58 protein-coding genes and 4 tRNA genes (1 of these 62 only partly in view) are annotated in these 54981 nt (G+C 56.4%); 32 read left to right on the top strand and 30 right to left on the bottom strand.

Annotated elements, in window-relative coordinates; all coding sequences use genetic code 11:
• Together cheR and FHR87_RS16550 are read right to left on the bottom strand one after the other, a co-directional pair.
• Window positions 1-597, bottom strand: partial view of a protein-glutamate O-methyltransferase CheR gene (gene cheR / locus FHR87_RS16555; RefSeq protein WP_183167843.1) — the 5' portion only. 237 nt of this gene lie to the left of the window's left edge; the window shows 597 of its 834 coding nt (coding positions 1-597); the start codon lies at window positions 595-597; its stop codon lies beyond the left edge, outside the window.
• A gap of 93 nt (window positions 598-690) precedes the next feature.
• Window positions 691-1629, bottom strand: a complete 939-nt coding sequence (locus FHR87_RS16550; protein WP_183167842.1) for a chemotaxis protein CheV — start codon at window positions 1627-1629, stop codon at window positions 691-693.
• A gap of 61 nt (window positions 1630-1690) precedes the next feature.
• On the opposite strand from FHR87_RS16550, the gene flgA reads away from it, so the two are divergent.
• The 4 genes from flgA to FHR87_RS16530 all read left to right on the top strand — a co-directional run bounded on the left by flgA (window position 1691) and on the right by FHR87_RS16530 (window position 4174).
• A complete protein-coding gene (gene flgA, locus FHR87_RS16545; RefSeq protein ID WP_183167841.1) occupies window positions 1691-2446 on the top strand; it encodes a flagellar basal body P-ring formation chaperone FlgA in 756 nt (251 codons plus the stop codon).
• 137 nt (window positions 2447-2583) lie between these two features.
• Window positions 2584-2907 (top strand): flagellar biosynthesis anti-sigma factor FlgM, encoded by a 324-nt coding sequence (flgM, locus tag FHR87_RS16540; protein ID WP_183167840.1) that lies wholly within the window; start codon window positions 2584-2586, stop codon window positions 2905-2907.
• Between the two features lie 38 nt (window positions 2908-2945).
• Complete coding sequence (locus tag FHR87_RS16535; RefSeq protein WP_183167839.1) at window positions 2946-3419, top strand: flagella synthesis protein FlgN; 474 nt, start codon at window positions 2946-2948, stop codon at window positions 3417-3419.
• Window positions 3420-3454: 35 nt separating this feature from the next.
• On the top strand, window positions 3455-4174 hold the full coding sequence (locus tag FHR87_RS16530) for a flagellar regulator YcgR PilZN domain-containing protein (protein WP_183167838.1): 720 nt from the start codon (window positions 3455-3457) through the stop codon (window positions 4172-4174).
• A gap of 189 nt (window positions 4175-4363) precedes the next feature.
• Here the strand turns inward: FHR87_RS16530 and FHR87_RS16525 are convergent.
• Window positions 4364-4440, bottom strand: a tRNA-Arg gene (locus FHR87_RS16525).
• A gap of 304 nt (window positions 4441-4744) precedes the next feature.
• On the opposite strand from FHR87_RS16525, the gene FHR87_RS16520 reads away from it, so the two are divergent.
• The 3 genes from FHR87_RS16520 (at window position 4745) to FHR87_RS16515 (ending at window position 5756) form a co-directional block, all read left to right on the top strand.
• Window positions 4745-4945: a hypothetical protein gene (locus tag FHR87_RS16520; RefSeq protein WP_183167837.1), complete on the top strand. Its 201-nt coding sequence runs from the start codon at window positions 4745-4747 to the stop codon at window positions 4943-4945.
• Window positions 4946-4981: 36 nt separating this feature from the next.
• A complete protein-coding gene (locus FHR87_RS19565) occupies window positions 4982-5164 on the top strand; it encodes a PA3371 family protein (RefSeq protein WP_338021265.1) in 183 nt (60 codons plus the stop codon).
• Window positions 5165-5429: 265 nt separating this feature from the next.
• On the top strand, window positions 5430-5756 hold the full coding sequence (locus tag FHR87_RS16515; protein WP_183167836.1) for an Arc family DNA-binding protein: 327 nt from the start codon (window positions 5430-5432) through the stop codon (window positions 5754-5756).
• Window positions 5757-5808: 52 nt separating this feature from the next.
• Here the strand turns inward: FHR87_RS16515 and mgtE are convergent, their stop codons facing one another.
• The gene (gene mgtE, locus FHR87_RS16510; RefSeq protein ID WP_183167835.1) at window positions 5809-7254 is read right to left on the bottom strand and encodes a magnesium transporter; all 1446 of its coding nucleotides are present in this window, start codon (window positions 7252-7254) and stop codon (window positions 5809-5811) included.
• A 353-nt stretch (window positions 7255-7607) separates the two neighbouring features.
• On the opposite strand from mgtE, the gene FHR87_RS16505 reads away from it, so the two are divergent.
• Window positions 7608-8114, top strand: a complete 507-nt coding sequence (locus tag FHR87_RS16505; protein ID WP_246336071.1) for a DUF4124 domain-containing protein — start codon at window positions 7608-7610, stop codon at window positions 8112-8114.
• Window positions 8115-8163: 49 nt separating this feature from the next.
• Here the strand turns inward: FHR87_RS16505 and FHR87_RS16500 are convergent.
• The 10 genes from FHR87_RS16500 to rnd all read right to left on the bottom strand — a co-directional run bounded on the left by FHR87_RS16500 (window position 8164) and on the right by rnd (window position 16187).
• Window positions 8164-8240: transfer RNA gene (locus tag FHR87_RS16500), tRNA-Arg, on the bottom strand.
• A gap of 43 nt (window positions 8241-8283) precedes the next feature.
• Window positions 8284-8360, bottom strand: a tRNA-Arg gene (locus tag FHR87_RS16495).
• 110 nt (window positions 8361-8470) lie between these two features.
• Window positions 8471-8561, bottom strand: a tRNA-Ser gene (locus FHR87_RS16490).
• A 60-nt stretch (window positions 8562-8621) separates the two neighbouring features.
• Window positions 8622-8807 carry a carbon storage regulator CsrA gene (gene csrA, locus FHR87_RS16485; protein WP_183167834.1) on the bottom strand — a complete coding sequence of 62 codons (186 nt, stop codon included), beginning with the start codon at window positions 8805-8807 and terminating at the stop codon, window positions 8622-8624.
• Between the two features lie 181 nt (window positions 8808-8988).
• Complete coding sequence (locus tag FHR87_RS16480) at window positions 8989-10227, bottom strand: aspartate kinase (protein WP_183167833.1); 1239 nt, start codon at window positions 10225-10227, stop codon at window positions 8989-8991.
• 95 nt (window positions 10228-10322) lie between these two features.
• Window positions 10323-12950 carry an alanine--tRNA ligase gene (alaS, locus tag FHR87_RS16475; protein ID WP_183167832.1) on the bottom strand — a complete coding sequence of 876 codons (2628 nt, stop codon included), beginning with the start codon at window positions 12948-12950 and terminating at the stop codon, window positions 10323-10325.
• Window positions 12951-13116: 166 nt separating this feature from the next.
• Window positions 13117-14121, bottom strand: a complete 1005-nt coding sequence (gene ltaE / locus FHR87_RS16470) for a low-specificity L-threonine aldolase (protein ID WP_183167831.1) — start codon at window positions 14119-14121, stop codon at window positions 13117-13119.
• A gap of 116 nt (window positions 14122-14237) precedes the next feature.
• Window positions 14238-14687: a YcgN family cysteine cluster protein gene (locus FHR87_RS16465; protein ID WP_183167830.1), complete on the bottom strand. Its 450-nt coding sequence runs from the start codon at window positions 14685-14687 to the stop codon at window positions 14238-14240.
• An 85-nt stretch (window positions 14688-14772) separates the two neighbouring features.
• A complete protein-coding gene (locus FHR87_RS16460) occupies window positions 14773-15066 on the bottom strand; it encodes a YcgL domain-containing protein (RefSeq protein ID WP_183167829.1) in 294 nt (97 codons plus the stop codon).
• Window positions 15063-16187 (bottom strand): ribonuclease D, encoded by a 1125-nt coding sequence (gene rnd, locus FHR87_RS16455; RefSeq protein WP_183167828.1) that lies wholly within the window; start codon window positions 16185-16187, stop codon window positions 15063-15065. The genes FHR87_RS16460 and rnd overlap by 4 nt, the downstream gene beginning before the upstream one ends.
• Window positions 16188-16324: 137 nt before the next feature.
• On the opposite strand from rnd, the gene FHR87_RS16450 reads away from it, so the two are divergent.
• Both FHR87_RS16450 and FHR87_RS16445 read left to right on the top strand, forming a co-directional pair.
• Window positions 16325-17179, top strand: coding sequence for a sulfurtransferase (locus FHR87_RS16450; RefSeq protein WP_183167827.1), 855 nt, complete (start codon window positions 16325-16327; stop codon window positions 17177-17179).
• Between the two features lie 183 nt (window positions 17180-17362).
• Complete coding sequence (locus FHR87_RS16445) at window positions 17363-18175, top strand: metallophosphoesterase family protein (protein WP_183167826.1); 813 nt, start codon at window positions 17363-17365, stop codon at window positions 18173-18175.
• A gap of 52 nt (window positions 18176-18227) precedes the next feature.
• Here FHR87_RS16445 and FHR87_RS16440 read toward each other — a convergent pair whose 3' ends face one another.
• From FHR87_RS16440 to ttcA, 5 genes are all read right to left on the bottom strand, one after another.
• Window positions 18228-18767: a C40 family peptidase gene (locus FHR87_RS16440; RefSeq protein WP_183167825.1), complete on the bottom strand. Its 540-nt coding sequence runs from the start codon at window positions 18765-18767 to the stop codon at window positions 18228-18230.
• 93 nt (window positions 18768-18860) lie between these two features.
• Window positions 18861-19451 carry a C40 family peptidase gene (locus FHR87_RS16435; RefSeq protein WP_183167824.1) on the bottom strand — a complete coding sequence of 197 codons (591 nt, stop codon included), beginning with the start codon at window positions 19449-19451 and terminating at the stop codon, window positions 18861-18863.
• Window positions 19452-19587: 136 nt separating this feature from the next.
• A complete protein-coding gene (locus FHR87_RS16430) occupies window positions 19588-20391 on the bottom strand; it encodes an NAD-dependent protein deacylase (RefSeq protein WP_183167860.1) in 804 nt (267 codons plus the stop codon).
• Window positions 20392-20423: 32 nt separating this feature from the next.
• On the bottom strand, window positions 20424-21095 hold the full coding sequence (locus FHR87_RS16425; RefSeq protein WP_183167823.1) for a DNA-3-methyladenine glycosylase I: 672 nt from the start codon (window positions 21093-21095) through the stop codon (window positions 20424-20426).
• Window positions 21096-21144: 49 nt separating this feature from the next.
• A complete protein-coding gene (ttcA, locus tag FHR87_RS16420) occupies window positions 21145-21969 on the bottom strand; it encodes a tRNA 2-thiocytidine(32) synthetase TtcA (protein WP_183167822.1) in 825 nt (274 codons plus the stop codon).
• A 151-nt stretch (window positions 21970-22120) separates the two neighbouring features.
• Between ttcA and FHR87_RS16415 the strand changes: the two genes are divergently transcribed.
• Window positions 22121-22615, top strand: coding sequence for a SprT family zinc-dependent metalloprotease (locus FHR87_RS16415; protein WP_183167821.1), 495 nt, complete (start codon window positions 22121-22123; stop codon window positions 22613-22615).
• Between the two features lie 7 nt (window positions 22616-22622).
• Here FHR87_RS16415 and FHR87_RS16410 read toward each other — a convergent pair whose 3' ends face one another.
• Window positions 22623-23807 carry an MFS transporter gene (locus tag FHR87_RS16410; RefSeq protein WP_183167820.1) on the bottom strand — a complete coding sequence of 395 codons (1185 nt, stop codon included), beginning with the start codon at window positions 23805-23807 and terminating at the stop codon, window positions 22623-22625.
• Window positions 23808-23969: 162 nt separating this feature from the next.
• Between FHR87_RS16410 and FHR87_RS16405 the strand changes: the two genes are divergently transcribed.
• The 3 genes from FHR87_RS16405 to FHR87_RS16395 all read left to right on the top strand — a co-directional run bounded on the left by FHR87_RS16405 (window position 23970) and on the right by FHR87_RS16395 (window position 25744).
• A complete protein-coding gene (locus FHR87_RS16405; RefSeq protein ID WP_183167819.1) occupies window positions 23970-24755 on the top strand; it encodes a dienelactone hydrolase family protein in 786 nt (261 codons plus the stop codon).
• A 153-nt stretch (window positions 24756-24908) separates the two neighbouring features.
• Window positions 24909-25346, top strand: a complete 438-nt coding sequence (locus FHR87_RS16400) for a hypothetical protein (protein WP_183167818.1) — start codon at window positions 24909-24911, stop codon at window positions 25344-25346.
• The gene (locus FHR87_RS16395; protein WP_183167817.1) at window positions 25343-25744 is read left to right on the top strand and encodes an META domain-containing protein; all 402 of its coding nucleotides are present in this window, start codon (window positions 25343-25345) and stop codon (window positions 25742-25744) included. The genes FHR87_RS16400 and FHR87_RS16395 overlap by 4 nt, the downstream gene beginning before the upstream one ends.
• A gap of 283 nt (window positions 25745-26027) precedes the next feature.
• Here FHR87_RS16395 and dinB read toward each other — a convergent pair whose 3' ends face one another.
• Together dinB and FHR87_RS16385 are read right to left on the bottom strand one after the other, a co-directional pair.
• On the bottom strand, window positions 26028-27086 hold the full coding sequence (gene dinB / locus FHR87_RS16390; RefSeq protein ID WP_183167816.1) for a DNA polymerase IV: 1059 nt from the start codon (window positions 27084-27086) through the stop codon (window positions 26028-26030).
• Window positions 27087-27149: 63 nt separating this feature from the next.
• A complete protein-coding gene (locus FHR87_RS16385; protein WP_183167815.1) occupies window positions 27150-27548 on the bottom strand; it encodes a PA3611 family quorum-sensing-regulated virulence factor in 399 nt (132 codons plus the stop codon).
• Between the two features lie 122 nt (window positions 27549-27670).
• Here FHR87_RS16385 and FHR87_RS16380 point away from each other — a divergent pair, with 122 nt between their 5' ends.
• The 5 genes from FHR87_RS16380 (at window position 27671) to FHR87_RS16360 (ending at window position 33120) form a co-directional block, all read left to right on the top strand.
• On the top strand, window positions 27671-28435 hold the full coding sequence (locus FHR87_RS16380; RefSeq protein ID WP_183167859.1) for a tRNA-uridine aminocarboxypropyltransferase: 765 nt from the start codon (window positions 27671-27673) through the stop codon (window positions 28433-28435).
• Between the two features lie 251 nt (window positions 28436-28686).
• A complete protein-coding gene (locus FHR87_RS16375) occupies window positions 28687-29367 on the top strand; it encodes a TetR/AcrR family transcriptional regulator (RefSeq protein ID WP_183167814.1) in 681 nt (226 codons plus the stop codon).
• A 361-nt stretch (window positions 29368-29728) separates the two neighbouring features.
• Entirely contained in the window at window positions 29729-31057 is a 1329-nt protein-coding gene (gene guaD, locus FHR87_RS16370) for a guanine deaminase (RefSeq protein WP_183167813.1), read from the top strand.
• Window positions 31058-31076: 19 nt separating this feature from the next.
• Window positions 31077-32039 carry a 2-hydroxyacid dehydrogenase gene (locus tag FHR87_RS16365; RefSeq protein ID WP_183167812.1) on the top strand — a complete coding sequence of 321 codons (963 nt, stop codon included), beginning with the start codon at window positions 31077-31079 and terminating at the stop codon, window positions 32037-32039.
• A gap of 79 nt (window positions 32040-32118) precedes the next feature.
• Complete coding sequence (locus tag FHR87_RS16360; RefSeq protein ID WP_183167811.1) at window positions 32119-33120, top strand: methyltransferase; 1002 nt, start codon at window positions 32119-32121, stop codon at window positions 33118-33120.
• Between the two features lie 47 nt (window positions 33121-33167).
• Here FHR87_RS16360 and FHR87_RS16355 read toward each other — a convergent pair whose 3' ends face one another.
• The 3 genes from FHR87_RS16355 to FHR87_RS16345 form a co-directional block, all read right to left on the bottom strand.
• Window positions 33168-33989 (bottom strand): M48 family metallopeptidase, encoded by an 822-nt coding sequence (locus FHR87_RS16355; protein ID WP_183167810.1) that lies wholly within the window; start codon window positions 33987-33989, stop codon window positions 33168-33170.
• A gap of 97 nt (window positions 33990-34086) precedes the next feature.
• Window positions 34087-34704, bottom strand: coding sequence for an SOS response-associated peptidase (locus FHR87_RS16350; protein ID WP_183167858.1), 618 nt, complete (start codon window positions 34702-34704; stop codon window positions 34087-34089).
• Between the two features lie 177 nt (window positions 34705-34881).
• Complete coding sequence (locus tag FHR87_RS16345; protein WP_183167809.1) at window positions 34882-35064, bottom strand: CPXCG motif-containing cysteine-rich protein; 183 nt, start codon at window positions 35062-35064, stop codon at window positions 34882-34884.
• 87 nt (window positions 35065-35151) lie between these two features.
• Here FHR87_RS16345 and FHR87_RS16340 point away from each other — a divergent pair, with 87 nt between their 5' ends.
• Window positions 35152-36315, top strand: coding sequence for a 1-acyl-sn-glycerol-3-phosphate acyltransferase (locus FHR87_RS16340; protein WP_183167857.1), 1164 nt, complete (start codon window positions 35152-35154; stop codon window positions 36313-36315).
• A 73-nt stretch (window positions 36316-36388) separates the two neighbouring features.
• Here the strand turns inward: FHR87_RS16340 and FHR87_RS16335 are convergent, their stop codons facing one another.
• The 3 genes from FHR87_RS16335 to FHR87_RS16325 form a co-directional block, all read right to left on the bottom strand.
• Window positions 36389-36976, bottom strand: coding sequence for a YajG family lipoprotein (locus FHR87_RS16335; RefSeq protein ID WP_183167808.1), 588 nt, complete (start codon window positions 36974-36976; stop codon window positions 36389-36391).
• Between the two features lie 163 nt (window positions 36977-37139).
• A complete protein-coding gene (gene mqo, locus FHR87_RS16330) occupies window positions 37140-38696 on the bottom strand; it encodes a malate dehydrogenase (quinone) (RefSeq protein ID WP_183167807.1) in 1557 nt (518 codons plus the stop codon).
• Window positions 38697-38944: 248 nt separating this feature from the next.
• Window positions 38945-39232: a PA4642 family protein gene (locus FHR87_RS16325; protein ID WP_183167806.1), complete on the bottom strand. Its 288-nt coding sequence runs from the start codon at window positions 39230-39232 to the stop codon at window positions 38945-38947.
• Window positions 39233-39911: 679 nt separating this feature from the next.
• On the opposite strand from FHR87_RS16325, the gene FHR87_RS16320 reads away from it, so the two are divergent.
• The gene (locus FHR87_RS16320; protein WP_183167805.1) at window positions 39912-40940 is read left to right on the top strand and encodes a DUF5924 family protein; all 1029 of its coding nucleotides are present in this window, start codon (window positions 39912-39914) and stop codon (window positions 40938-40940) included.
• A 55-nt stretch (window positions 40941-40995) separates the two neighbouring features.
• A complete protein-coding gene (locus FHR87_RS16315) occupies window positions 40996-41511 on the top strand; it encodes an MgtC/SapB family protein (protein ID WP_183167804.1) in 516 nt (171 codons plus the stop codon).
• Between the two features lie 20 nt (window positions 41512-41531).
• Here the strand turns inward: FHR87_RS16315 and sfsA are convergent, their stop codons facing one another.
• Window positions 41532-42242: a DNA/RNA nuclease SfsA gene (sfsA, locus tag FHR87_RS16310; RefSeq protein ID WP_183167803.1), complete on the bottom strand. Its 711-nt coding sequence runs from the start codon at window positions 42240-42242 to the stop codon at window positions 41532-41534.
• Complete coding sequence (locus FHR87_RS16305; protein WP_183167802.1) at window positions 42243-43415, bottom strand: pyridoxal phosphate-dependent aminotransferase; 1173 nt, start codon at window positions 43413-43415, stop codon at window positions 42243-42245.
• A 193-nt stretch (window positions 43416-43608) separates the two neighbouring features.
• On the opposite strand from FHR87_RS16305, the gene dksA reads away from it, so the two are divergent.
• The 10 genes from dksA (at window position 43609) to panD (ending at window position 54619) form a co-directional block, all read left to right on the top strand.
• Window positions 43609-44055, top strand: coding sequence for an RNA polymerase-binding protein DksA (dksA, locus tag FHR87_RS16300; RefSeq protein WP_183167801.1), 447 nt, complete (start codon window positions 43609-43611; stop codon window positions 44053-44055).
• Between the two features lie 81 nt (window positions 44056-44136).
• Complete coding sequence (gluQRS, locus tag FHR87_RS16295; protein WP_183167800.1) at window positions 44137-45039, top strand: tRNA glutamyl-Q(34) synthetase GluQRS; 903 nt, start codon at window positions 44137-44139, stop codon at window positions 45037-45039.
• 86 nt (window positions 45040-45125) lie between these two features.
• Complete coding sequence (locus FHR87_RS16290) at window positions 45126-45302, top strand: hypothetical protein (RefSeq protein ID WP_183167799.1); 177 nt, start codon at window positions 45126-45128, stop codon at window positions 45300-45302.
• The gene (locus FHR87_RS16285; RefSeq protein ID WP_183167798.1) at window positions 45286-48240 is read left to right on the top strand and encodes a sensor histidine kinase; all 2955 of its coding nucleotides are present in this window, start codon (window positions 45286-45288) and stop codon (window positions 48238-48240) included. Before FHR87_RS16290 ends, FHR87_RS16285 begins: the two co-directional genes overlap by 17 nt.
• 47 nt (window positions 48241-48287) lie before the next feature.
• The gene (locus tag FHR87_RS16280; protein ID WP_183167797.1) at window positions 48288-49694 is read left to right on the top strand and encodes a sigma-54-dependent transcriptional regulator; all 1407 of its coding nucleotides are present in this window, start codon (window positions 48288-48290) and stop codon (window positions 49692-49694) included.
• Window positions 49695-50416: 722 nt separating this feature from the next.
• A complete protein-coding gene (locus FHR87_RS16275; RefSeq protein WP_183167796.1) occupies window positions 50417-51799 on the top strand; it encodes a polynucleotide adenylyltransferase PcnB in 1383 nt (460 codons plus the stop codon).
• On the top strand, window positions 51792-52307 hold the full coding sequence (gene folK, locus FHR87_RS16270) for a 2-amino-4-hydroxy-6-hydroxymethyldihydropteridine diphosphokinase (RefSeq protein WP_183167795.1): 516 nt from the start codon (window positions 51792-51794) through the stop codon (window positions 52305-52307). The genes FHR87_RS16275 and folK overlap by 8 nt, the downstream gene beginning before the upstream one ends.
• A gap of 189 nt (window positions 52308-52496) precedes the next feature.
• A complete protein-coding gene (panB, locus tag FHR87_RS16265; RefSeq protein WP_183167794.1) occupies window positions 52497-53297 on the top strand; it encodes a 3-methyl-2-oxobutanoate hydroxymethyltransferase in 801 nt (266 codons plus the stop codon).
• Window positions 53294-54154 carry a pantoate--beta-alanine ligase gene (panC, locus tag FHR87_RS16260; RefSeq protein ID WP_183167793.1) on the top strand — a complete coding sequence of 287 codons (861 nt, stop codon included), beginning with the start codon at window positions 53294-53296 and terminating at the stop codon, window positions 54152-54154. The genes panB and panC overlap by 4 nt, the downstream gene beginning before the upstream one ends.
• Window positions 54155-54238: 84 nt before the next feature.
• On the top strand, window positions 54239-54619 hold the full coding sequence (panD, locus tag FHR87_RS16255; protein WP_183167792.1) for an aspartate 1-decarboxylase: 381 nt from the start codon (window positions 54239-54241) through the stop codon (window positions 54617-54619).
• Window positions 54620-54981: the final 362 nt, after the last annotated feature.

Genomic DNA, 54981 nt, shown 5'->3' with positions numbered 1-54981 from the left:
AAACTCGACACGGGATTTGATCTGCGGCTTTATCGCCCAGCGCGCAGGGCCTGCTGGCTCGAAATAACGCTGTAAACGCTCCCGGGAAAGTCCCCGGCCTATCGCCAGGCTATCGTATTCGCCAGCCTTGCAGGCGGTCAGCATCGAGCCGGAAAGATCGGTCGCAACTATCTGTACGCCCTGTATGCCGGCTTTCAAACGGGCCGGATTACTGCGTTCGAACTCGTCGACGGTCATGGCCAGCGAGTAAGGCTCCTGCCCTGAAGAACAGGCCGCCGACCAGAGGCGCAAGCGCTGTCCGGGGTTCGCCTTGAGTATCTCAGGCAGAATGCGTTGTTTCAGGACCTCGAACGGATAGGTATCGCGAAACCACAGGGTTTCGTTGGTCGTCATCGCATCGATTACCTGCTCACGCAGCCCACTGCGCGGCTGGGTCTGAATCCGCGCAACCAGATCGCCCAGACTCTTCAGCCCTTGCTGCTCCATTAATCTGTTGAGACGGCTGGACACCAGATACTGCTTGTTGCTTCCCAGCTCAATGCCACTGGTCTTCTCCAGGAAAACCCGGAACTGCTCGAAATCAGGATTGAATGACACTTGGTTCGTTCGCCTAAACTCAACGTTTCATGAAACGACAGTAAAACTTCGCCAGCGATTCGCTACCGTGCCAGGCCGCCTACAACGCATGTATTATCCGTTATCTGCAACCCTGATCCTTTCCAGTACCCGGCCAGCCAGTTCATCCGCCTGAAATTTGGCGAGAAAATCATCTGCTCCGACTCGCTTTACCATCGCCAGGTTGAATACCCCGGACAGCGAAGTATGCAGGAGTATGTACAAATCTTTCATGCGGGGATCATGGCGAATTTCTGTAGTCAGGGTATAGCCATCCATTTCCGGCATCTCGATATCCGAAATCAGCATCAATAATTCTTCTGCCGGGTTCTGCCCGCCATCGGCAAGCGCCTTCAGATAATTCAAGGCCTGTCGGCCATCGTTGAGCGACATGACTTCGATCCCGATTTGTTCCAGGCAGCGCGCAACCTGCTTTCGGGCCACGGATGAATCGTCGACGATCAGAATTCGTACGGAGTCAATCCTGGCCTTCGACTGTACTGCCCGACTCATTACACTGGCGGAAATTTCAGCGGGCACGGGCGCCACTTCGGCCAGAATCTTTTCCACATCGAGAATCTCGACCAACTCGCCCTCTACATGCGTGACAGCGGTGAGATAGTGATCGCGCCCGGCCCCTTTCGGCGGCGGGAGAATTTCTTCCCAGTTCATGTTGATGATGCGCTCGACCGAACGCACCAGAAAACCCAGAACACAGTTGTTGTATTCGGTAATGATGGCAAAGGTATTGGCCAGTTCCTGCAAGGCTGGTTTGCCCGTAGCCATGGCCAGATCGAGGATCGGCAACGTACTGCCACGGATGCTTGCCACCCCTCGCACCAGCTTGCTGGACCTGGGCATGACAGTCAGTCGCGGGCACTGCAAGACCTCTTTTACCTTGAAGACATTGATGCCATACAGCTGTCGCCCATCAAGCCGGAACAACAGCAGCTCCAACCGATTCTGCCCGACAAGCTGGGTACGCTGATTAACCGAGTCCAATATGCCGGCCATGCAAACTCCTCTCATGTGTTCGAACCTGATCCTGCGGCATGCTGCTTGCTTGATCGAGCGTATGAATAAAAAACCGACTTATTTTCGACGTCTCAGCAAAAAAACAACACGGACTCTTGTCCTGCTATCGGTTGTGCACCTCACCAGCCACATATCCAATATCCAGGCGATGACACTTTCCGCCCAGCTTATCGACGTAACGCAGGAGTTTCTTGAGCGTGCGGTTGAAGAGTATTTACGGCAGGGCTCGATCCAGGGACGCCACGAAATAGACGTGAACAGGCCAGACCCACGCTTGCGACTGGCAGAATGCGACGGCCCTGTCGGTGCGAAGCTGGAAAGCCCTGCTCAACCTGTCGGCCGAGTAACCGTACAGATCCGCTGCGCAGGAACGAATTCCTGGACCGTCTTCGTGCCTGCACGAGTACGCCTTTACCGGAAGGTAGTCGTCGCCGCCCGCCCACTGCAAAGAAATACTGTGCTTGGAAATCTGGATGTTGCCCTGGCAGAGCGCGATATCGGACTACTTTCCCAAGGCTACCTGATAGATCTGGACCAAGTGCTCGGCAGCAAATTGATGCGTCCGCTTCCAATCGATCAAACACTATCGCCCTCGGCCTTGGCATTGGCCGAAACCGTTCGCAAAGGCGATCATGTCGTCATCAATGCCACAAGCGGCGGCATGAACGTACGCATGATGGGTGAAGCCCTTGCTGGCGGCGCTCCGGGGCAACAGATCAGGGTCAAGAACCTGAGCTCGGGACGCATGCTCAAGGCAAGGGTTACCGGGCCGGGACAGGTCGAAGTCGACATATGATGCCATACACGGCGATGCACGATAGCTTACCCCGATCAATCCGACAGACAGATCGGCAAGCCTCGAAAACCCCATTAAAGCTTTTCCTGGCAATGCCGATACAAGACAGACACAGACTCTTTTCGAGGTTCACGAACATGGTCATCGAATTCGATAGGCCGCATAACTCCAGCATCACCACCAATGGACGAACGAGCGGTACACAAGGTGCCGGCAAAACCGACCCGGCCTCCTCGCCCATAACCAGTGAGCCAAAGAGCGAGCAAGTTGCCATTACTACTGGAGAAAGTGTCAACCTCAGTCCCGAGGCGCAAAAGATCAAGCAGGCTTCCGAAAACCTTCGCGACCTACCTGAAGTCGACTCGGAACGCGTTACCCAGATCAAACAGGCAATCTCTGATGGTTCCTATCGTGTCGACAGCGAACGCCTCGCTTCCAAGCTGCTCGATTTCGAATCCTGAGTACCTCGCGCTGCATACATCATTCCCTGGAACTCGCCATGAAACAGATCGAATTGCCTCAACAGCTTGCAAACGATATCGAGGCAGCTCAGGAACTTCTCGACCTGACAAAACAGGAATTCCAGGCATTGAAAGAACGCAATCTTGCATGCCTTGAAACAATATTGGCGCAAAAACAGCCACTCATTGCCCTGCTTGGCAAACATGGTAACCAACGCAGCGAGCTGCTGGCTGCTCATCGACTGCCAGTCGATCACACAGGACTCAAGGCCCTGATCATGATGATGGAAAACCGAGAGCAGATCCTGTCACAGGCTGAGAAGCTTGCAGAATTGATTGAAGACTGCCGGACAACAAACGAAAACAACGGGCGCTTGATCCGTGCCGGCAAGACAGCTGTCGAGAATATGCTGAATGTAATTCTGCATGGCTGCACCGAATCACCCAGGCTTTACGATAAACACGGATCGACAGCAAAGCATGGCTGGCAACGCCCTTTGAGTCAGGCCTGATACACCAAACCAGCCTCTTGGTGGAGCCAGAGCGCGTGTCAAACCCATTTTCCAAAGAAGAAGGCCCTCGGCCACCTCAAATCCTGGCATCCGTTGTCGAGATAGTTGCAGCCCTGCGCCCTCTTCAAGCCAATCACACTCCCCTGACCATTCGTTTTCTCGAACGCGGCTCCAGCTATCGAAGTTACTTGATAGATATCGACCGGGAAGAAGGCTACTTGATGCTTGATGAAGTCATTCCAAGTGACGGCGAACGCCACATGCGCAACGGCGAATACTTCAAGATCGAAGCGTTCCATGAAGGCGCTCGCATACTATGGGAAAACAGACAAGCAGCTATCCCGGACGAAGTGGATGAGGCTCCTTGTCATTGGGTAAAAATTCCGCAGCAACTCAGCTATCACCAACGCCGTAATGCCTACAGGGCTATATTGACGTTCAAGGCAAGCGCAAAATTAACGGATTCTCGTAGCAACCTGGCGCTGGAAGGTCAGTTAATAGATATATCTGTCGGCGGATGTCGATTGAAAGTCGACGGACCTATCAAGCATAAGCTTCAAGCCGGCACGATTTATGAGAAATTTTTTACACAATTACCGTTCGGCAATATCGAAATAGCGGTGGAGCTACGGCATTTTCACCACGATGAAGCACGAAACCATACGTTATATGGATTTCGCTTTCATTTGCTGGATGGCTTTATTCAACGCAAGATAGAGCTATTCGTCAATCAACTTCAAAAAGCATCACGATAAAATATCATTGACACCAGTTAGTCATTTGATAACCCCAGAAACAAACCAACCTCAAACGAGCCCGCTCGCAGTATAGAAACCGAAGCTCAACACTGCACTCAGTAACTCGTGCACAACTAACCCAGCAAGTCTACCGATATATAAAAACCAAAGTTCAAGAGTTGGCAAACGCAACTATCAAAACTTTAATGGTATCCCAGAGTGGGTTCGAACCACCAACCTTCCCCTTAGGAGGGGGATGCTCTATCCAATTGAGCTACTGGGACACAGGCCATCGATAAATACCAACGAGCAACAGGCAAGGCCTTATGCGGGCATATATTCTAACGACAACCCCCCTTCTTGTCATGCGACACAGGGTTGATGGTATCCCTTAGGGACAACAACAAAAATCGACATTGCAAAATGCACTATGAAAAACACCACCTCATGCAAAATGCATGGGATTATCGCAATAAAAATATATAATTTATTGATTTTTAAAACAAAATAACAATCAAAAAATGGCATGAGACCTGCATTTTCTCAGAGCGACATGGACTGACTAATGAGAACAGCGAAGGAAACGCCATGCCATATGCATTATTCGTAGCAAGCGCAGCTTTTTTGGCTTCGATCATAATCGCCCCCTTTATGACTGACGAAAAAACAGCTTCTCAAGCACACGCCACCACGTATGCATTGCAGGAGCACCGTTCCGGTATTGTATTTGCCGCCGACACTGCGGAATTTACTCATCTATCACAAGAAACCCAGCGCTGGACTTTTTGACCCAAACAGGACTGCCTTAGCGAGGAGAACAAAAACATGTCGAAAACAGCCATTTTTTCCTTGTTTGCCATTCTAGTCTGCGGAGCTGTCGCGATACTGAGCCTCGAATCAAGTTTCATGAATCGCCTGGGTTGTATAGGCTCGATAGTATTTGGCATAGTTTTTTTGTTAGCCCTACTGAAAGGTCGCAAAATCAAATTCGACCCGATCTTGCGATAGGCTTTACATGTATCTCTCCATATCCGCCCAATATTAAGTGGCGGGTATTTTCCAAAACTTCATATTTTTAGATTCAGATATCGGAATCGCACTCATTGGCGCTTCCATGAAAGTAATCAGCAGGCGCATAATCGGCAAAAAATAACTGAGCTGGCGAATAAAAATATATAAGGCTGGCCATGGAACGGCAGGCGAAATTCAATTGTCAGACCGGTGATAATTGCAATCGCAACGCCAGCATCGCCCAACGACTAACCGGTAAGATATGCGCCCTATGAAACAGGCAGTTTTTTCCAGCCGAACGGCTGATAAATTTGTGGTTCGGTTACCCGATGGCATGCGAGACCGTATAGCAGAGGTGGCTCGTAATCATCATCGCAGTATGAACTCTGAAATAATCGCCCGATTAGAGCAAAGCCTTTTTCAAGAGGGAGCCCTGGACGATGATTTGAATATGCGTCTGGATAATCCGGACCTATCTCTTCACGAGCGCGAATTGCTTCAGCGTTTTCGCCAACTATCCAAGCGACAGCAAAATGCCCTGATCTCTTTGATCGCCCAAGACCTAACGATAGATACCGAAGAAAAGTAATTTAAATCCAGCACCTGGAAAGCCGGTTTGACTACCGGCCTTCTAATCTCACCTATCCCATAAGGAAGAAAGTCGCAAGGCCAAGGAAAATAAGAAAGCCACCGCTATCGGTAACTGCCGTAATCATTACGCTGGCACCCATTGCTGGATCTTTCCCAAGCTTTGCCAAGGTCATTGGAATAAGCACCCCCATGAATGCTGCAAGCAGCAAGTTGAGTGTCATGGCTGCGACCATGACAGCGCCCAATTTCCAGCTGTCATATAACAGCCAGGCAACGACGCCAATGACTCCTCCCCAGATCAATCCATTGATCAACGAAACGCCAAGCTCTTTACGCAGCAAACGTAACGTATTTCCAGATCCGAGCTGATCCAGAGCCATGGCACGGACAATCATGGTGATAGTCTGGTTGCCTGAATTGCCACCGATCCCCGCCACGATAGGCATCAATGCTGCCAGAGCCACCAGGCGCTCTATCGCATCCCCGAACAAGCCGATGACTCTTGAAGCTGCGAAAGCAGTAACCAGATTAATGGCTAGCCAAGCCCAACGGTTACGCAGCGATCTCCAGACAGAAGCAAATATATCTTCTTCTTCGCGCAGACCTGCCATGTTGAGGACTTCGCTTTCGCTTTCCTCGCGAATCAGGTCGACAATTTCGTCAATGGTCAGGCGACCGATCAATTTGCCATTCTTATCTACGACAGGTGACGACACCAGATCGTAACGCTCGAAGGCCTGCGCAGCCTCATAGGCATCTTCGTCAGGATGGAAGGTCACCGGGTCGCTGGCCATCACGTCGCTGACTTGCTTCTCAGGATCATTGACCAGAAGGCGCTTGATTGGCAGAACACCTTTAAGCACACCATCGTAATCGACAACGAAAAGCTTATCAGTATGTCCTGGTAGTTCTTTCAAGCGACGCAGGTAACGCAGAACGACTTCAAGGCTGACGTCTTCTCGGATAGTGACCATTCCGAAGTTCATCAAGGCGCCAACCTGATCGCTGTCATAGGAAAGAGCCGAACGCACCCTTTCTCGCTGCTGCCCATCGAGGCTTTCCATCAGCTCATGGACAACATCTCGCGGTAATTCCGGTGCCAGGTCAGCCAGCTCATCGGCATTCATTTCCTTTGCCGCAGCCAACAATTCATGATCGTCCATATCGGCGATCAAGGTCTCGCGGACAGCATCGGAAACTTCGAGCAGGATATCCCCATCCCGCTCCGCCTTAACCAGTTGCCAGATGGTAAGACGTTCTTCAAACGGCAAGGCTTCGAGGATACGAGCTACGTCAGCAGGATGAAGCTCGTTCAATTTTCGCTGTAGTTCGGCCAGATTTTGTCGATGGACCAAGCTTTCCACCAACGCTTGATGTCCGCCTTCCTGGCGATGCGTCAAGTCTTCGATGAGCTTATGACGCTGCAGTAAGTCAACTACCTGAGCTAAACGGTCCTGCGGGCCTTCTGGCGCTTTTTTGGCTTCTGTTTCAGTCATATGGCGCACTCCCCCCTCTGGCATAGGGGTGTGCCAGAGAGTCAAACAGTCAGTATTGGATTATTAAACGGAAGTCCAGAGCGACTACTGGGTAAGTCCATGGGTTTATTCCATGAGCCCTTAAGGCGAATTTACTTATAATAACATTTAAGAGAAGAAAGGATGCACTTGATAGATCTCTAGAACAATTTCTTATATAGCTGTTACAGGACTAAAACCCGAACCAATCGCGCGAAGGCATGTAGATATATAAAGCATGGGTAGCGCACGCCACTACATTTGCATAAAGCGTCAATGGTACTTGCCAACCATATGCCCAAGCCATGGCGCAGCAACGTCAAGGAAGACGAACCATGCGTATGACTGTTCCCGTAATCGCCAGTGTGTTGCTACTTGGTATTCCCGAAATACCTTATGCCGCCAGCATTTACCGCTGTATCGATAGCAATGGGAACACCACCTTTACTCAACAAGGCTGTCCTGCCGATCAAAACACTCAGTGGCAGGAGAACCATAATCAACCCAACAGTCCAGCCATCAAGAGTATCTCATCACCACCAAAACAGAAGGATGTAAAGAAACACAATGATGACACGCTAACGATTGTTGGCCAGCAGGACGATGGCTGCGGCAATCTTCTTGAAAACAGAGACAAGCGCAAAGCCATTCTCCAAAAGCAGATACGCGCGGGAATAAGCCGAGCTGATGTGGAAAGTGCCTTGGGCAAACCTGACACAATTACATTCAATGATGGGAAACGCGTTTATCGTTACAAAGCTAATCGACACCAAAGCCGCACAGTAAGCTTTGATGAAAACGATTGTGTAATCGGGAAAGTATCGTCGAAGAAAAAACGCTAGAGGCAGAAAAAACCACAGAAACTCAGGTCTGTAGCTTTTTCATGACTTATGGTGCACTCAGGAGGATTCGAACCTCCGACCGCCCGGTTCGTAGCCGGGTACTCTATCCAGCTGAGCTATGAGTGCATGACAAGTACCAAGTGGCACTGTACAGCTTTACAAACGTTAATGGCGCACTCAGGAGGATTCGAACCTCCGACCGCCCGGTTCGTAGCCGGGTACTCTATCCAGCTGAGCTATGAGTGCGTTAGGGGCGTGCATTATAAAGCCTTAGAGAAGATGGTCAACTACAGCGAGGTTCAAACCTACCTGACCATTCGAGCTAGATGACATCAGCTCGCCTCTAAATAACGCAATGGCGGAGAGGGGGGGATTCGAACCCCCGACACCCTTTTGAGATGTACTCCCTTAGCAGGGGAGCGCCTTCGGCCTCTCGGCCACCTCTCCGCAACACGGGGCGCATGATACTTATCTTTACCCCGATTGGAAAGCAAAAAAAACGCTAAATCAGTGGCTTGATTCCTGGTCTTTTTCTTTTTGAATCCGTTGGTAAATTTCCTCGCGATGCACGGCTACTTCCTTAGGAGCATTCACGCCGATTCGTACCTGGTTACCCTTTACTCCCAATACGGTGACAGTGACCTCATCACCCACCATCAAGGTCTCTCCGACCCGACGCGTTAGAATCAGCATTCCTTTCTCCTTAACGGATTCAGTCAAAAAACAGTCTGCAAAATTAAGTTTGAAACAGGTCCATGAAAACAAATGGACAATAAGCCTGACGCCAATAATGGACCCATGCGCAAGAAATGAAATTCCTTCAAAACAAGCTAAACTCGACGAAAGGTTCAGTTTCGAAATGAACTTTTGATAATTACTTGACCTGCTGACCAGTTGGCGCATCCAGCTCGAATGCGGCGTGCAATGTCCGCACGGCCAGCTCTAAATACTTCTCCTCGATGACGACCGAAACCTTGATCTCGGAAGTCGAAATCATCTGGATGTTGATGCTTTCCTTGGCCAGGGCCTCGAACATGCGGCTGGCAACCCCAGCATGTGAACGCATGCCAACGCCGACAATGGACACCTTGGCGATTTCAGTATCGCCGGATACTTCGCGAGCCCCCATCTGCGCAGCAGTCTGTTTCAGAATGCCAAGCGCCTTGTCGTAATCGTTGCGATGCACGGTAAAGGTGAAATCGGTCGTGTTATCCCGCGCGACATTCTGCACGATCATGTCCACTTCCACATTAGCTGAACTGATAGGGCCGAGGATCTGGAAGGCGATACCAGGATTGTCAGGTACTCCTCGAATGGTCAGCTTGGCTTCATCACGATTGAAGGCAATGCCAGAGATAATCGGCTGTTCCATGGATTCCTCTTCATCAAGGGTAATGAGGGTGCCCGGCCCCTCCTGAAAACTATGCAGCACGCGTAGCGGGACATTGTATTTTCCGGCGAATTCCACCGAGCGGATCTGCAAGACCTTCGAGCCGAGGCTGGCCATTTCCAGCATTTCCTCGAAGGTGATTTTTTCCAGACGACGCGCCTTGGGTACGACCCGTGGATCGGTAGTGTAGACACCATCCACATCAGTATAGATCTGGCATTCGTCCGCCTTGAGTGCAGCAGCCAGAGCCACGCCGGTGGTATCTGAACCACCACGGCCGAGCGTCGTGATGTTGCCCTGCCCGTCCACACCCTGGAAGCCTGCCACGACCACGACGTGACCGGCCTTCAAGTCAGCGTGAATGCGATGCGCATCGATTTGCAGTATCCGTGCTTTGTTAAAGGCACTGTCAGTCAGAATCCGCACCTGGTCGCCGGTATAGGAAACGGCATTGACGCCGCGCTTGAGTAGCGCCATTGCCAGCAGCGCAATAGTCACCTGCTCGCCGGTGGAAACCATCACATCCAGCTCGCGGGGATCGGGCTGCGAATTGACCTGCCTGGCCAGCTCGATCAAGCGGTTGGTCTCGCCGCTCATGGCTGAAACGACCACGACGATTTGATTACCCTTTTCGCGAAACGTTTTTACTTTCTCGGCGACTTGCTCGATTCGCTCGATGCTACCCACTGAAGTACCGCCGAATTTTTGTACGATCAAAGCCATGTGCTAGCCGCCTAAGCCCTGAGGGCAATCATTGAATACAGGGTTTCAGAAAAAGAATCCAAGCCGTTTCCTGGGAGCAAAGCATGCTTCGTGGTTCATGCCTTCGACTCGACAAAAGAAATGGCCAGAGCAAGGGATTCGTCCAGTCTGTCTACCTCGCTACCACCCCCCTGGGCCATGTCGGGACGGCCACCACCCTTGCCGCCGACGGCAGCCGCAGCCTGCTTCATCAGATCACCCGCCTTGAGCTTGCCGGTCAGATCCTGAGTGACCCCTGCAACCAGGATGACTTTGCCGTCGAGAGCACCACCCAGCAGGATGACCGCGCTACCCAGCTTGTTCTTCAACTGGTCGACCATCGCCAGCATGGCCTTGCCGTCCAACCCGTCGAGGCGTGAGGCAAGAACCTTGATCCCTTTGATATCAACGGCCGAGCCAGCCAGATCATTACCCGCTGCGCTGGCAGCCTTGGCTTTGAGCTGTTCCAGTTCTTTCTCAAGTTGGCGGTTGCGTTCGAGCACGATGGAAAGCTTGTCGAGCAGATTTTCGCGACTACCCTTGAGCAGTGCCGCCACATCCTTGAGTTGCTGCTCCGCTTGATTCAGATAGGCCAGTGCCACTGCGCCGGTTACCGCTTCGATACGCCGGATACCGGAAGCCACGCCGCTTTCGCTGACAATCTTGAACAATCCGATATCACCCGTACGCTGGACGTGAGTTCCGCCGCACAGTTCGACCGAAAAACCGCTGCCCATGGTCAATACCCGAACACACTCGCCGTATTTTTCACCGAACAGAGCCATGGCACCTTTGGCCTTGGCCGTATCGATATCGGTTTGCTCGATCTCGACCGGTGAATTCTGGCGAATCTGCTCGTTGACCATGTCTTCCAAGGCTTGAATCTGGGCAGGCGATACAGCCTCGAAATGGCTGAAGTCAAAACGCAGGCGCTGGCTGTTGACCAACGAGCCTTTCTGCTGCACGTGCTCGCCAAGAATGCGCCGCAGTGCAGCGTGCAAGAGATGAGTAGCCGAATGATGCAGGGCAGTGGCCTGGCGCACGGAGTCGTCGACTATCGCCTCTATGCTCGCGCCAATCTCAAGACAGCCACTAGCGACGCTGCCGTGATGCAGAAATGCACCACCGGCCGTCTTGCTGGTATCGCCCACATCGAAGCACGATCCCGGCGCGCGCAGATAGCCGCTGTCGCCAGCCTGCCCTCCTGACTCAGCATAGAACGGCGTCTGGTCCAGGACCACTACGCCACTCTCGCCAGCCTGTAGTCGTTCAACGTTCAAGCCATCCTTGAACAACACCAGAATCGTGCCAGTGCCACGAGTATCGGCGTAGCCAGTAAAACGGGTTTCGCCTTCCACCTTGACCAGGCTGTTGTAGTCCATGCCAAAGACGCTGGCCGAACGGGCACGTTCGCGCTGTGCCTCCATTTCACGTTCGAACCCCGGCTCATCCAGCGTAAGATTGCGTTCGCGGGCAATATCGTTGGTCAGGTCTACCGGAAAGCCATAAGTATCGTAGAGCTTGAAGATCACATCACCAGGAATTACCGAACCCTGCAACTGAACCAGATCCTGTTCAAGGATGCGCAATCCCTGCTCCAGGGTCTTGGCGAATTGCTCCTCTTCGTTCAGTAATACACGCTGGATATGCGCCTGTTGCTGCTGCAATTCCGAGTAGGCATCGCCCATTTCTGCCACCAGGGCGGTGACGATCTTATAGAAGAAAGCGCCTTTGGCGCCCAATTTGTTGCCATGCCGACAGGCACGACGAATGATCCGTCGCAGGACATAACCTCGCCCCTCATTCGAAGGCAACACGCCATCGGCGATCAGAAAACTGCAGGAGCGGATATGATCGGCCACCACTTTCAGAGAAGGCGCGCCGTCGTTGGCACAACCGATGGCGACGGCCGAAGCTTTCAGGAGATTCTGGAACAGATCGATTTCATAGTTGGCATGCACATGCTGCAATACCGCGCTGATTCGCTCCAACCCCATTCCAGTATCCACGCTGGGTGCCGGCAATGGTTGCATTTCACCGTCAGCGGTGCGGTTGAACTGCATGAACACGTTGTTCCAGATTTCGATATAGCGATCGCCATCTTCTTCCGGGCTACCGGGCGGGCCACCCCAGATCTCCGCGCCGTGATCATAGAAAATTTCGGTACAGGGACCACAGGGTCCAGTGTCACCCATCGCCCAGAAGTTGTCGGAAGCGTAAGGTGCGCCTTTGTTATCGCCGATACGAATCATGCGCCCGGCCGGTACGCCGACCTCTTTAGTCCAGATGTCGTAGGCCTCGTCATCATTGGCATAGACAGTGATCCAAAGCTTATCTTGCGGCAGGCCCAACCATTTTTTCGCAGTGAGAAACTCCCAAGCGTAATGGATGGCATCGCGCTTGAAATAATCGCCGAAACTGAAATTGCCCAGCATCTCGAAGAATGTATGGTGGCGCGCGGTATAGCCGACATTTTCCAGGTCGTTGTGTTTGCCGCCCGCTCGAACGCATTTCTGGCTGCTGGTAGCACGGGTATAAGAGCGCTTTTCCAACCCGAGGAAGCAATCCTTGAACTGGTTCATACCGGCATTGGTGAACAGCAACGTTGGATCGTTCGCCGGAATCAGCGAGCTGGAGGCGACACGGGTATGACCCTTTTCTTCGAAGAAGCGAAGGAAGGCTTCACGGATTTCTGCGCTTTTCATAAATTCATCCAGGGGACGGCGGCGGGGCGACTGCCAGTCGGCGCGATGAAACAAAGCAGCCATGGGCAGTTGAATCGGACTTATGGTGGAATTTTCGCACGATATCAGCGTGGTTTGCGACCGGCAGGGCATTGCCGAAACGCATTTTCATCATCTGTCGACTCATTCAAGCTCGGGCGAACTCGATAAACGCGGCAATAACCTGCCGGATCATCTCGCCACTCACATCGAGATGCGTAACCAACCGTAAACGCGCTGAAGGGATCAGACGAATACCACGCTCAGAACAAAACGCCGCCAGTGCCTGAATCCGCTCGCCGATCTGTACATAAACCATGTTGGTCTGCACCGGTTCGACCTCATAGCCAGCCTCGCGCAGGCCTTCCCCCAGCAGCCGGGCATGCTCATGGTCTTCGGCCAGACGCTCGACATGATGCTCCAGCGCATACAGGCCTGCTGCCGCCAGGATACCTGACTGCCGCATGCCGCCACCGACCATCTTGCGCAGGCGGCGAGCCCTGTCGATCAATGCCCAATCGCCACACAGCACCGAACCGACTGGCGCTCCCAGACTCTTGGATAGGCATACCGAAACCGAATCGAAATGTTGAGCGATATCCTGTGCTTCGCAGCCCGACTTGACCGCAGCGTTGAACAACCGGGCACCATCCAGATGCAGGGCCAGACCATGCTCGTGAGCAAAGGCCCGCGCGGCGGCAAGATAATCAGTTGGCAGCACCTTGCCCTGCATGGTGTTTTCCAGCGCCAGTAGCCGAGTTCGGGCAAAATGGAAGTCATCCGGCTTGATCGCCGCTCGAATACGCTCGAACGACAGGGTGCCATCCGCCTCCATTTCGATCGGTTGCGGCTGGATCGAGCCCAGCACAGCTGCACCGCCACCCTCATATTTATAGGTATGCGCCTGCTGGCCAACGATGTACTCGTCCCCCCGTTCACAATGTGCCATCAACGCCAGCAGGTTGCTCATGGTTCCGCTGGGCACGAACATGCCCGCCGCCATGCCCAATCGCTCGGCCAGCGTGCTTTCAAGCAGCCTGACGGTCGGATCGTCACCATAGACGTCATCGCCAGTCTCGGCTCTGGCCATGGCCTGGCGCATGGCATCGGTTGGCTGGGTCACCGTATCGCTGCGCAGATCGATCAACTGCATGGATTGCTCCCGAAGATTTCACGGTTATTCTCGTACGCCAGCTGTTACCAACGACTATCGATATTTAGCGTAGCAGTTCGGAATCCCGTGCTCTGAATCGTCTGCCCTGCCAAAAGCTATCCTGCTCGGAAAATCAGATAGGACTCCCAGTCTTCATCAGGCACGGCATCTTCAGCGAGCATCCGTCCAGCTTGGGAGATTCGTTCGCCATGCACTGCATCCGGATCATGGCAGATCAGATGATGCCAGAGCGGCAGATCCTCACCCGCGGCCAGCAGGCGATAGGCGCAGGTGGCCGGTAGCCATGCGAACTGCCCGGCCTCGGCAGCGGTCAGTTGGATGCAGTCCGGCACACTGGCCTGGCGGTTGACATAATCGCGGCAACGGCACGTATTCAGGTCCAGCAACCGACAGGCAATACGCGTGTAATACACGCTACCGTCCTCGTCATCCTCCAGTTTCTGCAAGCAGCACAACCCGCAGCCGTCGCAGAGCGATTCCCATTCCTGCTGATCGAGCTGGTCGAGGCTTTTACGTTTCCAGAAGGGTTCTACTTTGGCAGCCATTGGCAGAGAGCGACACCGGACGAAAAAGGATAGTCAGTCTAGCCTGCCAGCCATGGCCGTCCAAGCCACGGACTTGGCGGAAGTTTCAGACGGGATCGTTGCGCCGCAGCAGCTCGTCCGGAAGATGCTCGATGTACTCATCTTCAGGAGGCGGCATCTGCAGATGGAAACCCTGCTTCTCGAGATTGGCCAGCACCTTACTCACATCCTCACGCGCCAATTGGCGCTCTGGTGTAAGCACGAGATCGAACGCGTGCTGTGGCGGACCGAATGTCGCCAACAGGGCTTCGGGTACACGCGCCAGCGCTTCGCGCTTGTCGACGTAGAGATACATTTCGCTCTTGCGCGGGCTTCTGTAGATAGAACAAATACGTTTCATCGGTCGACTTCCAAAGCATCCAGCAAGGCTTGCCCCATCCGTTCGCGGCGCCAACCACGCAAGGAATCGGGCAATTGGTACGGGCCATCGGGATAGCCACTTTTCAACAAACTTTCGAGAATCTTCTTGCGCAGCATCAGCTCGGGAGCGATCTGCAGTCGCTCCGCCTCGCGCTGCCCCACGGCCCGCAGCTTTTTGAGCAGCGCCGAGGACTCCAGCGGTAACGGTTGCGCCAGAACTTGCGGCCGATCCTCAGGAGTCAGGACCGCCGCTTGCCGGATCAACTCCAATAGAACCTGACCATCCTGACGAACAGTGCGCGGATGGATATCCTCGATCTGTGCCAGGGCTGTCAAATCGCCAGGTTGGAAACGCGCCAGCGGCCACAGGCTGTTTTCCCGAATGATGCGGTTACGCGGCTGGTTTCGCACGCGCGCCTGGCGCTCACGCCAGGCTACCAGAGCGCGCAACACAGCCAGTTGCTGGCGATTCAGCCGCCATGCCTGCTTGATCTCGCGATACAGCTCGGCGGGATCGCTTTCGCGACAGAGATTGGCCACCAATTCGGCACCATCCGCCAGTAACCAGAGGCGTTTTTCTTCAGGCAGCCTTGGGTCAAGTACCAGATACAACTCAGCCAGATGCTGGACGTCCTCGGCAGCATAGCGTACCTGCATCTCACTGAGCGGCCGCTGCAGCCAATCGGAGCGCGTTTCTCCCTTGGGTAGCTCCACACTCAGTACCTGCTCCACCAGCCGGGAATACCCCATGGAAAAGCCAAGGTTGAGATAAGCTGCCGCCAGTTGCGTGTCAAACAGTGGCTGCGGCAGGCTGCCGGTCAGGCGCTGCAGCACTTCCAGGTCTTCGCTGCAAGCATGCAGGACCTTCATCACCTGACGATCTTCGAGCAACTGTGCAAATGGCTGCCAATCCTTGATCGTCAACGGATCGATCAGCCAGGCCCGCTGGCCATCGCCGACCTGCACCAGCCCCGCCAGCGGATAGAAGGTGTCTACCCGCATGAACTCGGTATCCAATGCCACGTATGACAGTTGGCACCACTGGGCACAGGCCTCTGCCAACAAGGCATCATCAAGAATCCACTGGATGTCGATACTCACGAAAAAAATCCTTTCAGCATCCGCGCCTGGATTGGCTTAATCGCCATATTTGGGGTCGCAGTATATATCGCCCTTCAAGGGCTACCTGCATGATTCGCATGCTAACGCTTTCCAAAAAACCTGTCTGGAGTATCAAAATGCCGATTGCCTGTCTGATCACGCCCCAGCAACTTGCGCCCCGCCTGCTGCAACCGAAGCTTGTCGTGCTCGACTGCCGCTTCGCCCTGGAGGATCCTGCGTACGGGCAGCATGGCTATGATACGGGCCACATTCCCGGTGCGTATTTCGCCGATCTGGAAAAAGACCTTTCCGCACCAGTACAACCTGGCCGAACCGGTCGCCACCCGCTCCCCGACCCGACCCACTTGCTGGCCAGATTGCGCACCTGGGGGATCGACGACGACTGCGATGTGGTTCTGTATGACGACGGTCCCGGTACGTTTGCCGCACGAGCCTGGTGGCTACTGGCCTGGTTGGGTAAACGCGAAGGCGTCTGCCTGCTCGATGGTGGGCTCAAGGCCTGGCGCGAAGCCGATCTTCCGCTTACCACTACATTGCCGAAACCCTACCAGGGCAACCTGCACGGCGAGCCCGACCCCACCGTGGTCATCGACGCAACAGGCCTGCAGCAGCACCTGGATTCAGCCGAACTAACCTTGCTCGATGCTCGCGCCCTGCCCCGTTTTCGCGGCGAAGTGGAACCCATCGATCCGGTCGCCGGCCATATTCCTGGTGCATCTTGTGCCCCTTTCACCGAGAACCTCGGCCCGGACGGACGTTTTTTGCCGCAGGAACAATTGCGCCAACGCTTCTCCGCGCTGCTGGCCAATCGTGCGCCGGAAAAGTTGGTCGCCTATTGCGGATCTGGCGTGACCGCCTGTCACAATCTTTTTGCCTTCTGCCTGGCAGGCTATCCACTGCCGCGCCTGTATGCCGGCTCCTGGAGCGAATGGATCACCGACCCGACACGCCCCGTGGCAACAACTGGTTGAATCAAGCGATTGATCAAGCAATCCATACGCTGTTGATACGTTCTATAGGCGGAATGATCTTGACCTGGAGGTCGTTCCGTTGCAGCCTCCGCGCGAACCTTCAACAGTACGCATTGCCTCATATCAACAACCTTGTTAACCAGGACGCCAGGCGCACCTGCCATTTGTCAGCAAGAACCTTTCATGAAGACCATTTTGCAGATTTCCGACACGCATTTCGGTACCGAAACTGCTCCAGTAGTAAAGGCCATGGAAGCCCATGTTCACGAACATGGAGCTGACCTGCTCGTTCTTTCCGGAGACATCACGCAACGTGCGCGCTGCGAGCAATTTGCTGCAGCTCGAGAGTTCATCGAACGCCTGGAGACGTTGGGTATTCCGTCCCGACTGATCGTTCCGGGTAATCACGACATCCCACTGTTCAACCTGCCGCTGCGCTTTCTTGCCCCCTACGCCAACTACCGCCGTCATCTGGGCAAAAACCTCGAGCCGGTATTCGAGAGTGACGACATGCTGGTGATCGGCCTCAATACCACGCATCCGAGGCGGCACAAGGATGGCCTGGTCACCGCCCGGCAAATAGAAGCCGTCTATGAACGATTACAGCGAAGTGATCCACGCAAACTGAAAATAGTCGTGGCACACCAGCCGTTCGGCCTGATGGAACTCAGCGACGTCTACAACCTGCAGCACGGTGCCGCGCAAGCCTTGGCACGCTGGGCAGATGCTGGCCTGGATATCGTCATGGGCGGGCATATCCACCTGCCCTATGTGTTGCCACTGAAGCCTCAATATCCCGACCTGAGCCGCGAAATCTGGACAATACAGGCAGGAACCGCATTATCGCACCGGGTTCGCGGCACTTCGCCGAACTCCTTCAACCGGCTGCAACTGGAGCTTGGCCAGAGTAAACGGGTAAAGGTGGAACGTTGGGACTTCCAGGACGACGCCTTCGTCCTTGCCACGCATTTCATGCTGGAATGGCCCATACTCTGAACAGGCTCGACAGGCGGCGAGAAAAGGCTTTCCGGCACCTCGGCCTGACCAGTCAGTAATTCTGCGTGGTCAATCGGCCTTTATCGAGAATACGTCTGGCACCAAGATAACTGCGCTGCCAATAACTGTCGGAGAGCCGATCCAGACGAACCGTTCCACCGGAAGACGGCGCATGTACGAAACGCTCTTCGCCGACATAGATCCCCGCATGGCTGACGCGCCTGCCACCACTGGTGGCGAAGAACACCAGATCACCTGCCAGCAACGACTGGCGTGGAATATGGGTAGCTTTTACCTGAATCATTTCGCTGGTCGTGCGCGGCAGTACGATGCCTGCGGCATCACGATAGACGTAACCGATCAAGCCGCTGCAATCGAAACCGCTTTCCGGTGTGTTACCACCCCAGACATAGGGTGTGCCGACCAGCCCCAAAGCCCGAAACAGTACTTCGTTGGCCATGGGTGGAAAGGCCTGGACCTGCGACTTTTTGGGAATGGCTGCAGATTTGGCAGGAGCAGTATGGTTGGTACAAGCAGTGAGACTGAGCAAGGCGGCGAAAAGCAGGAAGAGGATGCGGACCTGGGCTGGCATGCGCGATAAGTCCTGTTGAGTTTCGCCTAACTTTGCCGCCTGCGGTGAAACTGTACAAGCGCTGGCAGGCCCTCTACCAACGCCAGCCTCGGGTCAGGCACCACCAGATGCACTGGTAGTATCAGTCAGAACCCGCTTGGCTTGCATGTAGCTGGCACGCCAGTAGGTATTACCCAGGCTGTCGACCCGCACGCCGCCGCTGCGCCTGCTGGCCGAATGAAGGAAGCGATCATCGCCGATATAGATGCCCACATGGGAAACTCGCCCGCGGCCACGCTTATTGAAGAACAGAATGTCGCCAGCTTGCAGTTTGTCACGCGAAACCTGTGGCACATCGAGCGCGATCATCTCGCGGGTGGAACGCGGCAGTTGAATACCCGCTTCCTCGCGGAACAGGAAGCCGATAAAGCCGCTGCAATCGAAGCCGGTTTTCAGCGAGACACCACCGAAGCGGTAGGGGGTACCAAGCAGCTTCAAGCCACGTTCGAGGATAGTTTCGGCCTGTACCTGGGCGGTCTCCTCTGCCGGCTCTTGCTCCTCTTCCTGCATCGCATGCTGCTCATACAAGTGGCGGGCAAGATCCTTGCTGGAGTTGCTGGCTTGCTGTTCGGGAACCTGGCCTGCACAGGCAGTCAGCAGAATGGCAGCGGCACAAGTCGTGAGGGGCGCTAAGCGTCTAAGCATCGGCACAACCGTGTTCGAAAGTTCATAAAGAAGTGGGGGCCGAATATGCTCCCCACGAATTCGACTTTCAACGCTGCTGGCTCAGAGAGTATATGGCTCCTTGATCCAGGTCATTTTCAATGCGACTAATTCTCTTCTAGCCTGCTGGCATGAACCAATCGGCAGAAATTTCAGAGACAAGCCCAATGGTCGCAGCCAGCGACTGGAAAGCCGCCACAGCACCCATTGCCAGATGGACGTCCACCATGTCGCTGATTGCGGTACGTTCCGGGTTGATTTCCACGCTGAAGCCACCGGCGTCACGCACCTGCAAAAGTGGTTCAACGACATAGGGGAAACTGGCCGTTGTCCCTACACTCATGACCAGATCGAAGCCCATATCGACCCGCTCCTGCAACGTCTGTAGCGCTCGCGCAGGCAACATTTCACCGAACAAGACTACTGATGGCCGAAGCACGCCGCCGCAATCCTCGCAACGAGGTGGTAACGGGCCATGCAGGCAAGTATCCAGCTCGTCGCTTGTAAATCCGCAGGATGGACAAAATAGTGGCCGCAACTGGCCGTGGATCTCGATCAATCGCTCAGGTGGGCTACCCGCCTGCAGGTGATAACCATCGATATTTTGGGTCAGTATCCAGCAGCCCGGATACTGCACCTGCAATGCCGCAATAATGCGATGGGCCAGGTTGGGCAAGGCTCCCTGGCAAGCCTTGCCGAGCTCGGCAAGGTATTTCCAGCAGAGAGCAGGATCACGACGCAGCATATTACCGGAGAGTGCCGTTTCGATCGGCAATCCTTCGGTAGTATGGCCATTATAAAGCCCGCCCAAGCCGCGATAGGTTGGCAGGCCGGAATCGGCGGATAAGCCCGCCCCGCTGATAATGAGGATACGCCCGGCTTTTCGCAGGGCCTCGGCAACGGTATCGATGGCTTGCGGCATGGGAATATCCAAGGTGCTCACGCACTACCTCTTCAATGGTTGGCGGTGTGCGCCAGCATGACGGAAAGCTGGCAGAGCGGTCTGCCGCTTTCGGCATGCAGGGCATTGAAGGCATCCTGAACAGTGGCCAGATCGCGCTGGCTGGTGGGCGCTTTGTCAACGATACCCTGGGCCTTCAAAGCCGCGATCACATCTTCGGTAAATACGAAGGTGTCCTTGCCGACCATGCGTAGAAAACGCGGCGCCGATGCTCCGCCAAGCTGGCTGCCGCGCTTGGCCAGGTATTTCCACAGCCCGACGATATCGGTCACTGGCCAGTCGGCGATCAGAGCACCGAAGCTACCCTTTTCTTTCGCGATATCGAGCAGCATCTGTGCATTCAGCGGAACGCTCTTGAGCTTGCCTAGATGACGAATCAGCTGCTTGTTCTGCATCAGGCGCTCAAGATGCTCGCCGCCCATCAACACGACCTTTTCCGGAACAAAGCCGAAAAATGCCTCTTCGAAAGCCGGCCATTTCGCATCCACCAGACTGTGCTTCAGGCCAGCCCGGAAGACGCGTAATGCCATCTGTGAGAGATAGCGATCATCCGGCAGAATCCGTAGCTCTTCTGCCGACTTCGGCATGGGTAACTGCGCTTCCAGCGCAGCCGTGGAGCCAAAGCGATTCAGGCAATATTCGTATAACCAGCGATAATCGTGCATCGATCCTGACGAAATCCGTATTGGTTTTCAGAAAGAGTCCGGCAAGCGGTCAGAGATTCATTACCTCGACGAAACGCGGGGGTGCCTCTTCGTCGATCCGCAGGCTGCTGAAATCGAACAGCTCGCGATCGGCCAGTTGCGAGGGCACCACGTTCTGTAGGGCACGGAACATGACTTCGGTCCGCCCCGGCGTCTTGCGCTCCCAGTCCCGTAGCATTTCCTTGACTACCTGGCGCTGCAGGTTTTCCTGCGAGCCACAGAGATTGCAGGGAATGATGGGGAATTGCTTGATCCTGGCGTAGGCCTCGATATCGGTCTCGCTACAATAGGCCAACGGGCGGATCACCACGTTGCGGCCATCGTCGGACAACAGCTTGGGCGGCATGGCTTTGAGCGTACCGCCATAAAACAGGTTGAGGAAAAAGGTTTCCAGAATGTCGTCACGATGATGCCCAAGCGCCAGCCGAGTCGCGCCGATCTGATCGGCGAAGGTGTACAGCGTGCCACGGCGCAGACGCGAGCACAGCGAGCAGGTGGTCTTGCCTTCGGGAATCTTCTCTTTCACGACCGAGTAGGTATCCTTCTCGATGATGTGATACTCGACGCCGATGGATTGCAGGTATTCCGGCAACACATGTTCGGGAAACCCCGGCTGCTTCTGGTCCATGTTCACGGCGACAATCTCGAACCGGATGGGCGCGACCTTCTGCAAATAGAGCAGGACATCGAGCATGGTGTAGCTGTCCTTGCCGCCGGACAGGCAGACCATGACTTTGTCGCCTTCCTCGATCATGTTGAAATCGGTGACAGCTTCACCGGCGAGACGGCGCAGGCGCTTCTGCAGCTTGTTCTGGTTGACCGAAAGGGTACCCATGGCGAATGCGGATCCGAAAAATACAAAGCCTATATTCTACGCGCAAAGCGCTTTTCTCCCCAGTCGATGCAGCGAATGGCAGGATCGGCATACCGTCCCGATCCGCATTTTTCTTTCGGGCATAATTCCTGGACATATGGAGACCCTGCCGATGCCCGAACAACTACTGGCTCGTGTCGAGACGTGCTATCGACAGGCTGAAGCCTTCTTCGGCAAGCGCTTTTTGCGCCCCGTGGTAAGTCTTAAGCTGCGCGGCCAGAAAGCCGGTGTGGCGTATCTCGACGAAAATCGCCTGCGCTTCAATACGCAGCTCTATCTGGAAAACAAAGAACACTTCCTGCACCAGACCGTCGCCCATGAAGTGGCGCATCTGGTGGCACACCAGTTGTTCGGTCCGAGGATCAGACCCCACGGCAAAGAGTGGCAGCAGATCATGCGTGGCGTATTCGATCTGACGCCAGCTCGCTGCCATCAGTACCAGGTCGCGCGACGCAAGAGCCGACGCTATATCTATCGCTGTGAATGCCCGGACCGGGATTTCGCCTTTAGCGCACGGCGACATGCACTGGTTGCCAAAGGGCATCGTTATCGGTGCAAACAGTGCAATGCTCCGCTCGTGCATAACGGCCAGCAACGCTTCGAATAGCAGGTAACTACAGACGCCGAGCCTGCCAGCCTGCAATCATGAACAACCCGGCCAGTACCGCCAGCAACGGCAACCAGCCGGCATGCTCCCAGACATAACCCGCCACATACCCCACGACACTCGATCCCAAATAGTAGGCGCAGAGATACAGTGCCGCTGCCTGCGCCTTGGCGCTCCTGGCATTGACACCAATCTGGCCGCTGGCTACGGAGTGGGCACAGAAGAAACCCAGCGCGAGCGAAATCAGTCCCAGGAAGATGCAGATCAGCCAGGGAGTGGCACACAGTACGACGCCAGTCATCATCAAACCGATACCGCCTTGCAGTACCTTGCGCGGACCATGGACAGGCACCAGATGCCCAGCCCAACCTGCGCTGAAAATCCCGGCCAGATAAGCGACAAACAACAGGCCGATCACCGTGGAAGAAAGATTGAAAGGCGCTGCCGCCAGACGAAAGCCGATATAGTTGAACAGGGCTACAAAGCCGCCCATCAGCAAAAAGCCCTGCAAAAACAGCATACGCAAAATCGGATTGGCCAAATGCAGGCGGAAGTTGGCCAGCAGACCTACCAGAGAAAGCGGCTGGGCGGTGAAATGCCGGGACGGTGGCAGCATCCAGAGAAACAGGCCCAGAGATAGAAAACCAAGCGCAGCAATGCCTCCCAACGCCACTTGCCAACCACCGAGATCGCTTAACAACCCTGCCAGCATCCGGCCAAGCAGGCCACCCAGCGCAGTACCGCCGATATACAGCCCCATTGCCGCCGGCAGTGAATCGGGATGGAACTCCTCGCCTACATAAGCCATTGCTACGGCCGGCAGGCCGCTCAGGGCCAAGCCGAGCAGCGCACGCAAAACCAGTAAAGCGTGCCAGGAATCTACCCAAACACAGGCACCGCCCAACAGGCAGGCCAGCCCCAGCGCAATTCCCATGACCGATTTACGTCCCCAACTTTCCGCCAGCGCGCCGGAAACCAGCAGGGCTCCAGCCAGGCTCAGCGTAGTCAGCGACAATACCAGGCTGCTGCTCGCGGCAGAGATTGCGAAGTGCGTAGCTAGGAGCGGCAACAGCGGTTGCACACAGTACAACAGTGCAAAGGTGGCGAAACCTGCACAAAACAGCGCCAGCGTCGCCTTGCGATAAGCTGCAGTACCCCGTACGAAATACGAAGAAGTCGCTTGGCTGGACATCTATAAAACCGTACTCACTGGTGCATATATAGAGGGATTGAGCCTATCACGACCGCTGATCGAGTTGCCTGTGTACAACAATCCATAGCTATCAGCGACTCGCGGCCCAGGAGGATTGCGTCTATGGTTTTCCATTCATACCGTTCACCCAAGGAACAGTCGATGCGCCAAGCTCTGTCCGGCCTGCTGCTGACCTGCAGCACGCTCGCTGCAGCCGATATCCAGACCCGCGAGATCCCTTATACGGCGGAGGATGGCACCACCATGGTCGGTTACCACGCCTACGACGATACAATTCAGGGCCCGCGTCCCGGTATTATCGTGGTCCATGAATTCTGGGGTCTCAACGATCACGCCCGGGAACGCGCCCGGGAAATGGCCAAACTGGGCTACAGCACTCTTGCCATCGACATGTACGGCGAGGGCAAGGTCGCCGAGCATCCCCAGGATGCCAAGGCATTCATGCAGGCCGCCTTGCAGAACGCCGAAACAACACGATCCCGCTTCATGGCGGGCATGGAATTACTGCAGCGACAACCACAGACCGACCCCAGACGCATCGGTGCCGCCGGCTATTGCTTCGGCGGCCGCGTGGTACTGGAGATGGCCCGCCAGGGGGTACCGCTGGCCGGCGTGGTGAGTTTCCACGGTGCACTGGTTACCCGCAATCCAGCCACGCCCGGAGCTGTCAAGGCGCGCGTTCTGGTCGAGCATGGCGCAGCGGACAGCATGGTCACGGCAGACGATGTGGCCGCGATCAGCGCGGAAATGGTCAAGGCTGGTGTCGACTATCAACTGGTCAGTCACCCCGGTGCCAAACATGCCTTCACCAATCCAGCCGCCGATGAAAACAGCAAAAAAGGCCTGGATGTCGCCTACAACAAGCGGGCCGACGAACGCTCCTGGGCGGATATGACCCTATTTTTCAAACGGACCTTCGACGACTGAGCCAGCACACAAGCCAGACTACTTCGCTGGTACCTGATGTGCTCGCCAATGACCGCTTTGCGAAAGAGCATGCTCGGTCCTCGACTTTCCCGGGCAAGCCTCGTGCTACGATGCGACATCCCACGTACCTAGCCTACCGCCGTCCTTGCCACAATGTCCGAACATGACTTTCGCTATGCCCTGCTCAACCCCGTTCATAATCTAACCGAATGCCGCGCAATCACCCCTGGACGTTACCAGGTGACCGGCACGGGTGGCTCGATTCGCAAGGGCGATATCCTGCTGGTCACGCTTAAAGGCAGCCGCGAACTGTCTCTGCGGCTGACCGTGGAAAAGATCCGCTATCAGCTCAACCCGCCAGGCCAATGGCTGGCAGTGGCCAACGGTCCGGCCTTTCGTGAGTTGCGCATCGTCGAAGAACGGCTCGACTGTGCCGCCTGTGGCAAGCGACTCGATATGGAAGTCGCCCTGGACGCAGCGTTGGGCAAAGCGGCGAAGCTCTCCGCCATCGCAGCGCGGCTCACCGAAATCGGCTGGCAGCAGCAGGATGGCTACTGTCATTGTCCAGCGTGCCGGAAGGAGCGCCCATGAATCATTACAGGCTGGCGACCCTGATTCTCGGCCTCACTGGCTGTGCAGCATCGCCACCAAGTGTGCAGGAAGACGTGACCTACATTGCCGAGTGGATCGGCGCCGACCCGATCATCGGGCAACGCCAGGTTTCCCTGACCTTCAGCGAAGGCCGGGCCTACGGCAATACGGGGTGCAACCACTGGTTCGCAACCTACAGCCTGGAACAAAAGCAGTTACGTTTCAGCAATATCGGGAGCACGCGCAAGGCATGCACCGAGGAACTCAATCGCCAGGAACGGCATTTCCTGAATCTGCTGGCACATGTGGAGCACTGGGATATTTCGTCGATAGACCAGCTACGCCTATGGCCGGTCCAGGGCAAGCCGCTACGCTTCTGGCCCGGCCAGAACGACTGAAACGTCACAAAAGAGGGCACGCCAGGGTAAATCGCTCTAGCCGAGGGCATATCCTTGACACAAAGTCCAGCACAAGGAAATCTGCCAGCCGTTTCGCTTGCCCGCCAACCTCGCCTGATATCGACCTTGGCAAGCACTGCGACGAACAGCAGCCTTATCTATGAATGCCTGGCATAGCTTGTGCTGCTATTCAAGGAGACTGGGTTCTCTTGGGACCCCTGGTACAGGCAGGCCAGGGAGCTCCCTCTTTTATTGCTCTCGCGGTAGCCTGGCGGACTCGACGCTACTCAAACAAACGCAGCTGTTGCTGCTCGCCGTATGTATCGATCAACCGCACACCGATTCCGACCAGCCGTACCGGCTTGCAACCACGCGCAAAGGCCTGTCCCAACAATTGGGCATATTCATTGTTGTCCAACCTGGCACCAGCCTGCTCCAACGTCGTTTGGCTGAAATCATGAAACTTGAGTTTGACGAATGGTTTACCCGGACGATAACCAGCCCCCAGCCGGGCCAGACGCACGGACAATTCATCCAGCAAATACGGCAACTGCGCGACGCATGACGGCAAGTCGGGCAGATCTTTCTCGAAAGTTCGCTCTACGCTGACCGATTGGCGCCGGTTCGCCACGTTTACCGGGCGCTCGTCAATGCCTCTGGATAGACTCCACAAGCGCTCACCGAATGCACCGAACTCTTGAACCAGAGTGTTTCTGGCATGTTCGCGCAAGTCACCACAGTTACGAATACCCATCCGCTGCAGCCGCTCGGCGGTAACCTTACCCACGCCATGCAAACGGTCGACCGATAGCAATCGCACGAAATCCTCGACCTGATCAGGTGTGATCACGAACAACCCATCCGGTTTATTCCAGTCGCTGGCGATCTTGGCGAGAAACTTGTTCGGTGCCACCCCAGCCGACACCGTAATACGCAGCTGCTGCCAGATCCGCCGACGGATATCCTCGGCAATACGCGTAGCGCTGCCGGAGAAATGCGCGCAATCGCTTACATCGAGAAAAGCCTCGTCCAGGGAAAGCGGCTCGATCTGCTCGGTATAGGACTGGAATATCTGGTGAATCTGCCGCGAAACCTCACGGTAGGTATCCATCCGCGGTTTCAGGATCAACAGCTCTGGACAAAGACGCTGAGCGTGTGCGGAAGCCATTGCCGAGCGCACGCCATAAGCGCGGGCTTCATAGTTGCAGGTGGCGATCACGCCACGCCGCGCAGCCGCTCCACCAACCGCCAACGGTCGGCCGGCCAATTGCGGATCGTCGCGCATTTCGATGGCGGCATAGAAGCAATCGCAATCCACATGGATGATTTTTCGCCGCGTCATGGGCCATCGTTTCGACCGGTTGAGAAGGATGCGCAGCCAGGGCCCTGCCCCGACTGCAGTAACTTACAGCTTGCAATCCTTGGCAGCGAAATGCTCAGTGGCGATCGGACGGTTGCTCTTGTACTCGCTGAATTCGTAACGCAGCTTGGCGCCGTTTTCCAAGAGTTTGCGGAACCCGTTGTTCTGGCAGACGCTTTTGGTCAGCTGCTTGCGCACATCCTTGGGATTGTCCCGCATCATCGCTGCGTGCCGCGGCTGGACACTGATAAAGTTGACCAGCGTAGTACCATCAACCGTATACCCCTGATCAAGCAGGTCGGAGTTGATCGCGCGCGGGGTTCCGACGTTACTCTCGCGAGCGACCTGCTCGAGCATCCGCTCTACCTCGTACTCCATCAATGATTGAGCCTGTGCGCCAGTCCAGATCAGACAGAGCAGCAACAGCAGCGGCAGCTGTTTCATGAAACCTCCTTTACGAATGAGCAACTTCGACTGGCATGCTTTCCGTCAGGTTCAGCTTGCCAATGTCGAATCATTGGGCAGCCTGCTAGACTACCGATCCCTGCCATTCTGTCCACTCCATGATGCCTCATGCTGTTGCCCGCCTGCGCGCCGAGCGCCTTGCCCGTAGCGAAAAACCATTCGTTGCCCGAGGTTCGCGCATTCAGCGCTGTCCGCATTGCCGCGTGCCACTTACCCACTGCCTGTGCTCGTGGCTGCCGCACGTTCCGATGAACAATGCCGGCGTCTGCCTGCTGATGCACGACATCGAACCGCTCAAACCCACTAACACAGGCTGGCTGATTGCCGATATCGTTCCCGATACCTGGGCATTCACTTGGTACCGGACCGGTGTCGACGAGCGCTTGCTGCAACTCCTTGCCGAGCCGCAGTGGCAACCGTTCGTCGTATTTCCTGGCGAATATACTGCCCCTGGACGGGTCGTAAACGACATCCAATTGCCACTTCCAGCGAGCAAACGCCCGTTATTCATCCTGCTGGACGCCACCTGGACTGAAGCCCGCAAGATGTTTCGCAAGAGCCCTTACCTGGATGCATTACCGGTACTCAGCCTGCAACCGGAGGCACTTTCCCGCTATCGCTTACGGCGCTCGACCTGTGCTGAACACTTGTGCACCGCCGAAGTCGCGGCGCTGTGCCTGCAACTGGCCGGTGACCGGCAAGCCGGCGAGTTGCTGGATGCATGGCTGGATGTTTTCACCAGTCACTACCTGGCCGCCAAACACCGCCGGCCACTCGATCCAAACGATCAAGCGCATCGCATTCTGAAAGATCACCAGCATTATTGCGAACCAATGCCACTCATTTGCGATCAAAAGGCCACCTAACCGGACCGCCGGTTGGAAATGAACACCACAACCTGAATAGAATCGGTAGTGAAATAGTGCTTGTGAACAAGCTTCTTTCGCCCAAAGGAGCACCAGGCACCACCTTACCGGTTCGTCAACAGAAGATGTTGTCAGTTGGCAGCCAGAGTATCGGATACAACTGGCTTCGAATTTGCGTACCCGGAAGGTAGCGATTTTCACTCCACCCGGCTTGAAAACCAGGTAGGAAAATAACGATTCAAGGAAGAGCCATGATCAATTTTGAGCAAACCGGTGTCTCCAGCGAAAAACCTGCAGGACGCATCCGCCTGAAGAACAAAGGGAAGATTCTCGACGCAGCGGCCAAGGAATTCGCCCGTCATGGGTTCAAGGGAACCAGCATGAATGTCATTGCACAGCGTGCCGGACTGCCCAAGGCCAATCTACATTACTATTTCACCAGCAAGCTGGGCCTCTACATGGAGGTTCTGCGGCATATCCTGGAGCTCTGGGACAACGCCTTCGACTCCCTGACTATCGAGGACGATCCGGCAATCGCCCTGGCGACCTATATTCGGGCACGGATGGAATTTTCCCGCCGCCATCCCCAGGCCTCCAAGATCTTCGCCATGGAGATCATTGGGGGCTGCGAGTATCTTTCCAACCACTACAATCAAGACTATCGGACGTGGTTCCGTGGCCGTGCCGCCGTATTCGAAGCCTGGATCGCCGACGGGAAAATGGCTCAGGTAGATCCGATCCAGCTGATTTTTCTGATATGGAGCAGCACTAAATACTATGCTGATTTCTCCGAACAGATTTGCCTCGTAACCGGTAATCGACGCATGAACCGCGAAGATTTCGAACAAGCAACCGAAAATCTCATAGGCCTTATCCTGAAAGGCTGCGGACTGACTCCTCCCAATCAATCAGCTAATAGCCTGTGCGGTTAATGGATTGACTCAAGTCGGCTGACCGGAGTTTCGAGACCAGATGCCACAACGAACCATAGCAGAGCGATGGTGGGCAGTGGCAACGCTGTATCGGCGCTTCGGGCACCGGCATTGGCTAATCGAATCAACCAAACAGGCCACTAGATTGCGATGCAGCCCTGCTGCTTCTATCCCTGTTCGGCAAGTCGCTCGGCTCGCCGGCTTCGCCGCACAAAACAATCGCCGCCCGAGGGACAGATGGCAATCACCAGGCTACCGAAGTAAGCAATCCAGCTTTACGAGGTGCTTTCCATCAGCGATAACAGTGCGCCAAGCTCTATTACTGCCGACCCAGGCAATAAATATCCGCACCGAGGTTGCCATGAGCGATTCTGTCAAAGCCTATCGCGCCGCTGTGCTGCACTTTCTCGCCGCTCCAGAAAGCCAGGAATCCCATGAATATTTCACTGACGGTCTATTGGTCGTCGAGCATGGGCGAATTGCTCGGATCGGGCATGCTTATGACTTGTTGCCTCAATTGCCAGCGGGAGTCGAGGTGGTCGAATATAGCGACGCCCTGATTACCGCTGGTTTCGTCGACACCCATATCCACTATCCGCAACAAGGCATGATCGGCTCTTACGGCACGCAGTTGCTGGATTGGCTACAAACTTATGTCTTCCCGGCCGAGCGCCGTTTTGCCGATCTTGAATATGCTCGCCTCCAGGCACGTTTTTTCCTGCGCGAACTGCTGCGCAACGGCACCACTACGGCGCTGGTATTTTGCACGGTACACAAGGAATCGGTAGAAGCTTTCTTCGAGGAAGCCCTGCGCCTGAACCTGCGTATGCTCGCTGGCAAAGTGTTGATGGATCGCAATGCGCCCGACTATCTGACCGATACGGCCGAATCGGGTTACGCCGATAGCCAAGCGTTGATCGAGCGCTGGCACGGCCGCAAGCGCCTGCACTACGCTGTCACTCCGCGCTTTGCTCCCACCAGCACGCCGCAGCAATTGGCACTGGCCGGCAAGCTGCTTGGTGAATACCCCGATCTCTACCTGCACACCCATCTCGCCGAAAACCGCCAGGAAGTGCAGTGGGTGAAAGAGTTGTTTCCCGAGCGCAAGCATTATCTGGATGTCTATGACCATTATCGATTGCTTGGTGCACGCTCGGTATTCGCCCATGGCATCCATCTGTGCGACGACGAGTGCCAACGGCTCGGCGAGACCGGCTCAACGGTGGCTTTCTGCCCGACCTCCAACTTGTTCCTCGGCAGCGGCCTGTTCGACCTGGCCAGGCTGGAACGGCATGACGTGCGTGTCGGCCTGGGCACCGATATAGGTGGCGGCACCAGCTTTTCCCAACTGCGCAGCCTTGATGAAGCCTACAAGATCCTGCAGTTGCAGGGGCAATCGCTCGATCCATTCAAGGCACTCTACCTGGCGACCCTGGGCGGTGCGCGGGCGCTTTACCTGGATGATCGCATCGGCAACCTGCAACCGGGCAAGGAAGCAGACTTCGTGGTACTGGACTACTTCGCTACGCCACTGCTAGCCCAGCGGATCGAGCAGGCCAGAGGGCTGGCGGAAAAGCTCTTTGCCCTGATGATCCTCGGGGATGATCGTACCGTGAAGGCTACCTATGCCGCCGGCAGGCTTGTGCATGAGCGCGGAAAGACTGATAAAACCGTCTTACTTTCCACTTAACGATAAAAAGGAATCCAGTATGTCTCTTCGCCGTGCCGTCTTTCTCGACCTGCTTCCACTGGACCAGAACGATCTGGACCTAAGCCCCTTGCACCAGGCCTTCGACGAACTCGTCTGTCACGAGCAAACCACACCGGAGCAAGTCATTGAACGCCTGCAGGGGGCTCAGGCGGTCATTTCCAACAAGGTACGACTGAGCGCCGAAGCCATCGCTGCCTGCCCGGAGCTGAAACTGATTCTGGTCGCGGCCACCGGCTACAACAATGTCGACATTGCGGCCGCGCGCGCGCGCGGCATCACCGTCTGCAATTGCCAGGGCTACGGCACCGCGACAGTAGCCCAACACACCCTGATGCTGCTGCTGGCCCTGGCGACCCGCTTGCCTGACTACCAGCGCGCCGTAACAGCTGGGCGCTGGAATGAAAGCAGGGATTTCTGCCTGCTCGACTTTCCTATCATCGAATTGGCTGGCAAGACGCTCGGTTTGCTTGGCCAGGGCACCCTTGGCAGCGAAGTGGCCCGGCTTGCCGAAACCTTTGGCATGCGCGTGCTGGTCGGCAACCTGCCGGGACGACCAGTACGTCCTGATCGCCTCTCGCTGGCAGAACTGCTGCCCCAAGTGGATGCCCTGACCCTGCATTGCCCACTCACCGAAGCAACACGCAACCTGATCGGTGCCAGCGAACTGGCCCTGATGAAGCCAGAAGCCTTCCTGATCAACACGGCACGCGGTGGGATCGTCGACGAGCAAGCCCTGGCCGATACCCTGCGCCGTGGTCATCTCGGCGGTGCCGCCACCGACGTGTTGCTGGAGGAGCCGCCGGCCGCTGGCAACCCATTGCTGGCCGATGACATCCCCCGTCTGATTGTGACACCACACACCGCCTGGGGCAGTCGCGAGGCTCGCCAGCGCATCGTTGTGCAAATAGCCGAAAACGCCCGAGCCTTCGCCGATGGCCGGCCGATCCGACTGGTAGGATAAAAATTACCGTCACCCAGGCTTTCGAGTGTTTGTCCCGGCCGCTCTTGCTACCCTTGGCATTTTATCCGAGGGGAGCCCTGTGGACCCAAGAAGCCAAGTCCTGCTGCGCCAGATGGCACTGTTCGGTGGAAAAATCCTGCTTGCCGGCCTGCCAGCAGACGATCTGCTCGGTCGGCTTCCCGCCGCCAGCGGCTGGAGCTGGCACGCTGGCGAACAGCAGCAGTTGGTATCCCGCTTCGGTGACGAACGCTGCCGCTTCGCTACCGAGGCTCCGGAAGCGCCATTCGAAGCCGGTGTGCTATTTTTGCCCAAGTCGCGAGAGCTTGCCGAATTTCTGCTGCAAAGCCTGGCCGCCCGACTCGATGGCGGCTTACTTTACCTGGTGGGCGAGAAACGAGCCGGCATCGAACGGGCCGCCAAGCATCTTGCGCTCTATGGCAAGCCAAGCAAACTGGACAGCGCCCGGCATTGCCAACTCTGGCAAGTGCGCATCGAACGACCGCCACAGGTACCTGCACTAACCAACGTGGCCCGACGCTTTACCCTTGAGCTGGCGGACGGTCCCCTGCATATCGTCAGCCTGCCAGGTGTATTCAGCCATGGCCGGCTCGATGCCGGCAGCGCCTTGCTGCTCGGCCAGCTGGACGATTTACCGGAAGGACGCTTACTGGATTTCGGCTGTGGTGCCGGCATCATCGGCTGCGCTCTCAAGCGCCGCTATCCACATAGCGAGCTGCTGCTGCAAGACGTGGATGCCTTCGCCCTTGAAAGCAGCCGCCTGACCCTGGCCGCCAATGGCCTGCATGGCCAGTTGATCGGTGCCGATGGAATCGATGCCGCTCCAAAGGAGCTGGCCGCCATTATCAGCAACCCACCCTTCCACCAGGGCGTGCATACCGACTATCGGGCCACTGAAAGGCTACTCACCCAGGCCACACAGCACCTGCGACCACGCGGCGAGTTGCGGCTGGTAGCCAATACGTTCCTGCAGTACCCATCCTTGATCGAAGCGCATGTGGGCCCGTGTACAGTGCTCGATGAAGGCCAGGGGTTTCGTGTCTACCGCGCCAAACGCAGCTAAAGCTACCGTCAGCCTCCCATCTTGAGAGGCTGACGCTCCAACTGGCCCTAATTGACACGCGCCCGCGCCGCTTCGTAAAGCGGCATGACCTTCGGGATATTCGCCTGCAACTCCGTAATCCGCGTACTGGAGGACGGGTGAGTACTCATGAATTCCGGTGGCGAGGAAGCGCTTTCCTTATTCATCTTCTGCCAGAGGCTAAGCGCCGCATTCGGGTTATAGCCGGCACGAGCCGCCAGCTCCAGCCCGATCAGGTCAGCTTCGTTCTCGTTGCTACGACTGTTGGGCAGAGTCATCAAATATTGCACACCAGTATTGGCCAGCTGTAGACCAGCCGTACTGACGCCAAATGCCGACCCCAGTTGCGTAGCCATCTGCACGCCATAAGCCTTGGACATCGCCTCGCGCCCGTGTTCACGTAGAGCATGAGCAATTTCATGGCCCATTACCGCGGCGATTTCATCATCGCTCAGGTTCAACTCCTCGATCAGCCCGGTATAAAAGATGATCTTGCCGCCAGGACCGCAGTTGGCGTTCAGTTCGTCGCTGTCGATCACGTTTACTTCCCAGGCCCACTGGGCTGCATCCGGGCGGAAGACCGGAACCTGGGCGATCAGGCGCTGAGCGATGGTATTCACGCGCTTGGTGATCGCACTGCTCTCATCAAGCACACCGGCCTCGGAAGCTTTCTGCAAGGTTTCCCGATAGGACTGTGCATACATCTGGTTGACTTCTTCGGTCGACAACATGCTGAACATACGCTGCTGACGATCGACTCCAACCGCCCCGCCACTGGTGGTATTCACAGTCTCGCAACCAGCCACCAGCATGGCGGCAAACAACATAGGCAACGAACACGGTTTGAACATCTCGCTTCTCCTGAAAACGACGGCCCCAGCCTGTCATGCTTTATACAGCGAGCACCGGCCATAGGGTCGGTGAACATACTGGCAGGCAAGCCGGAAATCAAACCGGCGTCAGGCATTGCGGGCCATCAAGGCTGGGGTCATTGACTAGTGCGGCCAGCGGCCGTTCCCGCAACTGTGGCGCTTGCGCCCCAAGCAGCGCAGCAAGCTGAGCGACCGACGTATCGGCAGCCAGCCAGGCGGCTTGTCCGGCCTCGTCGAGAATCAATGGCCGGCGCAGGCCAGCTGCCGGCAAGGTCACCACTGCGGCGCTCAGGTAAGTATGCCCTTGCACCGGATAGGCCTCCCAAATCGCCGCGAAACCAAGCAGCGACACCGGGCCAGTCATCCAATAAGGGCGCTTGCGCACCGAACCACGCCATTCATAGAAACCGTTGGCCGGTAACAAACCGCGGCGCAGACGAAAAGCCTCACGAAACATGGGCTGCTCCGCCAGGGTTTCCGCACGGGCCTGCGCCGGTGTGCGAGAAAGATCAGTCAGCCAGGCAGGCGTCAATCCCCAGCGCACCCGATCGAGTCGCTGGCCATTTCCCAGATTGCGCCGGATCAGCACCTGGCCGTGCGGAGAAATATTCCACTGGGGCGAGTGATCGGCGGGAAAGCCGGGCAAGGCGGCAAAATCCGCGTCCCAGCGAAACAAGGCATAACGGCCACACATGAAGGTCAAAGACTCTCGAATCAGCAGACAAGATCACGTTCCGGCTCGCTGCCAGGCAGCGAGCCGGCCAGGCCGTATTGTAGACCTCGGGTAAGCTGTGCGCCTGCCCATCTGCCGGCAAAATACCGGACAACACATCCAACGCCGGTAGATCGCCCTGTTCTCGGAGTCATCACGTCAATCGTCTTCCCGCCGGACATCCAACTGCCAATCGCTGCCGTCGGTACGCAGATCAAGCACCATCGACCTGCAGCAGACCGGGCAATCCTCGATATACTGCTGATCACCAGCCGAAAGATCGAGCACGGTTTCAACCTGCTCACCACAATAGGGGCATTGGAATACCTGTAATTCCAGCATTCATCGCTTCCTCCGTGACAGCCGTTATAATCTCCGCCCGTTTCGGCCCGGCTGGGTCGTAGTATCCCGTTTCCTATCGAGAACATGATGGACGAATTCGAAGCCATCCGCCCTTATTCCGATGCCGAGGTCCCCGGCGTCCTGAATCGACTGCTGGCAGATGAAGCCCTTCTAGCCGTACTGGCCCACTTCCGCTTTCCTCGACTGGCCGGCCCCCTGGGCTGGTTGCTCAAACCGCTCATCGCTTTCCGCCTGCGCCGCCAGTTCGGCAGCATTTCTACAGTTGAGGCTCTACAGAACCGAATCGAACATTACGTCGACCGCACCGTCGAACGTGCGACCGATGGCACCACCTACTCGGGCATGGAGCAGATGCAGCGTGGCTGCGCCTATCTGTTCCTCGCCAATCATCGTGACATCGTGATGGATCCGGCGTTCGTCAATTACGCAATCTTTCACGCGAAAATGCGTACCCCGCGTATCGCAATTGGCGACAACCTGCTTCAACGCCCGTTCGTCAGCGATCTGATGCGCTTGAATAAAAGCTTTATCGTGCATCGCTCACTGGTTGGGCGTCGCGAGAAGCTGGCTGCTTATCAGGTGCTTTCTGCCTACATCAACCACTCGATCCGCAACGATAATGAATCCATCTGGATCGCCCAGGCCGAAGGCCGCGCCAAGGACGGCGACGACCGCACCGACTCGGCGATCCTCAAGATGATGCACATGAGCCGCAAGAGCGAAAGCTTTGCCGAAACCCTGGCGGCTCTGCGCCCTGTGCCGGTTTCCATCAGCTACGAATACGACCCTTGCGACCAGGCTAAAGCTCGCGAGCTCTACATTCGTGCCACTACCGGTACCTATAGCAAGGCCAAGGGCGAAGATGACACCAGCATCGCCCTCGGCATCACTGGCTACAAAGGGCGCGTACATATCCACTTCAGCCCGCCGATGACCCAAATCCCGGAAGACGCCAAACAGATGGCAGCAGCCCTGGATCGGCAGATCCTGCAAGGCTATCGGCTATTTCCCGTTCATTACCTGGCCTATGCCATGTGGATGAAACGGGAACCGGAGCTGCAAGTACCAGCCGCGCACGAGCTATTCGGCAGGCAAGAACTGGCCAAAGCCGAGGACGAGTGGAACAAGCGCCTGAACGCCTGTCCGAACGAACATCGTCCCTATCTGATCCAGCAGTATGCGATGCCGGTACGCAACCAGTACCGGGTGAAGGCTGGCTTGCCACTCTGAGCAAAACACAACTCGTGAACAGCACAAGGCCCGTCGCTTGAACAGGCCTTTGTGTTTCAGCAGTGCATCGTTGTTACTGCTGCACGAGCAGCGGAGCGATATTCTGGTCTTTGAATACCCGAGTCAGTGCATCGCTCAGCACACTGCCGACCAGCTCGTTGTTGGTTTGCTCGCTTGGCGTCATACCAAAGCGCCGATTGAGACTGGCACTGTAACGTCCGGTGTAGCGACGTGTGGCGTTCTGCACATCCAGGCGGAAAGTAGCGTTGATAACCGCATCGGTGACATAGATGTCATCATTGGGCGACTGGTATTTCAGTTCGGCCAGTGTCACGGTCAGCTGCGGTGCATTCGCGGCATTTGGTGAAGGCGTGAAGCCCAGCAGGCGTACGGCAGTCTCGACCTGGGCTTGCAGTTTCGGCAGCAGCTTATCACTTGGCACGATGACCAGGCTGGTATCTGGGTAGATACCGCCCCGCGTACCCAACGTCGACGAAGGGCGTCCATCCACCACTCGCACTATTACAGGCTGCCCCTGCCCAACAGCAGTGATGGGGTCATTCAGCTTGGGGATAGGATCGAGTTGCTGGGGACTGTTCGCGCAGCCGGTGAGCCCCACACAGGCAATCAGGGCAAGACCGAACAACAAACGCTGCAGCATGCCGTTTTTCTCCAATTTGAGTATTGAAATGTTGACGGCAGTATAGCGAGAGCCAGCGGGTGTCGACAGGAATCACTGAGTAGACGAACACGACAAAATAAAACCGCCCTGCATGCAGAGCATGAAGGACGGTAATCGCAAATATAGAATGGAACAATCGCTATCAGGCAGCAGTCAGCCCCAGGCGCTTACCGGATTCGGCGCTTACCTTGCGATAGGTTTCGGCATCGGTCTGCAGGGCTTTCTCGCGAGCCTGGAAGATCTCGCCGAGCTTGGCTTTCCAGTCATCAGTGGCAATCTTGTCGGCGAAGCAACGTTCGATCAGGTTGAGCATGATCGGAACAGTAACGGAGGCGCCGGGGGATGCACCGAGCAAAGCGGCGATGGAGCCGTCTTTCGACGCAACCAGCTCAGTCCCGAACTGCAGAACACCGCCTTTCTTCTCGTCTTTCTTGATGATCTGGACTCGCTGACCAGCAACCTCGAGGCGCCAGTCCTCGGCTTTCGCCTCGGGATAGAACTTGCGCAGGCTGGCCAGACGTTCGTCCATCGACTGCATTACCTCACGGATCAGATAACGAGTCAGATCCATGTTATCGCGGGCTACAGATAGTATCGGCTTGATATTGCCCAGGCGGATCGATAGAGGCAGATCCGCCATCGAACCGTATTTGAGGAATTTGGTAGTGAAACCGGCATAAGGCCCGAACAATAGCGACTTCTTGCCATCGACCACGCGGGTGTCAAGATGCGGTACCGACATTGGCGGAGCTCCGACCTCGGCCTGGCTGTACACCTTGGCTTGGTGCTTGCTCACCACGTCCGGATTGTCGCAGCGCAGCCATTGGCCGCTGACAGGGAAACCACCGAATCCCTTGCCCTCTTCGATACCGGATATCTGCAACAGGGGTAGCGCACCACCACCGGCGCCAAGGAAGACGAACCGGGTATCGAGCTGGCGGGTCTGTACGCTATTGAGGTTCTTGACTTCAACCTGCCAACTGTCACCAGTACGCTGTAGCCCTGTCACTTTGCTATTGAAAGTCACTGTTACACCTGGCTGGGCAGCCAGATACTTCAGCAACTGGTTGGTCAGGGCACCGAAGTTGACATCAGTTCCTCGCATGGAACGCGTAGCGGCAATGTGCTCATCGGCATCACGCCCCGGCATCATCAACGGTACCCAGTCGGCGATAGTGGCGCGATCTTCCGAATAAACCATATCGGCAAAGGCATGGTGAGCGCTGAGTAGCTCGTGGCGCTTCTTGAGGTACTCGATATCCTTGTCGCCGCGAACGAAACTCAGGTGAGGGACCGAATTGATAAAGTTGCTCGGGTCACCAAAGCCTTCCTTGCCGACCATATAAGCCCAGAATTGCTTGGAAACCTCGAACTGACTGTTGATGACGACAGCCTTGGAAATATCGACGGAACCGTCTTGGGCCTGAGGGGTGTAATTCAGTTCGCAAAGTCCAGCGTGACCGGTGCCAGCATTGTTCCATGGGTTGGAGCTCTCTGTCGCTCCGGCCTCCCGCATTTCCACGATCTCCAGCCTGAGGCTGGGATCGAGCTCCTTGAGCAATACCGCAAGTGTGGCACTCATGATGCCAGCTCCAACCAGCACCATATCCAGCGCGTCGCTATTTTGCGTCATTAACGCTTCTCCCAGAACACAGCAAAAGACTTTCGCGACCGCGGTAGGCGGCGCGCGCGAAACCATGGGCCGAACGCTCTAGAAAGCGGATCATCCGACCAGTCGGAACCGATGTTCCGATTCAACTGCCAGGCGGCTTGTGGCCACCTTGAATCGCCACACGCCCGCACCTCGGCGGGTGTTTTACCCGATACTCGAGCAGGACGCATCGCAAGACTCTCGTTTCGAGCCGGCCTACCGGCCATCGAAGCTACCGGATTATCTCGGCAGCACCGTCATTCCTGTCTGGCAAATCAAGAAGCATGCAGGATCGATCAGGCCCGAGCGGCTTTCACCAGTTCGACATAAGGCGCAGCCTGACGCTGATCGCCGACCAGGTCGAGAAAACTTTCACCTTTGGCATTTTTGGTGCGCAGATCCAGGCCCTGAGCGACGAAAAACTCCAGGTAACGAGCGAAGTCGTCCACACGCAAACCCCGATATGCCTTGATAAGTTTATGTAACGCAGGAGGGGTATCGTCAGCAGGTTCAGGTAGGAGAAATAGTTTGATCGCTTCATCAGGAAGCTCCTCTCCGATCACCTGCTTCTTGTCTTTACGCATACTAGCCTCCCCGTAAGCAAGTGCTGAATAAGGCTTGGAGTGTACCTTCGAGAAGCGATGTGCTCAACGCACCGAAGTTCCTTCCGACTAAGGTCGCAGTTCATAATCCAGCTACCGCCTGTCTCGCGGCCAACTGTTCAATCCCGGCATTTGCCGGATCCCTGCGGGGCAATCCGAAAAACCATGCGATTGAATACTTTTTGCTCAATACTGCCCAGGGCTATGCAAATGAACGACTGCTTGGCTTTTCTCCCAGGTTATCCACAGGCCTCTCCACATATTCCGTGGAAAACTCACACTTGATCAATGGCACCAAGCAAAAACGCACAAATACTTGACATATGAATCAGAATGGAGGTCGATAAAAGACCAAATCCTCTGTGTGCATTTTTTGTACTACACCGGTAACGCCTAGTGCTGCAAGGCCTGGAAAGTCCTTTCCCATGATTATCCACAGGGTGCTACACAGACTTCTGGGATAACTGGATAACTCCAATCGAAACCAGGGAAACCAGATCTGATCAGTTGCCTTTCCTAACGCACCAGCCAAAACCGACACTCACCATCACTGTCAGGCCAAACAGGCTGGCCTGGTTGGCCAAGGCGCTTTCGAAAGATCCAACTTGAGCCCATGATCCGCGCTTTCATGAATGTTTTCTAATTTGAATAACTTGCCATCATGCTTCTGACTTGGAAAAACCGTCTGACCCAACTACTGAATATCGTCGCCAGGCTGACGCACCGCTATCCCGGAGCCGTGGCCCTTTTCGGCTTCTGCTCTGGAGTGGCCAGCTTTTTTCTCGTGGAACGCCAGGCGCGGCTGGCAAAGGTCGTAGCCCTGGTCATGCTGATCAGTTGGCTCTGGCTGACTCTGGAAAATATTCTGCGTCGCTTCCTGCTGAGCCGCTTCGGCTGGCAATTGCCAACCGCACTGTTGCGCTATGCAACCCAGGTGATTCACCAGGAAAGCCTGTTTTTCGTCATCCCGTTCTTTACCGTAACGACCACCTGGAACAGCGGACAAGCGATTTTTTCCGGGTTACTGGGCTGTGCAGCGCTGGTTTCGGTGATCGATCCGCTGTACTACAAATGGCTGGCAGAACGACGCTGGCTGTACCTGGCCTTTCATGCGCTGACCCTGTTTGCGGTATTGCTGACCATCCTGCCGATCGTGTTTCATCTGTCCACGCCACAGAGCTATCGCCTCGCCCTGGGGACAGCCCTGATATTAGCGCTACCCAGCTTCAGTGGCCTGTTTGCGAATTGGGGCTGGCGCCGCCTGCTGGCAATTGTCGGCCTGGTCGCCCTCACTGCAACAGCAGGATGGCTGGGGCGAACCTGGGTTCCGCCGGCTACCCTCAGGCTCAATCAGATCTCGGTTACCATGCATCTGGATAACCACGGCCGCGCGCCGGCTGACAGTATCGACCGGCTGACGGTAAAACAGCTCAAAGCGAACGGACTCTATGCCTATACCGCGATCAGCGCTCCACGCGGACTTAAGGAGCGGATCTACCATGAATGGCTTTACGAAGGCCGGCAGATCGACCGTATCGCGCTGGATATCAAGGGTGGGCGGGAAGCGGGTTATCGTGCCTGGAGCTATAAACGCAACTTTCCCGAAAACCCGGCAGGCAAATGGCATGTGCGGGTAACCACCGAAGCAGGACAGCTGATTGGCATACTGCGCTTCGAGGTGACTCGGTAGCTATCTGTCCATGTCATCGACAACCACCCCATTCATTGCTCAGGCAGGAAAAGAAATGGATATCTGGAACCTGCTGGCGGCAAGCATCGCTGCGGAGTTTTCCGACATTGCCGATCAGGAAAAGGCGCTTCGCATTTGCATTCGCCTGCTGTTGGCCGTCGTTCTCGGAGGTTTGCTCGGCTATGAAAGGGAATATCACGGAAAATCAGCCGGCCTGCGAACACATATGCTGGTTTCGCTGGGCGCCGCGCTTTTTGCTCTGCTACCGAGCCTGGCTGGCACATCGAACGATGACATATCCCGGGTATTGCAGGGCATCATTACCGGTGTGGGCTTTCTAGGTGCCGGGACCATTCTCAAAGGTAGTGGCTCCCTGCATCGGGTTCACGGCCTGACCACTGCTGCCGGGATCTGGACGACCGCCGCCATTGGCGCGGCAGCCGGCCTCGGCTATGGTTCAACGGCCGTTCTCAGCACGCTCCTGATGCTGCTCGTGATGTCATTGATGCGGATACTTGAACAACACGCCGCACACAAGCGTAATAAAAACGATCAGCCACCCGAAGCCTGAACAGGGTCAGCCGGCATCCATCAGTCAGGCAACACCTCGATTCTACGCTGCAAACAGATCCCATCGACCGACAATTGCGCCGCGTAAGCCAGTACTTCGACCCCCGCAGCCCTCGCATGACGTAACGCAGCGGCATAGGACGGATCTATCTCGCCGGCTGGCCGCACCGCGTCGATGCCCGACAGATTCACGCAATAAAGTTGTACTGCGCGAATTCCGTCCCGGGCCAGGGCAGCCAGTTCACGCAAGTGACGACTTCCACGCTGCGTCACGGCATCCGGGAAAGCCGCCACGGACGTACCGGCAAACCCCAGGGTGACGCTCTTGACCTCGACAAAGGCCGACCCGACCGGATAATCAAGGCGAAAATCCACCCGGCTGCCTTCCACGCCATAGGCCACCTCGCGCCGCAGCCCGCTGAAGCCGGACAACTCTTCGATGCGGCCAGCCCGCAGGGCCTCCTCGACCAATCTATTCGCTCTTGCCGTATTGACGCAGGCGATTCGCCCTTGAGGCGTCTCGGCCAGTTCCCAGGTTGCCGGCAACTTACGCCGGGGGTCGCTGGAGCGCTGGAACCAGATACGCCCTCCCTCTTGCATGCAATTGCGCATGGAGCCGGTATTCGGGCAGTGAATGCAAAGAGTCTCGCCCTGTGCCGTCACGATATCGGCCAGAAAACGCTTATAGCGACGAATCAGCCGACCTTCCTCAAGAGCGGGAACGAAATGCATTCAAGGCTTCCAATACTGCAGGCCATGGGCGATGCGCGCGACAGCCTGTTCCAGGCGCGGCAGATCTTGGGTGTAGGCAAACCGCACATGCTGATCCGCCTGATGACGACCGAAATCGATTCCCGGCGTGATAGCCACGTATTCGGTTTCCAGCATGAACTGGCAGAATGCATTGGAATCGCCGCCGAAAGCGCTGATGTCGGCATATAGATAGAAAGCACCTTGCGGCTCGACATGAATCGCGAACCCCAAGGTACGTAATGCTGATAACAGGTAATCGCGACGTCTGGCAAATTCGGCACGTCGCTCTTCAAGAATAGCCAGCGTCTGCGTTTCGAAACAGGCCAGTGCCGCATGCTGGGCCATGCTCGGCGGGCTGATGTAAAGATTCTGCGCCAGCTTTTCCAACTCGGGTACCGCCGCCACTGGCGCCACCAACCAGCCCAGGCGCCAACCGGTCATGCCGAAGTACTTGGAAAAACTGTTGAGCACGAAGGCCTCGTCATCCACTTCCAGGATGCTGGCCGCCTCCACACCGTAAGTCAGCCCATGATAGATCTCGTCCACCACCAGGTGACCGCCATGCCGTCGCAAGGCTCCGGACAGCCCGGCCAGCTCTTCCCGCGCCAGCAGCGTACCGGTAGGGTTGGCCGGAGACGCCACCAATGCACCGACACTATTCTGGTTCCAGTACTGCTCGATCAATGCGGGCGTTAATTGATAACGCTCTTGCGGCCCGACTGGAATCAGTTGCGAATCACCTTCGACCAACCGCAAAAAGTGCCGGTTGCAGGGATAACCGGGATCAGCCAGCAGCCAATGTTTACCGGGGTCGACCAGCAGGCTGCTGACCAGAAGCAGCGCACCCGATCCGCCAGGAGTGATCAAGATCCGCTCTGGTCCGATGGTAATCCCATAGCGCTGCGCATAGAACCCGGAGATCGCCTCGCGCAACGGCAGCAGTCCTTTTGTTGCCGTATAGCGCGTATGGCCAGCCGCCAATGCAGCCTGCCCGGCGGCAACGATGGGTGCAGCGGTGGAAAAGTCCGGTTCGCCGATCTGCAAATGGATGACATCCTTGCCCTGCGCCTGCAATTCCTTGGCCCGCGCCAACAGTGCCATGACCCGAAAAGGTTCTATCGCCTTGCTGCGTTCACTGTAGTTTGGAATCATCCAAGCCTCGCAGATGTCTTTAAAGGATGGATTCTATCCAAAGATTCATGAGCACCGCAGTCGTCGGTAGTGTCGGAGAGTGGCGGACCCCGGTTCGATCTGGTAAGTTCGCTCGCTTGCAGTCGCAGAGCCGGCACTGCTGGCAAAGGAAACCCTTAAGCTGCGCAATGGATATAGCGAGAGGCGGCCATCAATGCCCATTACCAAAGCAACCCCAACAAACACACAATTGGTTCGCGGCTTCCAACCTTACAAGGAAACTAAGGGCGAGGAATACATGAGCGAGCAGATGCGCGCTCATTTCACTGCCATCCTCAACAAGTGGAAGAAAGAGTTGATGGAAGAGGTCGATCGTACCGTGCATCACATGCAGGACGAAGCGGCCAACTTCCCTGACCCTGCCGATCGTGCCAGCCAGGAAGAAGAATTCAGCCTTGAGCTGCGCGCTCGTGACCGAGAACGCAAACTGATCAAAAAAATCGATGAAACCCTCCAGTTGATCGAAGACAACGAATATGGCTGGTGCGATTCCTGCGGCGTCGAGATCGGTATCCGTCGCCTGGAGGCTCGCCCTACCGCAACGCTTTGCATCGATTGCAAGACGCTGGCGGAAATCAAGGAAAAGCAGATAGGTTCATGACCGGAACGAAACGGGGCGCCAGCTCGCCCCGTTTCATTCCCGGGCTTTACCGCCTCGTTCACTTCCCGAGCCGATTCCGGCATGTCTTTCCCGCACGCTCGATCTGACCGCTACATCGGACGCTTCGCGCCAACCCCGAGCGGCTACCTGCATTTCGGCTCCCTGGTCGCCGCCCTGGCCTCCTTTCTCGACGCTCGCGCTGCTGGCGGGAGCTGGCTGGTACGCATGGAAGACCTGGACCCACCGCGCGAAGTACCTGGAGCCCAGGATGCAATCCTGCACACGCTGGAAGGCTACGGGCTGGAGTGGGACGGCGAAGTTGTCCGACAGAGTTCGCGCCAGGCGCAATACGCGCAAGCCATCGAATACCTGCTGGAACAAGGGCTGGCCTACCCCTGCGCCTGTTCCCGCAGACAACTGAAAGCCTATCCCGGCCCTTATCCCGGCTTTTGCCGCGAAGCAGGACGCGACCGGCAAAATGCCGCTATCCGTGTGCGCGCGCCGCATCTTTATTACCGCTTTACCGACCGCGTTCAGGGTGAATATACCCAGCAGTTGGGCCAGGACGTCGGTGATTTCATCATTTGCCGTCGCGATGGTCTGCTTGCCTACCAACTGGCTGTGGTTCTGGACGACGCCTGGCAAGGAGTGACCGATATCGTGCGGGGCGCCGATCTGCTCGACTCGACGCCACGCCAGCTTTATCTGCAGGAACTCATGGGGTTGCTGCACCCCCGCTATCTGCATGTGCCGTTGATCATCCAGCCGGACGGCCACAAGCTGGGCAAGAGCTACCGCTCTCCCCCGTTACGGCCCGAGGAAGCCGCACCGCTGCTACTGCGAGCCCTGCGCACACTCGGCCAGCAACCGCCGGCCGAGCTGCACCAAGCGTTGCCCGCCGATATTCTTGCCTGGGCCATTAGCCACTGGACGGCAGAACGCATTCCCCGGCGCCAAAGCCTCGCCGAAGCGCAACTACGCTGAACCCAGCGAGAGAAAAACCGCCGGACAGTGGTCGCCATCGATATCCTCCGCTACCATCCCCGCACTTATCTGCGGAGAACGCCGGCATGTACATCTACCGCCTGGTATTGATCCTGGTTGTGGGCATCTATTTGTTTTCCCCGGCGATCATGGACCTGTGGATCGCTCCCGACGGCGCCTGGTATCGCCCCTACCTGCTCTGGCTGATCCTGATCGTAGTGACCTTCATCCTGCAGAGCAGAAGCGATGCTGACCAGCTTTAGCCTCAGTCATCTGCTGCTGATCAGCGCCCTTTACCTGTTCATCCTCTTCAGTATCGCCTGGGTAACCGAACGCGGCCTGATCCCTACCTGGATCGTCCGCAATCCCCTGACCTATACCCTCTCGCTTGGTGTCTACGCCAGTGCCTGGGCCTTCTATGGCACAGTGGGCCTGGCCTATCAATATGGTTACGGTTACCTGGCGACCTATCTGGGTGTCAGCGGCGCCTTTCTGCTCGGACCGGTGCTGCTTCATCCGATCCTGCGCCTGACCCGAACCTACCAGCTCTCATCGCTGGCTGACTTGTTCGCCTTCCGCTTCCGCAGCCCCTGGAGCGGTTCCCTGACTACGCTCGTGATGCTGATTGGCATGCTGCCGCTGCTGGCCCTGCAAATCCAGGCGGTAGCCGACACCGTCGGCATCATGACTCTCGAACCGCAACCCGAACGCATATCGCTGGTTTACTGCATGCTGATCATGCTGTTCACCATGCTCTTCGGGGCCCGGCACATTGCCTCCCAGGAAAAGCACGAAGGGCTGGTCCTGGCCATCGCCTTCGAATCGCTGGTCAAGCTGATCGCCCTGATAGTGATCGGCCTGTATGCACTATTTGCAGTATTCGACGGCTCCAGCCAACTGGAGCTCTGGCTGCAGCAGAACCAGAGCGCCTTGGCCGCCTTGCATACCCCGCTGCAGGAAGGTCCCTGGCGCACCATGCTGCTGGTATTTTTTTCCGCAGCCCTGGTGACACCGCACATGTATCACATGGCATTCACCGAAAGTATCGGCTCCAATGGCATGGTCACCGCCAGTTGGGGCCTGCCGCTATACCTGTTGCTGATGAGCCTGGCGGTTCCCCTGATCCTCTGGAGCGGGCTGAAGCTCGATGTCGCCACGCCTCCGGAATATTTCACCCTGGGCCTGGGGCTGGCGGTCAACAGCGAACCCCTTGCCTTGCTGGCCTTCATTGGCGGGCTTTCCGCCTCCAGTGGTCTGATCATCGTCAGCACCCTGGCGCTTTCCGGGATGGTGCTCAATCATCTGGTGCTGCCGCTCTACCAGCCCCCCGTCGAAGGCAACATCTATCGCTGGCTGAAATGGACCCGGCGCGGGCTGATCTTCGCCATCATCATGGCCGGATATGGTTTCTACCGGCTGCTCGACGGCCGGCACGATCTCACCAGCCTGGGCAGCGTAGCCTATGTCGGTACACTGCAATTTCTGCCAGGTGTGCTCTCCACCCTGTATTGGCCCACGGCAAACCGGCGCGGCTATATCGCCGGCCTGCTGGTCGGTATCAGTATCTGGATTTTCTGCATGCTCATGCCCCTGATCAAAGGGCATGAAGTGCTGTACCTGCCGCTGCTCAACCGCATTTATGTACTGGATGAAAATACCCTGCATATGGCCGCGGTGGCTTCACTGGCCATCAACGTACTGGTGTTCTCGCTGGTTTCCCTGTTCACCCGCTCAACTCCCGAGGAGATCCGTGCCGCCGAAGCCTGCGCAGTGGAAAACATGCGCCTGCCACAGCGGCGCGAACTGGTTGCCGTCTCGCCGCAGGAATTCACTGAGCAACTGGCCAAGCCATTGGGCGCGGCAACAGCGCAAAAAGAAGTCGGAAAAGCCCTGCGCGAGCTACGCCTGCCGTTCAACGAACAGCGACCTTATGCCCTGCGCCGCCTGCGCGACCGTGTCGAAGCCAACCTGTCCGGCCTGATGGGACCGAGCATCGCCCAGGATATCGTCAAGAATTTTCTTCCCTACAAAGACACCACCGAAGGCTTCGTCAGCGAGGATATCCACTTCATCGAAAATCGTATCGAAGATTACAAATTGAGGCTTACCGGCCTGGCAGCCGAACTCGATACCTTGCGCCGCTATCATCGGCAAACACTGCAAGAGTTGCCGATGGGCGTCTGTTCGCTGGCCAAGGACCAGGAAATCCTCATGTGGAATCGGGCCATGGAAGAACTTACGGAGATTTCTGCGCAAGAAGTGGTCGGTTCACGCCTGTCGGCCATCGGCCAACCCTGGATGAGTATGTTTGAAAATTTCATCCATCAACAGGATGAGCATCTACACAAACAACGCCTGCCGCTCGATGGCAAGCCACGCTGGCTGAATCTGCACAAGGCTGCCATCGACGAGCCACTGGCCCCTGGCAATGCCGGGCTGGTGCTGCTGGTAGAAGACTGTACCGAAGTCCAGGTTCTGGAAGATTATCTGATCCACTCCGAACGCCTGGCCAGCATCGGCCGCCTGGCCGCAGGTGTGGCTCATGAAATCGGCAACCCGGTTACCGGCATTGCCTGTCTGGCGCAGAACCTGCGCGAAGAGCACGAAGCGGATAAGGAAATCAGCGAAACCAGCAACCAGATCATCGAGCAAACCAAGCGCATCACCAAGATCGTCCAGTCTCTGATGAGCTTTGCCCATGCCGGACCACACCATCAACAGCACTATCCGGTCAGCCTGTCAGCCATCGCCCAGGACGCCATCGCCTTGCTCTCGCTCAACCGCCAGGGTACCGAAGTATGCTTCATCAACCTGTGCGATCCGACTCATGTGGCCGAAGGCGATCCGCAGCGGCTGGCTCAGGTACTGATCAACCTTATATCGAATGCCCGTGACGCATCGCCTGCCGGAGGCGTCATTCGCGTGAGGAGCGAAGAGAAGGACCAGATGGTCCAGCTGATTGTCGAGGACGAAGGCAGCGGCATTCCGCAGACTATCCGGGCTCGTCTGTTCGAGCCGTTCTTTACCACCAAAGACCCTGGCAAAGGGACCGGGCTGGGCCTTGCACTGGTCTATTCCATCGTGGAAGAGCATCATGGCCGCGTCGACATTGAAAGCCCGATCGATCCGGAAAACCAGCTTGGTACCCGCATCCGGATCAGTTTGCCGCGGCATATCGACGCGACACCCGCTACGGGTTGAAGACCGTCGCAGGTCATCCGCTCCCGAAGAGGTCGAGAGAGTTTCCGATGCCACATATCCTGCTTGTCGAAGACGAACCAATCATCCGCTCCGCTTTGCGCCGCCTGCTGGAACGCAACCAATACCAGATCAGCGAGGCCGGCTCAGTACAAGAAGCCCTGGACAGCTACAGCATCCCGGACTTCGACCTGATCATCAGTGACCTGCGCCTGCCTGGTGCCACCGGCACCGATCTGATCGAACATGCCCAAGGCAAACCGGTCCTGATCATGACCAGCTATGCCAGCCTGCGCTCGGCCGTGGACTCGATGAGAATGGGCGCGGTGGACTATATCGCCAAGCCATTCGACCACGACGAAATGCTGCAGATGATCGCCAGGATCCTGCATGACCACAAAGCCGCAGCGGCGCCTGTAACCGTACCGGAAGCAAACCTAGATAGTCGGGTAAACCACAGCGATCTCGGCATCATCGGCTGCTGCCCGGCCATGCAGGACCTGTTCAACAAGATTCGCAAGGTTGCGCCAACCGACTCCAACGTACTGGTGCTGGGCGAATCCGGTACCGGCAAGGAACTGGTCGCTCGGGCTTTGCACAACCTTTCCCGGCGCAATAAGAAACCGATGATTTCAGTCAACTGCGCAGCCATTCCCGAAACCCTGATCGAGTCCGAACTCTTCGGTCATGAAAAGGGCGCGTTCACTGGCGCCAGCAGCACACGTACCGGCCTGGTGGAAGCGGCAGATGGTGGCACCCTGTTTCTCGATGAAATCGGCGAATTGCCGCTGGAAGCCCAGGCACGCCTGCTTCGGGTACTGCAGGAAGGCGAGATTCGCCGGGTTGGCTCGGTCCAGTCACAAAAAGTCAATGTACGCCTGGTAGCGGCAACCCATCGCGATCTGAAAACCCTGGCCAAAACCGGACAGTTCCGGGAAGACCTTTATTACCGCCTGAACGTCATTGCCCTGAAACTCCCACCTCTGCGCGAGCGCGACAGTGACGTCCTGGAAATCGCCGAAGCCTTCCTGGAGCGCCAGAACAGCCAACAGGAAACCGGCAGGCTACACTTTTCCCGGGAAGCCAAGCGAGCCATTCTCAGCTACACATGGCCAGGTAATGTGCGCGAACTGGAAAATGCCGTCGAGCGCGCGACCATCCTGAGCGAGAAACCGGAAATCGATGCCGAATACCTGGGTATCGACATCGACTTGAATGCCATGGACGCTACATCCTTCGATGAACTCCCACTGGCGAATTTCTCGGCAGAATCGGATCACTGTCCCGAATCGCCCGAAGACCTTTCGCTGGAAGATTATTTCCAGCACTTCGTCCTGGAGCATCAGGATCGCATGACCGAAACGGAGTTGGCCCGCAAACTGGGTATCAGCCGCAAATGCTTGTGGGAGCGCCGCCAACGCCTGGGCATCCCCAGGCGCAAGACCAGTATCGAGTAACAGGTCGAAAACTGTTACCGCCAGGAAACGATGAGTAACAACATCTACACCAAGCGAGTTTATCGGTAACGAAACACTTCACAAAATCATCAGAAAAAAATCTTAAAAAATCATAACAGCATGAATTAAAAAGATTTTTAAAAGTTGGCACAGCAGATGCTTTATATCTTCGTACAACAACGATAACAACCAGAACTCATAACAAGAACAAAACGTAACGGCTCTAGCAGAACAACAACAAGACGGCAGAGACGAAGCTAACTGATTCTTTTGGAGAGGAGTTGCCAAGCTGCACCAGCAGCACCACCAGGCAGAGAACAACAAAAACTGCACAAGCAGAAGCCCGAACTGGTTGGAAAAGGTAACATCAGCGGCCAAAGGTATCCGTTTGCTCTTGGCTCCCAGTGAAGGAGCATATCCCGAAAAGCGTTGGCTCAAGGGACGGCCCTAAAACAAAAACAATAGGTCCGATCAATAATAATAAAAGCACGCAACATTACTTAAGAGGGAGCTTCGGCTCCCTCTGCTGCGTCATGTCTACTATTGCTTTTTCCATTCCGCTCATTTTTCTCTTCTTTACCAGTGCTAGAATTCAGTCAACCGAGTTCTGGTCAAGATGAGATGCCTAGCTTCCCAGCGTTCGGGATCTACAGTACCCAGCCGACCACTTGCAGATTGAATTCAACCATGCCGGCCACTCCACCCCTCGCACAGAATCCCTCATGCTGAAAAAGCTGTTCCAGTCCCTTCGCCTGCCATTGAGCCGCCTGCCACATCAGCGCCGAGCGCCTGACATCCTCACGGCCCGACAACATTCGCTAAAGCGTCAAGACATCAGCCGACACGCTGTCAACGTAGTGGAGCGGCTCCAAAAGGCCGGTTACCAAGCCTATGTGGTGGGCGGCTGCGTGCGGGATTTGCTACTGCACATAGAACCCAAGGATTACGATGTTGCCACCAGTGCAACACCGGAGCAGGTACGGGCGGAATTTCGCAATGCCCGGGTCATAGGCCGGCGCTTCAAGTTGGTACATGTCCATTTCGGCCGTGAAATCATCGAGGTGGCCACCTTCCGGGCCGATCATCCATTGGACGACGATGATGACCATCAAGCATCACGCAACCAGAATGGCCGGATACTGCGCGACAATATCTATGGCTCGCTGGAAGACGATGCACAGCGCCGGGATTTCACCATCAATGCGCTCTACTACGATCCATCCAGTGAGCGAATTCTGGATCACACCCACGGCGTTCATGACATCCGCAACCGCTTGATCCGGCTTATCGGTAGTCCAGAACAACGCTACCAGGAAGATCCGGTACGAATGCTGCGTGCCATCCGCTTCGCGGCCAAACTGGATTTCGACCTGGAACACCATAGTGCCGAGCCAATCCGCCATCTGGCACATCTACTCAAAGAAATCCCTGCGGCACGCCTGTTCGATGAAACCATCAAATTGTTTTTGGGCGGCCAGGCAGAAGAAACCTTGGAACTGCTGTTGCATTACGATCTGTTCGCACCACTGTTCCCGGCTACTGCCGTAGCGCTTCGCCATAACCCGGACTATACGGGGCACCTGATCCGCCAGGCACTGATCAATACCGACGAGCGCATCGCGCAAGGCAAACCGGTCACCCCGGCCTTTCTGTTCGCCGCCCTGCTCTGGCCGGCGCTGCCAGCCCGAGTGCTGGAACTGCAGGATCGTGGCATTCCACCGATTCCCGCAATGCAGGAAGCCGCGCATGACCTGATCTGGGAACAATGCCAGCGCACCTCCATTCCCAAGCGCTTCACCATCCCTATGCGCGAGATCTGGGACATGCAGGAACGCTTGCCGCGTCGCCATGGGCGTCGTGCCGATCAACTGCTGGAAAACCCGCGCTTTCGTGCCGGATACGATTTTCTGCTGCTACGGGAAAGTGCCGGAGAGAAAACATCGGGTCTTGGCGACTGGTGGACGGACTATCAGGAAGCCACCGGTAGCGAACGGCGCGAGATGATTCGCAATCTTGACGACGAAGGCCGAAGCAATACGCGCAAACGCCGTCGCGGTGGCCGGCGACGCAACAGCAGCAAAGCCGCCCCACTTAGCGATGATTGAAACAGAACGCGTCTATGTCGGTCTTGGCAGCAATCTGTCCGAACCGATCAAGCAGCTAGGCGAGGCCTTGTGCGCTTTGCAGAAATTGCCGAATACCCGGTTGGTTGCCGTCTCCTCCTTTTATGCAAGCGATCCACTGGGGCCACCGGAACAGCCTCGCTACGTCAATGCAGTCGCTGCTCTCGCCACGACAATGCCTCCGCTGGGCCTGCTCGATGCCTTGCAGGACATCGAGCGCAACCAGGGCCGCGAACGCAAAGCCGAACGCTGGGGACCGCGCACACTGGACCTGGACATACTGCTGTTTGGCGACCGTCTGCTGAATGAGGCTCGGCTCAAGGTGCCCCATTATCACTTGCATGCCCGAGCCTTTGTGCTGTACCCGCTGGCAGAGCTGGCACCTGCCAGTCTGCGCCTGCCCGATGGACGTCGCTTGACCGATCTGCTCGCCGCCTGTCCCTTCAACGGCCTGGAAAAACTGGATTCAGTGTCAGTAGACAACAGGTAACACAGGTAACAGTAACAGCCGGGTAACAACACGGATTGACTTATCGCCAGAGCGTCAGGACCATAGGCCCCCGCCACGGTAATGCCCCGCTGTTTCGGCATTCCGAACGCTCGTATTTCATGCGAAACCGTTCGTTCATTGACACTTGCTGTCTGCCCGCAACCCACGACTCAATCCGAGGGCACCTCCATGCCAGACGTAACCCTGACCACCCTGCAGAGCCTGAAACAGAAAGGTGAAAAGATCGTCATGCTTACCAGCTACGATGCCATCTTCGCCAGGATCGCCTGTGCCGCAGGTGTCGAGGTATTGCTGATCGGCGATTCTCTGGGCATGGTCCTGCAGGGGCACGACAGCACGCTACCGGTCACAATCGCCGATATCGCTTACCATACAGCCAGCGTCAAGCGTGGCAATCAAGGCGCGCTGATCCTGGCTGACCTGCCATTCATGGCGGCAGCTACCGAAGAACGCATCCTGGCCAATTCGACAACTCTGATGCAGGCCGGCGCGCACATGGTCAAGGCGGAAGGCGGCGGCTGGCTGACTCCTTCCGTACGTCTGCTGGCTGAGCGCGGTATTCCCGTTTGCGTGCATCTGGGCCTGACTCCGCAGGCCGTGAATATTTTTGGCGGTTATAAAGTACAGGGCCGCCATGAAGCCCAGGCGAAAAAGATGCTGGAAGATGCCCAGGCACTGGAAGAAGCCGGTGCCGCCATGCTGCTGCTCGAATGCGTTCCCAGCGAGCTGGCGAACCGGATCACCCAGGCAGTCCGCATCCCCGTCATCGGTATCGGCGCAGGTGCAGGCACAGATGGCCAGGTACTGGTACTGCACGACATGCTGGGCCTCTCGCTAGGGAGCCATACGCCAAAATTCGTCAGGAATTTCATGCAGGATCAACATGATATTCCGGCAGCCATCGGCGCCTATGTCAAAGCAGTAAAATCTGGCGAATTTCCCGCCGTGGAGCATGGGTTCAACGCATGAAGACGATCAACACCATCAGCGAATTGCGCGCGGCCGTCGCCCAAGCCCGCCGTGAAAACAAGCGGATTGGTTTCGTACCCACCATGGGCAATCTGCATAGCGGCCATATCGCCCTGATCGGCACAGCCCTTGGGGAAGCCGATTTTGTGGTTGCCAGTATCTTTGTCAATCCACTGCAATTCGGCCCCCATGAAGACCTGAACAGTTATCCGCGAACCCTGGCTACCGACCAGGAAAAACTGCAAACCGCCGGTTGCCATCTCCTGTTCGCACCGAACGTGAACGAAATGTATCCACACGGCCAGGCCGACCAGACCCTGGTCACTGTACCCGGCGTGTCGGAAGGATTATGCGGGGGTAGTCGCCCAGGACATTTCACCGGCGTAGCCACGGTGGTTTGCAAGCTGTTCAACATGGTTCAGCCCGATCTTGCCGTCTTCGGCCAGAAGGATTTCCAGCAGTTGGCGGTGATTCGCAGCATGGTTCGTGACCTCAACCTGCCCATTCGGATCATCGGCAAGGCAACCATACGCGCCGAGGATGGCCTGGCATTGTCTTCGCGCAATGGCTACCTGACACCAGAGGAACGCCAGCGGGCACCAGCGCTATATGCCACCTTGAAGCGGATGGCCAACCAACTTCGCAGCGGCCAGCGAGATTATTCGACCTTGATCGATTCTGGACTGAATGAGCTACGCACAGCCGGCATGCGCCCCGACTATCTGGAGATCCGCGATGCGCAGACCCTGCGCCCGGCCGATGCCAATACCGTTCAACTGGCATTGCTTGCCGCAGCCTACCTGGGCACTACGCGCCTGATCGATAACCTGCAGGTAGATCTCGACGCTCCCAGTTGAAAGATCAATTCGCCCCGCATTCTTGATAGCCATCAAAGGTTCGGGCACATTCTGCGCGCTACACAGCCGGAGGAATTTCCACACATGCACGCCATTATGCTCAAGGCCAAACTGCATCGCGCCTTGGTGACCCACTCGGTGCTCGACTATGAAGGCTCCTGCGCCATCGATGGTGACTGGCTGGACCTGGCCGGCATTCGTGAATACGAGCAGATCCAGCTCTACAACGTCGATAACGGTGAGCGCTTCACGACCTACGCGATCCGCGGCGAAGAAGGTTCGCGAATCATTTCGGTCAACGGCGCTGCCGCACACAAGGCAGGTGTCGGCCAGCGCCTGATCATCTGCGCCTATGCCCACTACAGCGAGGCCGAGCTGGTCGACTTCAAACCGCGGATACTCTATATGGGGGCCGAGGGAGAGCTCAGCCATACCAGTAATGCCATCCCGGTTCAGCTTGCCTGACCTCGACTGAGCATGGCTCGGCTTTTCGTGTGTATACCCAGCTCATGTTGCGGAACACAACAACGAACGTGCTGATCAAAGCAGGGCCGATGGCATCAGGATGATTTATCACCGCTCCGGTAAAACCGAAGCGGCTTGCGTCTTATCTATTGAGACTCGACTATAACGGCGCGACTGTACCCTTTGGCCCGGTAACACGTGACACACCCGTTGCCACATGAGTTTCCCAGGCCTGCCAAGCAAAGGAAGCCCTTCTCCATGAGTTATTACCAGAATCCGCTCGACGTCACCGGCCTGCCCTCCTGGAAAGCCCTGCACGATCACCGCCAAAGCCTGCACCACTTCAGCATGCGCGAAGCCTT

The organism is Azomonas macrocytogenes (assembly GCF_014191985.1).
Taxonomy (GTDB): domain Bacteria; phylum Pseudomonadota; class Gammaproteobacteria; order Pseudomonadales; family Pseudomonadaceae; genus Azomonas; species Azomonas macrocytogenes.
Note: the sequence above shows the minus strand (reverse complement) of the source record. Positions and strands in the feature narration are given on the sequence as shown.

Excerpts from the sequence above, each read along its gene's own strand:
- FHR87_RS16280 (WP_183167797.1), top strand. The coding sequence starts at position 48,288 with ATGCCACATATCCTGCTTGTCGAAGACGAACCAATCATCCGCTCCGCT.
- mqo (WP_183167807.1), bottom strand. The coding sequence starts at position 38,696 with ATGGTTTCGCGCGCGCCGCCTACCGCGGTCGCGAAAGTCTTTTGCTGT.
- FHR87_RS16550 (WP_183167842.1), bottom strand. The coding sequence starts at position 1,629 with ATGGCCGGCATATTGGACTCGGTTAATCAGCGTACCCAGCTTGTCGGG.
- FHR87_RS16350 (WP_183167858.1), bottom strand. The coding sequence starts at position 34,704 with ATGTGTGGCCGTTATGCCTTGTTTCGCTGGGACGCGGATTTTGCCGCC.
- FHR87_RS16415 (WP_183167821.1), top strand. The coding sequence starts at position 22,121 with ATGCCCGAACAACTACTGGCTCGTGTCGAGACGTGCTATCGACAGGCT.
- dinB (WP_183167816.1), bottom strand. The coding sequence starts at position 27,086 with ATGACGCGGCGAAAAATCATCCATGTGGATTGCGATTGCTTCTATGCC.
- FHR87_RS16380 (WP_183167859.1), top strand. The coding sequence starts at position 27,671 with ATGCCTCATGCTGTTGCCCGCCTGCGCGCCGAGCGCCTTGCCCGTAGC.
- mgtE (WP_183167835.1), bottom strand. The coding sequence starts at position 7,254 with ATGACTGAAACAGAAGCCAAAAAAGCGCCAGAAGGCCCGCAGGACCGT.
- alaS (WP_183167832.1), bottom strand. The coding sequence starts at position 12,950 with ATGAAAAGCGCAGAAATCCGTGAAGCCTTCCTTCGCTTCTTCGAAGAA.
- flgM (WP_183167840.1), top strand. The coding sequence starts at position 2,584 with ATGGTCATCGAATTCGATAGGCCGCATAACTCCAGCATCACCACCAAT.
- FHR87_RS16450 (WP_183167827.1), top strand. The coding sequence starts at position 16,325 with ATGCCGATTGCCTGTCTGATCACGCCCCAGCAACTTGCGCCCCGCCTG.
- dksA (WP_183167801.1), top strand. The coding sequence starts at position 43,609 with ATGCCCATTACCAAAGCAACCCCAACAAACACACAATTGGTTCGCGGC.
- FHR87_RS16320 (WP_183167805.1), top strand. The coding sequence starts at position 39,912 with ATGCTTCTGACTTGGAAAAACCGTCTGACCCAACTACTGAATATCGTC.
- FHR87_RS16515 (WP_183167836.1), top strand. The coding sequence starts at position 5,430 with ATGCGCCCTATGAAACAGGCAGTTTTTTCCAGCCGAACGGCTGATAAA.
- FHR87_RS16395 (WP_183167817.1), top strand. The coding sequence starts at position 25,343 with ATGAATCATTACAGGCTGGCGACCCTGATTCTCGGCCTCACTGGCTGT.
- FHR87_RS16505 (WP_246336071.1), top strand. The coding sequence starts at position 7,608 with ATGCGTATGACTGTTCCCGTAATCGCCAGTGTGTTGCTACTTGGTATT.
- FHR87_RS16285 (WP_183167798.1), top strand. The coding sequence starts at position 45,286 with ATGCTGACCAGCTTTAGCCTCAGTCATCTGCTGCTGATCAGCGCCCTT.
- FHR87_RS16385 (WP_183167815.1), bottom strand. The coding sequence starts at position 27,548 with ATGAAACAGCTGCCGCTGCTGTTGCTGCTCTGTCTGATCTGGACTGGC.
- csrA (WP_183167834.1), bottom strand. The coding sequence starts at position 8,807 with ATGCTGATTCTAACGCGTCGGGTCGGAGAGACCTTGATGGTGGGTGAT.
- FHR87_RS16375 (WP_183167814.1), top strand. The coding sequence starts at position 28,687 with ATGATCAATTTTGAGCAAACCGGTGTCTCCAGCGAAAAACCTGCAGGA.
- FHR87_RS16520 (WP_183167837.1), top strand. The coding sequence starts at position 4,745 with ATGCCATATGCATTATTCGTAGCAAGCGCAGCTTTTTTGGCTTCGATC.
- panD (WP_183167792.1), top strand. The coding sequence starts at position 54,239 with ATGCACGCCATTATGCTCAAGGCCAAACTGCATCGCGCCTTGGTGACC.
- gluQRS (WP_183167800.1), top strand. The coding sequence starts at position 44,137 with ATGTCTTTCCCGCACGCTCGATCTGACCGCTACATCGGACGCTTCGCG.
- flgA (WP_183167841.1), top strand. The coding sequence starts at position 1,691 with ATGAATAAAAAACCGACTTATTTTCGACGTCTCAGCAAAAAAACAACA.
- sfsA (WP_183167803.1), bottom strand. The coding sequence starts at position 42,242 with ATGCATTTCGTTCCCGCTCTTGAGGAAGGTCGGCTGATTCGTCGCTAT.
- guaD (WP_183167813.1), top strand. The coding sequence starts at position 29,729 with ATGAGCGATTCTGTCAAAGCCTATCGCGCCGCTGTGCTGCACTTTCTC.
- FHR87_RS16445 (WP_183167826.1), top strand. The coding sequence starts at position 17,363 with ATGAAGACCATTTTGCAGATTTCCGACACGCATTTCGGTACCGAAACT.
- FHR87_RS16345 (WP_183167809.1), bottom strand. The coding sequence starts at position 35,064 with ATGCTGGAATTACAGGTATTCCAATGCCCCTATTGTGGTGAGCAGGTT.
- FHR87_RS16400 (WP_183167818.1), top strand. The coding sequence starts at position 24,909 with ATGTCCGAACATGACTTTCGCTATGCCCTGCTCAACCCCGTTCATAAT.
- FHR87_RS16480 (WP_183167833.1), bottom strand. The coding sequence starts at position 10,227 with ATGGCTTTGATCGTACAAAAATTCGGCGGTACTTCAGTGGGTAGCATC.
- FHR87_RS16465 (WP_183167830.1), bottom strand. The coding sequence starts at position 14,687 with ATGGCTGCCAAAGTAGAACCCTTCTGGAAACGTAAAAGCCTCGACCAG.
- ltaE (WP_183167831.1), bottom strand. The coding sequence starts at position 14,121 with ATGCAGTTGATCGATCTGCGCAGCGATACGGTGACCCAGCCAACCGAT.
- FHR87_RS16440 (WP_183167825.1), bottom strand. The coding sequence starts at position 18,767 with ATGCCAGCCCAGGTCCGCATCCTCTTCCTGCTTTTCGCCGCCTTGCTC.
- FHR87_RS16435 (WP_183167824.1), bottom strand. The coding sequence starts at position 19,451 with ATGCTTAGACGCTTAGCGCCCCTCACGACTTGTGCCGCTGCCATTCTG.
- FHR87_RS16290 (WP_183167799.1), top strand. The coding sequence starts at position 45,126 with ATGTACATCTACCGCCTGGTATTGATCCTGGTTGTGGGCATCTATTTG.
- FHR87_RS16425 (WP_183167823.1), bottom strand. The coding sequence starts at position 21,095 with ATGCACGATTATCGCTGGTTATACGAATATTGCCTGAATCGCTTTGGC.
- FHR87_RS16410 (WP_183167820.1), bottom strand. The coding sequence starts at position 23,807 with ATGTCCAGCCAAGCGACTTCTTCGTATTTCGTACGGGGTACTGCAGCT.
- panC (WP_183167793.1), top strand. The coding sequence starts at position 53,294 with ATGAAGACGATCAACACCATCAGCGAATTGCGCGCGGCCGTCGCCCAA.
- FHR87_RS16305 (WP_183167802.1), bottom strand. The coding sequence starts at position 43,415 with ATGATTCCAAACTACAGTGAACGCAGCAAGGCGATAGAACCTTTTCGG.
- ttcA (WP_183167822.1), bottom strand. The coding sequence starts at position 21,969 with ATGGGTACCCTTTCGGTCAACCAGAACAAGCTGCAGAAGCGCCTGCGC.
- FHR87_RS16365 (WP_183167812.1), top strand. The coding sequence starts at position 31,077 with ATGTCTCTTCGCCGTGCCGTCTTTCTCGACCTGCTTCCACTGGACCAG.
- FHR87_RS16355 (WP_183167810.1), bottom strand. The coding sequence starts at position 33,989 with ATGTTCAAACCGTGTTCGTTGCCTATGTTGTTTGCCGCCATGCTGGTG.
- FHR87_RS16340 (WP_183167857.1), top strand. The coding sequence starts at position 35,152 with ATGGACGAATTCGAAGCCATCCGCCCTTATTCCGATGCCGAGGTCCCC.
- FHR87_RS16315 (WP_183167804.1), top strand. The coding sequence starts at position 40,996 with ATGGATATCTGGAACCTGCTGGCGGCAAGCATCGCTGCGGAGTTTTCC.
- FHR87_RS16430 (WP_183167860.1), bottom strand. The coding sequence starts at position 20,391 with ATGCCGCAAGCCATCGATACCGTTGCCGAGGCCCTGCGAAAAGCCGGG.
- FHR87_RS16535 (WP_183167839.1), top strand. The coding sequence starts at position 2,946 with ATGAAACAGATCGAATTGCCTCAACAGCTTGCAAACGATATCGAGGCA.
- folK (WP_183167795.1), top strand. The coding sequence starts at position 51,792 with ATGATTGAAACAGAACGCGTCTATGTCGGTCTTGGCAGCAATCTGTCC.
- FHR87_RS19565 (WP_338021265.1), top strand. The coding sequence starts at position 4,982 with ATGTCGAAAACAGCCATTTTTTCCTTGTTTGCCATTCTAGTCTGCGGA.
- FHR87_RS16275 (WP_183167796.1), top strand. The coding sequence starts at position 50,417 with ATGCTGAAAAAGCTGTTCCAGTCCCTTCGCCTGCCATTGAGCCGCCTG.
- FHR87_RS16460 (WP_183167829.1), bottom strand. The coding sequence starts at position 15,066 with ATGAAACGTATTTGTTCTATCTACAGAAGCCCGCGCAAGAGCGAAATG.
- panB (WP_183167794.1), top strand. The coding sequence starts at position 52,497 with ATGCCAGACGTAACCCTGACCACCCTGCAGAGCCTGAAACAGAAAGGT.
- FHR87_RS16405 (WP_183167819.1), top strand. The coding sequence starts at position 23,970 with ATGCGCCAAGCTCTGTCCGGCCTGCTGCTGACCTGCAGCACGCTCGCT.
- FHR87_RS16325 (WP_183167806.1), bottom strand. The coding sequence starts at position 39,232 with ATGCGTAAAGACAAGAAGCAGGTGATCGGAGAGGAGCTTCCTGATGAA.
- FHR87_RS16335 (WP_183167808.1), bottom strand. The coding sequence starts at position 36,976 with ATGCTGCAGCGTTTGTTGTTCGGTCTTGCCCTGATTGCCTGTGTGGGG.